Source organism: uncultured Pontibacter sp., from assembly GCF_947499215.1.
Taxonomy (GTDB): Bacteria; Bacteroidota; Bacteroidia; order Cytophagales; family Hymenobacteraceae; genus Pontibacter.
Window position 1 is genome coordinate 1,383,652 of the sequence record NZ_CANMNI010000001.1, and the last position, 57,671, is coordinate 1,441,322.

General features: G+C 48.6%; 50 protein-coding genes (2 of these 50 only partly in view). 29 read left to right on the top strand and 21 right to left on the bottom strand.

The features are described 5' to 3' along the window. Window positions 1-676, top strand: partial view of a S9 family peptidase gene (locus tag Q1A04_RS06070; protein WP_299702581.1) — the final stretch only. Its footprint begins 1,526 nt before the window's first position; only the last 676 of its 2,202 coding nucleotides appear in the window; its start codon lies beyond the left edge, outside the window; it ends in the stop codon at window positions 674-676. A 202-nt stretch (window positions 677-878) separates the two neighbouring features. Here Q1A04_RS06070 and Q1A04_RS06075 read toward each other — a convergent pair whose 3' ends face one another. Next, window positions 879-1,877, bottom strand: coding sequence for a zinc-binding dehydrogenase (locus Q1A04_RS06075; RefSeq protein WP_299702584.1), 999 nt, complete (start codon window positions 1,875-1,877; stop codon window positions 879-881). A 127-nt stretch (window positions 1,878-2,004) separates the two neighbouring features. Here Q1A04_RS06075 and Q1A04_RS06080 point away from each other — a divergent pair, with 127 nt between their 5' ends. Next, complete coding sequence (locus Q1A04_RS06080; RefSeq protein ID WP_299702586.1) at window positions 2,005-2,508, top strand: GNAT family N-acetyltransferase; 504 nt, start codon at window positions 2,005-2,007, stop codon at window positions 2,506-2,508. A gap of 66 nt (window positions 2,509-2,574) precedes the next feature. Here the strand turns inward: Q1A04_RS06080 and Q1A04_RS06085 are convergent, their stop codons facing one another. Next, entirely contained in the window at window positions 2,575-3,807 is a 1,233-nt protein-coding gene (locus tag Q1A04_RS06085) for a S8 family peptidase (RefSeq protein ID WP_299702589.1), read from the bottom strand. A 420-nt stretch (window positions 3,808-4,227) separates the two neighbouring features. On the opposite strand from Q1A04_RS06085, the gene Q1A04_RS06090 reads away from it, so the two are divergent. Next, a complete protein-coding gene (locus Q1A04_RS06090; protein ID WP_299702592.1) occupies window positions 4,228-5,037 on the top strand; it encodes a peptidylprolyl isomerase in 810 nt (269 codons plus the stop codon). 157 nt (window positions 5,038-5,194) lie between these two features. On the opposite strand, the gene Q1A04_RS06095 is transcribed toward Q1A04_RS06090, so the two are convergent. Then, complete coding sequence (locus Q1A04_RS06095; protein WP_299702595.1) at window positions 5,195-7,666, bottom strand: prolyl oligopeptidase family serine peptidase; 2,472 nt, start codon at window positions 7,664-7,666, stop codon at window positions 5,195-5,197. Between the two features lie 252 nt (window positions 7,667-7,918). Between Q1A04_RS06095 and Q1A04_RS06100 the strand changes: the two genes are divergently transcribed. Both Q1A04_RS06100 and Q1A04_RS06105 read left to right on the top strand, forming a co-directional pair. Next, window positions 7,919-8,356 carry a hypothetical protein gene (locus tag Q1A04_RS06100; protein ID WP_299702598.1) on the top strand — a complete coding sequence of 146 codons (438 nt, stop codon included), beginning with the start codon at window positions 7,919-7,921 and terminating at the stop codon, window positions 8,354-8,356. A gap of 51 nt (window positions 8,357-8,407) precedes the next feature. After that, entirely contained in the window at window positions 8,408-8,692 is a 285-nt protein-coding gene (locus Q1A04_RS06105) for a (2Fe-2S) ferredoxin domain-containing protein (RefSeq protein WP_299702601.1), read from the top strand. A 53-nt stretch (window positions 8,693-8,745) separates the two neighbouring features. On the opposite strand, the gene Q1A04_RS06110 is transcribed toward Q1A04_RS06105, so the two are convergent. Further along, entirely contained in the window at window positions 8,746-9,276 is a 531-nt protein-coding gene (locus tag Q1A04_RS06110) for a ferritin (protein WP_299702604.1), read from the bottom strand. A gap of 187 nt (window positions 9,277-9,463) precedes the next feature. Further along, window positions 9,464-9,847: a hypothetical protein gene (locus Q1A04_RS06115; RefSeq protein WP_299702607.1), complete on the bottom strand. Its 384-nt coding sequence runs from the start codon at window positions 9,845-9,847 to the stop codon at window positions 9,464-9,466. 111 nt (window positions 9,848-9,958) lie between these two features. On the opposite strand from Q1A04_RS06115, the gene Q1A04_RS06120 reads away from it, so the two are divergent. Continuing rightward, window positions 9,959-10,333: a cupin domain-containing protein gene (locus Q1A04_RS06120; RefSeq protein ID WP_299702610.1), complete on the top strand. Its 375-nt coding sequence runs from the start codon at window positions 9,959-9,961 to the stop codon at window positions 10,331-10,333. A gap of 15 nt (window positions 10,334-10,348) precedes the next feature. Here the strand turns inward: Q1A04_RS06120 and Q1A04_RS06125 are convergent, their stop codons facing one another. From Q1A04_RS06125 to Q1A04_RS06135, 3 genes are all read right to left on the bottom strand, one after another. Further along, entirely contained in the window at window positions 10,349-11,380 is a 1,032-nt protein-coding gene (locus Q1A04_RS06125) for a hypothetical protein (protein ID WP_299702613.1), read from the bottom strand. Between the two features lie 195 nt (window positions 11,381-11,575). After that, complete coding sequence (locus tag Q1A04_RS06130; RefSeq protein WP_299702616.1) at window positions 11,576-12,313, bottom strand: LytTR family DNA-binding domain-containing protein; 738 nt, start codon at window positions 12,311-12,313, stop codon at window positions 11,576-11,578. An 11-nt stretch (window positions 12,314-12,324) separates the two neighbouring features. After that, complete coding sequence (locus tag Q1A04_RS06135; protein WP_299702619.1) at window positions 12,325-13,434, bottom strand: histidine kinase; 1,110 nt, start codon at window positions 13,432-13,434, stop codon at window positions 12,325-12,327. Window positions 13,435-13,811: 377 nt separating this feature from the next. Between Q1A04_RS06135 and Q1A04_RS06140 the strand changes: the two genes are divergently transcribed. The 5 genes from Q1A04_RS06140 (at window position 13,812) to Q1A04_RS06160 (ending at window position 17,119) form a co-directional block, all read left to right on the top strand. After that, window positions 13,812-14,303, top strand: coding sequence for a hypothetical protein (locus Q1A04_RS06140; protein WP_299702622.1), 492 nt, complete (start codon window positions 13,812-13,814; stop codon window positions 14,301-14,303). Between the two features lie 98 nt (window positions 14,304-14,401). Then, window positions 14,402-14,992, top strand: a complete 591-nt coding sequence (locus tag Q1A04_RS06145) for a hypothetical protein (RefSeq protein WP_299702625.1) — start codon at window positions 14,402-14,404, stop codon at window positions 14,990-14,992. 250 nt (window positions 14,993-15,242) lie between these two features. Further along, a complete protein-coding gene (locus Q1A04_RS06150; protein ID WP_299702628.1) occupies window positions 15,243-15,578 on the top strand; it encodes a hypothetical protein in 336 nt (111 codons plus the stop codon). A gap of 34 nt (window positions 15,579-15,612) precedes the next feature. Continuing rightward, window positions 15,613-16,680, top strand: coding sequence for a DUF5700 domain-containing putative Zn-dependent protease (locus Q1A04_RS06155; protein WP_299702630.1), 1,068 nt, complete (start codon window positions 15,613-15,615; stop codon window positions 16,678-16,680). A 7-nt stretch (window positions 16,681-16,687) separates the two neighbouring features. After that, complete coding sequence (locus Q1A04_RS06160) at window positions 16,688-17,119, top strand: hypothetical protein (RefSeq protein WP_299702633.1); 432 nt, start codon at window positions 16,688-16,690, stop codon at window positions 17,117-17,119. 5 nt (window positions 17,120-17,124) lie between these two features. Here Q1A04_RS06160 and Q1A04_RS06165 read toward each other — a convergent pair whose 3' ends face one another. Further along, the gene (locus tag Q1A04_RS06165) at window positions 17,125-17,460 is read right to left on the bottom strand and encodes an MGMT family protein (protein WP_299702636.1); all 336 of its coding nucleotides are present in this window, start codon (window positions 17,458-17,460) and stop codon (window positions 17,125-17,127) included. Window positions 17,461-17,673: 213 nt separating this feature from the next. On the opposite strand from Q1A04_RS06165, the gene Q1A04_RS06170 reads away from it, so the two are divergent. From Q1A04_RS06170 to Q1A04_RS06250, 17 genes are all read left to right on the top strand, one after another. After that, window positions 17,674-18,762 carry an efflux RND transporter periplasmic adaptor subunit gene (locus Q1A04_RS06170; protein ID WP_299702638.1) on the top strand — a complete coding sequence of 363 codons (1,089 nt, stop codon included), beginning with the start codon at window positions 17,674-17,676 and terminating at the stop codon, window positions 18,760-18,762. A 75-nt stretch (window positions 18,763-18,837) separates the two neighbouring features. Further along, window positions 18,838-21,942 (top strand): efflux RND transporter permease subunit, encoded by a 3,105-nt coding sequence (locus Q1A04_RS06175; protein WP_299702641.1) that lies wholly within the window; start codon window positions 18,838-18,840, stop codon window positions 21,940-21,942. Window positions 21,943-21,994: 52 nt separating this feature from the next. Next, on the top strand, window positions 21,995-23,332 hold the full coding sequence (locus Q1A04_RS06180) for a TolC family protein (protein WP_299702644.1): 1,338 nt from the start codon (window positions 21,995-21,997) through the stop codon (window positions 23,330-23,332). Window positions 23,333-23,447: 115 nt separating this feature from the next. Next, on the top strand, window positions 23,448-24,701 hold the full coding sequence (locus tag Q1A04_RS06185; RefSeq protein WP_299702647.1) for an MgtC/SapB family protein: 1,254 nt from the start codon (window positions 23,448-23,450) through the stop codon (window positions 24,699-24,701). Window positions 24,702-24,824: 123 nt separating this feature from the next. After that, window positions 24,825-25,016 carry a cold-shock protein gene (locus tag Q1A04_RS06190; protein ID WP_299702650.1) on the top strand — a complete coding sequence of 64 codons (192 nt, stop codon included), beginning with the start codon at window positions 24,825-24,827 and terminating at the stop codon, window positions 25,014-25,016. Between the two features lie 135 nt (window positions 25,017-25,151). Then, on the top strand, window positions 25,152-25,379 hold the full coding sequence (locus tag Q1A04_RS06195; protein ID WP_299702653.1) for a hypothetical protein: 228 nt from the start codon (window positions 25,152-25,154) through the stop codon (window positions 25,377-25,379). A gap of 50 nt (window positions 25,380-25,429) precedes the next feature. Beyond that, window positions 25,430-25,885, top strand: coding sequence for a cold-shock protein (locus Q1A04_RS06200; protein ID WP_299702656.1), 456 nt, complete (start codon window positions 25,430-25,432; stop codon window positions 25,883-25,885). Between the two features lie 195 nt (window positions 25,886-26,080). Further along, the gene (locus tag Q1A04_RS06205) at window positions 26,081-26,695 is read left to right on the top strand and encodes a TetR/AcrR family transcriptional regulator (protein ID WP_299702659.1); all 615 of its coding nucleotides are present in this window, start codon (window positions 26,081-26,083) and stop codon (window positions 26,693-26,695) included. 126 nt (window positions 26,696-26,821) lie between these two features. Beyond that, window positions 26,822-27,445 carry a hypothetical protein gene (locus tag Q1A04_RS06210; protein WP_299702662.1) on the top strand — a complete coding sequence of 208 codons (624 nt, stop codon included), beginning with the start codon at window positions 26,822-26,824 and terminating at the stop codon, window positions 27,443-27,445. 65 nt (window positions 27,446-27,510) lie between these two features. Beyond that, the gene (locus Q1A04_RS06215) at window positions 27,511-27,759 is read left to right on the top strand and encodes a transcriptional regulator (protein WP_366943802.1); all 249 of its coding nucleotides are present in this window, start codon (window positions 27,511-27,513) and stop codon (window positions 27,757-27,759) included. 73 nt (window positions 27,760-27,832) lie between these two features. Continuing rightward, window positions 27,833-28,162: a hypothetical protein gene (locus Q1A04_RS06220; RefSeq protein ID WP_299702668.1), complete on the top strand. Its 330-nt coding sequence runs from the start codon at window positions 27,833-27,835 to the stop codon at window positions 28,160-28,162. Between the two features lie 52 nt (window positions 28,163-28,214). Further along, window positions 28,215-28,505: a hypothetical protein gene (locus Q1A04_RS06225; protein ID WP_299702671.1), complete on the top strand. Its 291-nt coding sequence runs from the start codon at window positions 28,215-28,217 to the stop codon at window positions 28,503-28,505. An 11-nt stretch (window positions 28,506-28,516) separates the two neighbouring features. Beyond that, a complete protein-coding gene (locus tag Q1A04_RS06230) occupies window positions 28,517-28,807 on the top strand; it encodes a hypothetical protein (RefSeq protein WP_299702674.1) in 291 nt (96 codons plus the stop codon). Window positions 28,808-28,890: 83 nt separating this feature from the next. Then, complete coding sequence (locus Q1A04_RS06235; protein WP_299702677.1) at window positions 28,891-30,135, top strand: hypothetical protein; 1,245 nt, start codon at window positions 28,891-28,893, stop codon at window positions 30,133-30,135. 91 nt (window positions 30,136-30,226) lie between these two features. Then, window positions 30,227-32,740, top strand: a complete 2,514-nt coding sequence (locus Q1A04_RS06240) for an XrtN system VIT domain-containing protein (protein WP_299702680.1) — start codon at window positions 30,227-30,229, stop codon at window positions 32,738-32,740. Continuing rightward, on the top strand, window positions 32,737-34,074 hold the full coding sequence (xrtN, locus tag Q1A04_RS06245; protein ID WP_299702682.1) for an exosortase N: 1,338 nt from the start codon (window positions 32,737-32,739) through the stop codon (window positions 34,072-34,074). The genes Q1A04_RS06240 and xrtN overlap by 4 nt, the downstream gene beginning before the upstream one ends. A gap of 152 nt (window positions 34,075-34,226) precedes the next feature. Beyond that, window positions 34,227-34,697, top strand: a complete 471-nt coding sequence (locus Q1A04_RS06250; RefSeq protein WP_299702685.1) for a hypothetical protein — start codon at window positions 34,227-34,229, stop codon at window positions 34,695-34,697. 171 nt (window positions 34,698-34,868) lie between these two features. Here the strand turns inward: Q1A04_RS06250 and Q1A04_RS06255 are convergent, their stop codons facing one another. The 4 genes from Q1A04_RS06255 to Q1A04_RS06270 all read right to left on the bottom strand — a co-directional run bounded on the left by Q1A04_RS06255 (window position 34,869) and on the right by Q1A04_RS06270 (window position 41,275). Further along, window positions 34,869-38,063 (bottom strand): efflux RND transporter permease subunit, encoded by a 3,195-nt coding sequence (locus Q1A04_RS06255; RefSeq protein WP_299702688.1) that lies wholly within the window; start codon window positions 38,061-38,063, stop codon window positions 34,869-34,871. Between the two features lie 36 nt (window positions 38,064-38,099). Further along, window positions 38,100-39,245, bottom strand: a complete 1,146-nt coding sequence (locus tag Q1A04_RS06260; RefSeq protein WP_299702691.1) for an efflux RND transporter periplasmic adaptor subunit — start codon at window positions 39,243-39,245, stop codon at window positions 38,100-38,102. Between the two features lie 18 nt (window positions 39,246-39,263). After that, window positions 39,264-40,598: a TolC family protein gene (locus tag Q1A04_RS06265; RefSeq protein WP_299702694.1), complete on the bottom strand. Its 1,335-nt coding sequence runs from the start codon at window positions 40,596-40,598 to the stop codon at window positions 39,264-39,266. Between the two features lie 74 nt (window positions 40,599-40,672). Then, window positions 40,673-41,275 (bottom strand): TetR/AcrR family transcriptional regulator, encoded by a 603-nt coding sequence (locus Q1A04_RS06270; RefSeq protein WP_299702696.1) that lies wholly within the window; start codon window positions 41,273-41,275, stop codon window positions 40,673-40,675. Window positions 41,276-41,438: 163 nt separating this feature from the next. Here Q1A04_RS06270 and Q1A04_RS06275 point away from each other — a divergent pair, with 163 nt between their 5' ends. Then, on the top strand, window positions 41,439-41,888 hold the full coding sequence (locus Q1A04_RS06275) for a DoxX family protein (protein ID WP_299702699.1): 450 nt from the start codon (window positions 41,439-41,441) through the stop codon (window positions 41,886-41,888). A 770-nt stretch (window positions 41,889-42,658) separates the two neighbouring features. On the opposite strand, the gene Q1A04_RS06280 is transcribed toward Q1A04_RS06275, so the two are convergent. The 8 genes from Q1A04_RS06280 to Q1A04_RS06315 all read right to left on the bottom strand — a co-directional run. Further along, window positions 42,659-45,499 (bottom strand): pitrilysin family protein, encoded by a 2,841-nt coding sequence (locus Q1A04_RS06280; protein WP_299702701.1) that lies wholly within the window; start codon window positions 45,497-45,499, stop codon window positions 42,659-42,661. A 144-nt stretch (window positions 45,500-45,643) separates the two neighbouring features. Then, a complete protein-coding gene (locus tag Q1A04_RS06285; protein WP_299702704.1) occupies window positions 45,644-47,908 on the bottom strand; it encodes a DUF4350 domain-containing protein in 2,265 nt (754 codons plus the stop codon). An 11-nt stretch (window positions 47,909-47,919) separates the two neighbouring features. Next, window positions 47,920-48,885: an ATP-binding cassette domain-containing protein gene (locus Q1A04_RS06290; protein ID WP_299702707.1), complete on the bottom strand. Its 966-nt coding sequence runs from the start codon at window positions 48,883-48,885 to the stop codon at window positions 47,920-47,922. A gap of 39 nt (window positions 48,886-48,924) precedes the next feature. Further along, a complete protein-coding gene (locus Q1A04_RS06295) occupies window positions 48,925-51,192 on the bottom strand; it encodes a Gldg family protein (protein WP_299702710.1) in 2,268 nt (755 codons plus the stop codon). Window positions 51,193-51,333: 141 nt separating this feature from the next. Then, on the bottom strand, window positions 51,334-52,884 hold the full coding sequence (locus Q1A04_RS06300; protein WP_299702711.1) for a PKD-like family lipoprotein: 1,551 nt from the start codon (window positions 52,882-52,884) through the stop codon (window positions 51,334-51,336). Window position 52,885: 1 nt separating this feature from the next. Continuing rightward, window positions 52,886-53,575 (bottom strand): DUF4843 domain-containing protein, encoded by a 690-nt coding sequence (locus Q1A04_RS06305; protein ID WP_299703641.1) that lies wholly within the window; start codon window positions 53,573-53,575, stop codon window positions 52,886-52,888. A 60-nt stretch (window positions 53,576-53,635) separates the two neighbouring features. After that, window positions 53,636-55,111 (bottom strand): RagB/SusD family nutrient uptake outer membrane protein, encoded by a 1,476-nt coding sequence (locus Q1A04_RS06310; protein WP_299702713.1) that lies wholly within the window; start codon window positions 55,109-55,111, stop codon window positions 53,636-53,638. A 10-nt stretch (window positions 55,112-55,121) separates the two neighbouring features. After that, window positions 55,122-57,671 carry the 3' portion of a SusC/RagA family TonB-linked outer membrane protein gene (locus Q1A04_RS06315; protein WP_299702715.1) on the bottom strand. It continues 852 nt past the right edge of the window, so only the last 2,550 of its 3,402 coding nucleotides appear in the window; the start codon falls outside the window, past its right edge; its stop codon occupies window positions 55,122-55,124.

Genomic DNA, 57,671 nt, shown 5'->3' on the forward strand with positions numbered 1-57,671 from the left:
CATCAGCATGAACCCGGGCTTTAGCTCCGTGCGCCTCAGCCTGCTCGACCGTGGCTTTGTATATGCGATTGCGCACATCCGTGGCGGTCAGGAAATGGGCCGCCAGTGGTACGAGGATGGGAAGCTAATGAAGAAGAAAAACACTTTCACCGACTTTATCGACGTGTCGGAATACCTGATTGAACAGGGCTACACCAATCCGGACAAACTTTTTGCCCAAGGCGGTAGCGCCGGCGGTCTGCTAATGGGTGCAGTGGTGAACATGCGCCCTGAGCTGTACGAAGGCGTGCATGCCGCCGTACCATTTGTGGATGTGATCACGACCATGCTCGACACCAGCATACCGCTGACAACCGGAGAGTTTGATGAGTGGGGCAACCCAGCCAATAAGGACGCTTACGACTACATGCTGTCTTATTCGCCTTATGACAATGTGGAGGCTAAAGAATACCCGAACATGTTGGTAACGACTGGTCTGCACGACTCGCAGGTACAGTACTTCGAGCCAGCCAAGTGGGTGGCGAAACTGCGAGAGATGAAAACCGATGACAACCTGCTGTTACTCCAGACCAACATGGAGGCTGGCCACGGCGGCGCATCCGGCCGTTTCCACCCATATCGCGAAACAGCTCTGCAGTATGCCTTCTTTTTGAAATTGGCAGGGATAGAAGAGTAGTTGTTTAATGGATAATGAGTTATGATTAATACTCTTATAACTTATCCTTAGAGACAAGAAACCCTGCTGCAAAGGATTTTGCAGCAGGGTTTCTTGTTTATTTTGTCATTTCGAGCCCAAGTGAGAAATCTGAACTGGAAACATTAAGCCAGACCTCTCCTATCGTCGAGATGACAGAGAGGATTCTAATCGTATAATCAGTTTAACCTACCTTCACCACGATCTTGCCGAACTGCTTGCCGGTTTCCATGTAGCGCATGGCCTGTTCGGTTTCCTCCAACGGAAACACGATATCCACCACCGGCTTCACCTTCTTCTCTTCCACAAAGGCCACCATACGGGCAAAGTCCTCGTTGGTGCCCATGGTACTGCCGTGTATGGCCAGTTGCTTCCAGAAAATCTCAGCCGGATTTATCTGCCCAATCATACCTGTCGTGCCGCCGTAAATACCAATGCGGCCGCCCGGATTGGCCAGTTTTACCAACTGCACAAATCCTTCGCCGGCAGCCCCGTCAATGCTCACATCGAAGCCACCTACTTGGGATTTTAACTCTTTTCCCCAGTTTTCTTTTTTATAATTGATACCACCGGCTGCACCCAGTGCTTTAGCCTTTTCGATCTTCTCGTCTGAGCTTGATGTTACCCATACCTCAGCGCCAGCTGCTACGGCAAACTGTACCGCAAACAAGGCTACGCCCCCTCCTGCACCAGTTATCAATACACGCTCACCGGCCTTGAGGTCGCATTTGGTAAACATGGCGCGGTAGGCCGTCACGCCGGCCAACGGCAGGGCGGCTGCTTCTTCGAAGCTCATGTGCGCTGGCTTGCGGTGCACGTTGGACGCCAGCACTTTTACATACTCAGCAAAGGTACCGTCCTGCGGCATGCCTAGCACCTTGTAGCCTTTGCCATGCGCATGGGGGTTATCGCCCCAGTCAGTAGAGGGGTCGATCACCACTTCCTGTCCTATCCAGCTTTTATCTACACCCTCTCCCACTTCTGTCACGATGCCTGCGCCGTCGGAGCCGAGTATGGCCGGGTAGTCCTTAGTAAAATAGCGACCATACTGTATCCAGACGTCGCGGTGATTCAGGGCGGCGGCTTTTACTTGGACAATGGCTTCACCGGGGCCAGCGCTAGGTTTTTCTTTTTCAATCAGTACAAAGGGACTCTTTATTCCTTCGAGGTAGATGGCTCTCATAGTTTGCGGTTTTAGGGTATACATACAAAGTTATAACTTCTGCCCAAAGTCGGAAATGATACCAGTTCAGGCATTGGCTTTTTATACGGGAGCGCCTATCTTCGTTGCATTGTAATTGAAACAGCAAATGAACAACAAGTACAGAATACAGCAGGCAACTACCAACGACATACCCACCATCAATCAACTGGCCGAGGCTATTTGGGAACCGACTTATCGTCCCATTCTTACGCGCGAGCAGATCGATTATATGTTCGGGGTCATCTATACCCAAGAAGCGCTGGAGCGCCAGATGCAAGAAGGGCAAACGTTCTTACTACTGTACGACAAGGCCGATCCGATTGGTTTTGCGGCATATTCCATTAAGAACAAAGATGAACGGAGCTACAAACTCAATAAAATATACCTGCTTCTGTCACGGCAGGGCGAGGGACTGGGTAGGCTGTTGCTGGAAGAAGTAGAAAGCAGGGTAAGTAGCGCCGGAGCCCAGTACCTAGACCTGAATGTAAACAAGTATAACAAGGCCAAGGCATTTTATGAGCGCTGTGGCTATCAAGTCCACTTAGAAGAGGACATTCCGATTGGCCCCTACTGGATGAATGACTATGTGATGCGCAAAGCTTTAGCATAACAAAAAACGGGCAGCCTTTTGGCTGCCCGTCTCTTTACTATCCTTGGGTATCGGTTACAGGTTAGATTATAGGTGTGCGATTGGATCAGCGTTGCCGTCTGGGTCACCTTTCACGTAACCATCAGTATTGAGGTTGCCGTGCAGCAACAAACCTGCTACGTGTGGAGAAGCCATCGACGTACCACTGATGGTATTATAGCCACCATTCATCCAAGTAGAGTTAATGCTTACACCTGGTGCGCAATAGTCTACCGGCGGGTTGCCATAGTTAGAGAAGCTAGCCCATGTGTCAGTAGAGTTCATGGCTGACACAGTATAGATGTTAGCATGATTAGCACGGGCTGGCGATGAGTTGTTAGCATGCGTTGACTCATTACCAGCGGCAAGAGCAAACTTAATGCCTTTGTTGGCAGCAGCTATAACAGCATCGTCAAGTGCCTGAGAAGTTGGGCCGCCGAGGCTCATGTTGGCCACATCACCGGCTTTACCGTTTGCAGCTACGTAGTCCACACCGGCGATTACACCAGAGTAAGAACCGCTACCACGCGAGTCAAGCACCTTTATAGCAACTACAGTTGCATCATAAGCTACACCAACCACACCGATCGTGTTGTTTCTTGCAGCGATTGTACCGGCTACGTGTGTACCATGGCCATTGCCATCGTCAGCAGAGCCGGCATCTTTACCGGAAGTGAAAGCAGTAAAGCTTCTTGCCACGTCAACGTTAAGGTCTGGGTGATCCAAATCAACACCAGAGTCAATTACCCAAGCAGTTTTACCAGCACCGCTCGCATAGCCTACGCGAGTAATACCGTAAGGCACAGTTTGTCCTGGATCAGAACCGCCACCACCTGGGCCTTTTCCTGATGGAGGAGCCAGCATCACGATTCTGTCTGGCTCAATATAAGCTACGCGCGGGTCCTTACGAAGTGTTTCCACTTGCTCATCAGTAAGTTGGGCAGCCATACCTACGATAGCTTTACCGTAAGATTGCTCTATGGTGGCATTGGCTATGCCATTAGCAGCAAGAAGCTCTGTGCCCATTTCACGCACTAAGCCAACACGCTCTGCATAGGTAGTAGCGGCATCAAGACGAAGGTTACCATCTTGATTAAATACAACAATATACTGTCCTTTGATGATAGCGCCATTTTGGCTGGAAGCCTGTAGCGCCTCGGTTGCATCAGTAGCTTCAGGAGCTTCGTTATCGCAAGAAGTAAAAGTTAAAGCAGCTGTCGAAAAAGCTGCACCAAATAGGACAGAACGCAGTGCGTTCTTTACGCGTAAGGTGTTTTTCATTCTTGTTAAAAGTTAGGTTAGTTAAAGTTTTAAGGTTTTAATTAAGGATAGTGGGATCTAAACTATTAAATAGAATTTATATATACAAATAAAAGTATAATTTTTTTTGAAATATTTTTCTCAATCTAGCCTTACGATATTGCCACACCGCACTGTGTTGCAACATCTAAATTGCACTGTTTCTCTTTCTGTTTTTTGTGGTATATACATCAGTCTAGGCATATTTCGCACCACTTCACCGTCAGTCAGTCAGAGCTGGCGGCCTTATACGTAGTTGATAAAATAAAGTAAACACAGTCAATTCACTATCTTTTATAAATACAATTTTAATCAAGCTTTAATAACAAAATCAAGCTATATAACTTGTCTATATACTGTAATTTACTTATATTAACAGGTAGCACTTAAAAGCATGTCTATATGAAAAACACGTTTCAAGTATTTTTCCCGTCGCGCATAGTCTGGGCAATTGCCTGTTTAGTAGGTCTATTTGCCTGTCAACCCAAGACGGAGGAGCAGGCCACTACCGAGGAGCATGAAACTAACCAAGAGGCGACGCTCGAGCCACTGACCTCTGAGAATGTCGTGGAAGTGTTAACCGTGTATGAGAAGAAGCACCCTGACAGCCTTATTCTCATTAGCACGCGCCATGGGGACATTAAGCTGCGCCTCTATAAAGAAACCCCTATGCACCGCGCCAACTTCGTGCGCCTCACCAAAGCCGGGTTCTACGACCAAGGTGAGTTCTACCGCGTGGTAAAAGGATTTGCGGTGCAAGGCGGCGACTCCGACAACCGCACCATGAAACAAGGTCCTTACAAAATTCCACAGGAGTTTCACCCACAATACATCCACAAACGCGGTGCTTTGGCTATGGCTAGGTATGGCGACGAACGCAACCCTGACAAGGAGTCTTCTTCGCATAATTTTTACATCACATTGGGAGAGCCTAGAACCCTACAGGAACTACGAGCCTATGAAGCGCAGCATAATATGAAGTATACGCCGGAGCAGATCGAACTTTACACTACAATCGGGGGCGAACCTGCACTAGACCAAGAGTACACCGTATTTGGGGAAGTTATAGAAGGAATGGATGTGGTTGACAAAATAGCCGAAGAGCCAGTGGACGGACAAAAATGGCCACTCACGATCGTGCCGCACAAAATCAAAACAGTAAACAGCTTTTCAGCTAACAGTAATCAGGAAGCAGTTAACAGTGAGCAATAATCAGTAAGCATTTAACACCTTAGAAACCATTATAAAACAGAGCGCCCCGTTCAATCTTGAACGGGGCGCTCTGTTTTAAGGAAGCAGTAAGTTGAAATTTGGTTTACACCATTTTCACTGTTTACTGTTAATTGATCAATGAAAACCTGCTTACTGATTACTGAATTGCTCTGTTTTTCACGTAGGTGTTCAGCCAAGTATCCATTTCCCAGAGCATGTGCAGGATGGACTCGCGGGCGGCGTAACCGTGGCTCTCGTGCGGCAGAAATACCAGACGGGTAGTAGCACCGTGGCCTTTCAGGGCATTGTAGAAACGCTCACTCTGGATCGGGAAAGTACCGGAGTTATTATCGGCCTCACCGTGGATGAGCAGGATCGGAGTTTTTACTTTATGAGCAGCCGAGAAGGGTGACATGCGGTTGTATACCTCCGGCGCCTCCCAGTAGGTGCGTTCCTCCTGCTGGAAGCCAAACGGTGTGAGCGTACGGTTATAGGCTCCACTACGGGCTATACCTGCGGCAAACAGATCAGAGTGTGCCAATAGGTTGCCTGTCATAAAGGCTCCATAAGAGTGCCCTCCTACGGCGATGCGCTTCGGATCGGCTACCCCCATGCTTACTGTTTTGTCGATGGCGGCTTTGGCACTGGCTACCAGTTGCTCTACATAGGTATCATTTGGCTGAGCTTCCCCCTCCCCTACAATCGGGAAGTCAGTACGGTCGAGCACGGCGTAGCCTTGCGTTACCCAGAACAGCGGTGAACCAGAGCTGATACGCGTGAACTCGTAAGGCGAGCTTTTCACCTGACCGGCTGCGGCGGCGTTCTTAAACTCACGCGGGTAAGCCCACATCAGCATCGGCAATGGCCCGTCGCTTTTCTTATAATCCTTCGGCAGGTATAGCACAGCCGTCAGCTTCACGCCATCGTTGCGCTCATATTGTAGCAACTCCTTTTGTACGCCTTCTAATTGTGGGTATGGGTGCGGGAAGTTCGTCACCTGTGTCATGCGCTTCTTTTTCAGGTCGCGCACAAAGTAGTTCGGCACATCCTTCTCAGACTCACGGCGCGTAATAATGCGCTTGTTGTTGAGGTCGATGACATCCACCGGGCGCTCGTAGTAAGGAGCCTCGGAGCGGAACAGGATCTTTGCCTTCTTCGACTTGAGGTTGAATTCGCTCAGGAACGGACGGTTGCCCTCAGGTGAGCCGCCTTCGCTAATCATGTAGATGTTGTCGCCTTTCTTATCGGTCATCAGCACGCTTCGGCCATACTGGTTTTTGGTGTAAACCGGACTGCCCGGATCGCTGTAGCCGTCTTCGTAAGAGCGCTCTATTAATACAGTGCCGGCTTGCGCTGGTTTTGCAGGGTTAATCATCACCACACGCTCGGTACGAGTCTTCCAGAGGCGCTCGTTTAGTAGGGCCATGTTATCGTTACCCCATTGCACGCCACGATAACGGTACTTTGTACCCGCCAATTTAGCTGCTTTACCAGAAAAGGGAGCGTCGAGTGTAAACACCACATCACGCTCTTTCACGTCTTTGCTGGCGTCGCCGCCGTCTTGGGCCTCTACCCAATACAGCGTAGCTGCTTTATCAGGGCGCCAGTTATAGCTGCGTGGTCCTTTGGCCACATTATCGAAACCGATCGGAATATCCTCGGCCAAGGGCAGTTGGGCCAGCTGCTTCACCACCTTGCCGTCGCGGCTCCATACCTCTACATTGTAAGGGAAGTAATAATGCGGCACCAGATAGGAATAAGGCTTCTGGATCGTCTCCACGAGCAGGTACTGACCGTCCGGTGACACATCCGCACTCTTTATAATACCAGCCTGTCCCACGTTCTGCTTTTTCCCGTCCAAGGTCACCAGCTTCAATTGGGTCTGCATGTAGTAGTCGAACAACTGCTCGTCATACTTATTTTTGAGCAGGTCTTGGTAAGTGCGCGAAGGGTTCGCTTTGCCGATGTTCTGCTGAATGTTAGGGCCGGATGGTACAAGGTTGGCCTTGGGCATTTCTCCGCGCTTCTCATCCACAAACTTCACCAGCAGCGACCTGCTATCCGGCAACCATGAGAATGGACGGCCGCTGTAGGCGTCATTCAAGCTGGCCTCAGTAAGCTTTTTTGCCTGCCGGTCGGCTATACCTGCCACCCAGAGCTCAATGCCTTTGGCTGTTGTTATGGTAAAGGCAATCTGCTTCTCATCCGGTGACCAAGTTACATAGGAGATCTGCGCATTTTGCGGTATACCGGCCAGATGAAACTCCTGCCCGCCGTTCACCTGCTTTATTTTAATATTGTTGATAAATGAGGCGCGGCTGCCTCCATTTGTAGCAGGATTAATACGGAGGCCAGCCAAGCGACTCTCCGGCTGCGCCAGCTCCTCAATGCTGGGGTAGCCCGCTCGCTCGAGCAGCAGCATCCAGTCACCTTTGGAGTTGATACTCACACTCGGTGTGGAGGGCGCGTCAATAATTGAAGCCATCGCTTCAGGTGGGCGTTGATAGCCACTGGTAGCCTCCTTGCCACCTTGTGCAAACGCCGCTGGGGTGGGTGAGCCAGCCAGCAGCAACAGGCCAAGCAGCGAAGCGGTCAGCCGTTTTGCGGTTTTGACAGAGTTCAAATGCATTTCTTTTAAGGTTTAGGTTAGATGTGGAGTTAGATAGTATATCTAGAAAAAGGTTTAAGCGCGTATAGTTACTTAAATTGGCTTGAAAAAATGCTCCGCTTACACCTGCAATATTTCCTAAGTGCCTGCATAAGCACAGCATTGTAAATGCAAAATACATAAACCTTGCTTGGTTCTAGCAGTAAAGAACAAAACTAAAAACTAACTTTGCTGTAAATGAACTAGGGTAATTCTTGCTACTATTTTGATTAAATGAAAGTACAGGAACTGAAGTCGTCTACAGGCAAAACTTTTCTCACCATCCACTACGATGAGAAAAACCAATGGATTCACAACGATTGGTCTGGCTACGTATCGCCTGAGTACGTAATGCAAGGCAGCCTAGCGGTACTCGACGCCATTGAGAAGTACCGCGTTGCCTGCGGGCTGAACGACAACCGCCACCTAGTTGGCCGCTGGGACGAATCGGTGGACTGGATTGAGCAGGAATGGATACCCAAAGCTACTGCGGCCGGCCTGCGGCACTATGCCCATGTTGTTGACGCCGACACCTTCGCCGCCGCTTCTTCCGAGGATATGCTTACCCGTGTGCAGGATCGCTTCCAGATGCGTATCTTCCGCGATATAGATGAAGCCAAGGAATGGTTGGTGGCAAGCCACAGGGAAAGCAGCGACAACTCAGCATCTTGAAACTATTTAACAGCTTTTCCACTTTAAAGTGAAGCACCCTTAAACAATTACATGAGCAAAGGATTTAACGTACCTGATAAGGTCATTTATGTATGCACAGGCAGCAAGTGCAAGAAAAAAGGCGGCAAAGACATTGGCAAGACACTCCGCACCATGATCAAGGACATGGGTCTAAAGGGAAAGGTGGAAGTGGTGAAGACCGAATGCACCGACCGCTGCGACTTTGCCCCGGTCATGAGTTTCCAGCCCGACAATGTGTGGCTGCACCATACCACCGAGGAGCAGGCCAAGCAAACTTTTCAGGAGCATATTATCAACTCAGAAAAACAAGCATAAAAAAAGCCTTTGGAATTGCTCCAAAGGCTTTTTTTCTCAATCTACAATTAATCTTAATATGTATCCTCGTACGTGATCTTCGGCACTCTCTTGTCGATCTCGTACTGGCCGGTTCCCTCCTCGCCTATTACATCGAAAAGCTCAAGCGCACGACGGGCCACATACTCTTCCTCAATCTGCTCCTTCAGGAACCACTGAAGGAAGGTGAACGTCACAAAATCCTTCGTCTTCATGCACTTGTCAGCCATGCGGTTGAATGACTGCGTTACCGCGATCTCCTGCTGCAGCGCCTGCTCAAACACGCTTCTAAAAGAGTCAAACTCGATCTGAATGCCGGAGATGTCCGGGGATACGGCGCGACCTCCCATGTCAGACACGTATTTGAAGAGACGCAGCATGTGCTCACGCTCCTCGTCCGACTGCTTCTTGAAGTAGCCTGCGCTGAAGTCGAAGCCATTGCGGTCGCACCAAGCTGACATGGCTAGGTACATCGACGAAGCCTCAGCCTCCATCTTAATCTGCTCGTTGAGTACTCTTTCTATTTCTTCGGTAAGCGAAGTTCTTAACCTCAGTAAATCCTTCATAGGTATAGGGGGTGTTTTTCGTTCAAACTTTAGGCATACCCCATCTAGGGTATAATTCCTTTATTTCTACCATTAAGGTAAGTAGAATGTTGTGAAAAAGGATGGACTAATCGAAATATGGAAGAAGTCTAAATAAAGAAAGCACAGCTTTTAGGCTGTGCTTATGCCTATGACTTATGTTCGGCGACTAGGCTTCGAGCGGAGTCAGGCACTCGTGCAGCATGCGGTTGAGCTCCAGCGTGAACTTGGCACCAGCCAGCAAGTCGCGCAAAGCGTACAGGTCGGTCAGGCTCAGCACAAAGCAACGGTCGCAGCCGCAAACCGATACGATCTCGTAATCAGAAGAGCGGGACGGGTTAGCGGCCATCTGCTCCAAGTTGATGCTATCCACAGCTTGCTTTAAGCGCAGGAAAGTGTCAACTTTGAGTACATTCAGGTTACCGGCGAAGTGCAGCATCAGGCGGTTTTTGCGATCACACTGAAATACGGTTCCCACTTCGTTTGCGTAAATTTCTACCATTTCGGTGGCTGCTGTCATCTTCTCTCCGGGCTGTGCTGTAGCTGCTATCATGGTGCTGGCGCTTGTTGTCTTTTACTGAATGAGACAAAGGTAAGCTCTATTTAGAATCAGTCCAAATAAATTTAGATGATATTTATCACCCTACATTAAAACAGGTATACCATGACTCAGAAAATAGAAAAAGTGAATCTGGCAGAGAAGTTCGCCCAGATATCTGACCACTGGAATCCGCGCATCGCTGGCGAGTTGAATGGACAGCAGGTGAAGCTGGCTAAGTTTAAAGGCCCTTTTGACTGGCATCACCACGAGCAGGAGGATGAGTTGTTTCTGGTCGTGAAAGGTAGTTTTGATATGGAGTTCCGGGATAAGACAATCACTGTGCACCCGGGTGAGTTCCTGATCGTGCCGCGCGGTGTGGAGCACCGCCCTGTAGCGCATGAAGAGGCCGAAGTACTGCTTTTTGAGCCCTCCACTACGGTTAATACCGGCAACCTGACCGACAGCGAGCGCACCCGCACCAATCTGGAGCGCCTGTAGCGGCAGGTATAGCCTCTACTTGATCTTCGCTTTCTTCATTATCGTTTTGAGGTTGAGCCTAACCAAGTCGCCCATATTGGTGCAGGACAGAAAAGCATCGGATTTATGGTGCTGGGCCAGATCTTTCTTCAGTTGCTCGATCTTTTCAGGAGTAGAAATGGTATCCTTGCGCATGCAATCGATCAGGTCTTTAAGGCGGTAGCGGGCCGTGCGCAGGCGCCGGAAGATGAGGGTGCGCTCCTCGTTCTGGTACTGCTTCACGGTTTCGGGCTTGAGTAGGTTGATTACCAGTTCCACGATCACGTTGTTGTCTTTGAAGAACTGCGGCAGGTACATCGATTTGCGCCCTTCATAAGACTGCTGATCGAAGTCGATGGGCCGCACCCTGTACTGCTCGTCCTCAAAGTCCGGCGTGATGTCGATCACATAGTTATAGGAGCGCATATCGCCGAGCAGCCGCACAAAACAGCGCTCGTTAAACTTCACAAACTCCTTTGCAATGCGCACCTTGTTCGTGCTCGGTCTGTTGAGGTAGTCTTTTATAAAAATGTCGCCGGGTATACCGGCGATGTGCTCCTCTATCAGCGTATCGCCATCCACGAGATAGTTAATGCGGTTTGGCGACAGAATATACTCCAGTTCCAGCCCGTAGATGCGCGAGGCATCGGCCCGCTTCACATAAAAGTAGTCGTAGTTGTCGTTGAGCTGGTTCATGATCTGCACCCGGAAAGGATTGGAGTTGCCGAAGGTACAGTAATCGACCCGCGACACGTACAGGTGCTCCATTACTGACATGTCCCCGTCTGTTTTGAGTAAAGCGTAGATCTCGGTGAGCCCCTTATTCAGTTCCGCCTGCGCTTGCTGGTCAAACATGATTGTCTCCCAGAGCGTGTCGTGTCCCTTTTTATCGTAGTAAGGGAATGCGTCGGTATAATGGATCAGGTCTTCATACCGCACCGGCAGCTTGGTCTCACGATCATACTCGTGCAAGTAAGCCCGCAAGCAATCAGCAATCGGGTAAAACTGCTTCTTTTTAGAGATTTCCACTTATGTGAATGAATAGTGAGTAATGAATAATCAGGGAAGAAGGTATATACACTCTAGGGACTTATACCTTAAACCTGCCACTCAAGTTAAAATAATAAATCAGATTAAATGCTCTTGTCTATTCACTTCACATCCTATCCCAATTACTTATTCTTCATTATTCATTACTCATTCCTAGAAACTACTTCCTAGAAACTACGATTCTAAAAGGTTGTTCTGTCCCAGCACCTGCAGCACCTCGTTTTTGTAGAGGCGGCCGATCGGGATTTCGGTTTTGCCGATGTCTACGGCAGTGGCGGAGAAGGCCTGTACCTTGTCGAGGGAGATGATGAAAGAGCGGTGAATGCGCAGGAACTTGTCGGTGGGCAGCTTCTCCTCTAGGAAAGAGATTTTCTGGTAGGAGATGATCTCCTTTGTGTCGGTTTTCACCCGAATATAGTCTTTCAGGCTTTCGATGTAGAGGATGTCCGACAGCATCACCTTCACCATCTTCTTATCAGCCTTCAGGTAGATGAAGGCCTCTTTGTAGTCCGGCTCTGAGGTTGTGATTGCGGCAGTGTAAGGTAAAACAGGCTTGGATTCGCTGGGCATTACTTTGGCCACGGCTTTGAGGAAACGCTCAAACGAAATAGGCTTTAGCAGATAGTCCACCGCGTTCAGCTCATAGCTGTCGACGGCGTAGTCGCGGTAGGCGGTGGTAAAGATGACCTTTGGCGGGTTAGGGATCGTTTTGAGAAACTCTATACCTGTGAGCTTAGGCATCTGTATGTCCAGAAAGATAAGATCGATGTGCTCGGACTGCAAGCAGGTATAGGCCTCCACGGCATTGCTGCAACGGCACACTAGTTCCAAGTTGTCGAGGCGCTCAACAAAGGTCTCCAGTACGTCCAGAGCCAGTGGCTCGTCATCCACAATCATGCATCGTAATTTCATCTTATCACTTTTTAGTCTTGACCCAATTCTAATTCCAGTCGCACGGCATAGCTCTCCGGCTCGTCTTCTACCTCTAGGCTATACCTCCCTTCGTAGAGCAACTCGAGGCGGCGCTGCACATTTTTCAGCCCGATGCCAGAAGCAAAGTCGCGGTTACTGGCGCTTGCCTGTTCGCCACACTTGCAGTTCTCGACTAGTACTACCAACTTCTCGCCTTGCACCTTCACATCCACCCTGATCCAAGCATTCTCTGTTTCGGTACTCACGCCGTGCTTAAATGCATTCTCCACGAAAGGCAGCAACATCATGGGCGCTATCTGCTTGCCGGTTATGTCGCCTGTGGCATTGTAGGTAATATCCACGCGATCGCCGTAGCGGATGCGCTCCAGCGCGATGTAGTTCTGTATGTAGTTCAGCTCCTTTTCGAGAGCCACCTTGGCGGCGGCTGCGTCGTAGAGCATGTAGTCCATCAGCCCCGACAGTTTTAACACCACCTCAGGCGCTTTTTCGGCCTTGCGGAGTGTGAGCGAGTAAAGGCTGTTGAGTGTATTGAAAAGGAAATGCGGATGGATCTGCCCTTTGAGGAATTTCAGCTCTGCCTCAAGCTTGTCTTGGGCCAGCGACTGCGTAGACTGCTGATGGCTATACCAGTTTTTGAGCAGGTAGATAGCCGCTGTGATGGACACCAGATAACCCAGATTTAAAATGTTTCGCACAAAGCGATACAGTGTCAGGTTGTCTTCGGTACAGGTAGTAGGGCAAATGAGCGGGTGGATCAGCAAAGGCATGAGCACAAACTGCATGAGCGTACCAATGGCCATCATCATCAGGAGCAGGTATATGGCAAACTCCAGATAGCGCTTCTGCAGGAGGTACTGCGGCATGAGGAAGTACATGTTGAAGTACACCAGCGTCATCTTGAAGGGCAGCTCGATGAGCTCGATCATGAAGGCGTTGTAGTAGTCGTCGATGTAGCTGCCGTACAGCAAGCCGAAAAAGCAGACATACCCCGCCCAGAAGAGCAGGTGCAACACCAGTCTGTTCTGGGTGATGTTCCGGAGGTCAGGCAAACTCCACGTCCTTACCTCCAGTTCCCGCTCTGCATCTATTTTTGCTTCCATCTTACAAAGGTACGCTTTCTGTGTTTCAAGTCATTAGGCAGCAAGCGGTTTTAGACGAGCGGCTATACCTGCCGTCCAAAGCGCAGCTGCTATACCTTGTACAGTCTTCGGAGGGCTATACCTGTTAGTGGACTGGTCTCAGAATCACTTGTCGACAGGGTTTCATAAGCGTGGTGAAAGGCATTTCCATTAAGGTGTGCCTTTTTCTTTTTAGAGACACAAGATATATTAGAATTATCTATATATTAGTGCATTGCTATGTTATTTGGAAGCGAAAAGGCTGAAATTTGCTATAGCAGCACTTCGTATATAGTACTAATAGCCGTATGATCACTCTTTCGAGGTAGTTAGCATGTAAGCAAATTATAGAATCTAAAATGGAATTAACAATTGGTTCTTGGTATAATGAACCTGATTACAGCTTTGATTTCTCTTACAGGATTGAAAAGTTCATCAGGCAGGTAATGAAACAATGTATCATGAAACCACTCGGATTGTTAGAAAGCTATCCAGATAAGTTTTTACACCTTCAAGTAACTACAACCTCTACACAAGAAACCTTAGAAGTTAAAATGGGACCTTTTAAGGCAAAAGCAAATTCAATTAACTGTGGATTGTGGTTTCCATATCAAACAATTGTGGACTCTGAAAACCCATTGGAAGCCTATGTAGAATGCTACATTAAATCCATTCCTTTGGTATTCCAACGTTGGGGAGTGACAGACCAGCAAAGCGAAGAAGCTGCAAAAATGATTCGGGCAGAAATAATAGGCAACCCATATTACGAATTGACCCAAGAAGAGAAAGACGAGCTTGAAGAAGAAAGAAGGTCAACTGAAAATATTTTAAAAGAATCAGGACTTGAGTAAAAGCTCGAATGCTAACCACACCCATAAGCCAGCTACGCCGCCTTATGGCCAAGTCCGTTGTGCTAAATTAAATGATAAATAAGTTTAAAGATCAAACTATGAAAATTTACAATCTCTTTTACTTATTACTTTGTCTCCATTTACTTGTCAGCTGTGATATGGAGGAAGCCAAGCCGGTTGATTCTTACACGAATGGCTATATTAATGTTACTATAAACAATTCCCAAAAGTCTTTTGCTTATCAACCTGTAAAAGATTGCTACCCAAATGCGAAAATTGATAAAGAAGGCTATAATAGATATAAGCTAATCGGAGATTTCCCTCAACTAACACTTTCCAGATTAGAAAGAAATTTATTAGTAGAACAACAGTCTTCCGGAGATTTTATTCACCTTTCATTTGGGGGGATTGACATAGAAAATTTAACTCTCCCATATCATGTTGAATACGACATGAATAATCCCCAAAGTTATGCCCAAGTCCAGCTTAGGACATTGAAAAATCATGCATATAATAATTACGTAGGCCTTACACGGTATGAAAAAAAAGATATCGAGGTTATTATAACCTCAATTAATAAAGAGGAGCGTCGCATCAAAGGAACCTTTAGCGGGAATGTCATAAATCCTGAAACAGATGAAGTCCTTGAACTTAAAGAAGGAAGCTTTGATGTTAAATATAATCAATAACAACAACCCTGAGACCTAGTTAGCAACTTCATAGTATTTCAAATCTTCTTTGACATTTTGTAATAATTGAAAAAATAACCACACATGACATTGTGCAAACGTCAGCCTCGGCCGATGGCCTAGCCCTTCATTTGTACGAGTCCGTTAATGAAGACAAAGCCTCATATTGGGACAATTTTGAGTGATTACATTTTTGAATAACTACATTACGAACACCTTATACAAAGTGTATGCTAGCTTAAGCTATAAGATGTTCTTCTTCTGGATCATACCAATAGCTAATGCCTTATTGGCTTTGATTCATTATACATCTTCAAATAAAGCATTTCTTTTAACTGATTTCGTCTGGGAAACATTTATAATCATGATAAACCCTTATCTTATTGGGGCAATATGGCTAATACTTTACGCCCTATGGAAAGGCTCAATTAAGGCAAAAGGACAAGTAATGTCTTTAGAAAAAGGAAATCAATCTCCTCTAGCTGGTATTATAGATTTTGAGAAAGTTAATCCGGAGAATTATATGAAGACTGTTTTTCTTGCTTGGTCACTTCAACTAGCATTTCTCATAACTAAGATCATTTAGATTAGCTGAACAATACCCTAACCTTAATCCTCACATGAAAACACTCTTTACCCTTCTTATCTCCCTCATCTTCGCCCATTTCCTACAGGCACAAACGATAGACGCCACAGCAGCGACCCGCTACTTCGAACTGACCGACAGCCTCCGCCAAGGCAGGCCCGTTAGCGACGAGCTATGGAAAAGCTTCCTCAGTCTGGAAGGCAACAGCCAGTACATACAGAACCAAGCCTATTCGGAGAAGTACCTCAACCGCTTCCGGAAAGACTTGGAAGTGGTGTACATGCCACAGTACGACAGCCTTCTGCAAGAGCGCCTGAAGGACCCGCGACAACACTACAACACCTACCTGATTCACTTCTACAAAGCCAACGAACCGCAGTTGCGGGAGTACCTGCAAAAGATACTCGATGACCGGGAAGCTTACCTTGCTTCGCTCTATAAGGAGACTTATTCCATGCTGCCAAAACGCATGCACCGCACCAAACCGGAAGCTACGCTGTACTTCAACGCGCTGGGCAACGATGCCGTGGCCAACCAAGGGAACTTGGTGCTGACCCTTTGGGGAACATATGTGTATGACAGAGAGAAGTACGGTATATTGGGTGGGCATGAGCTACACCACATTGTTAGCAAACAGAAGAAGTATGCAGTGGCGGAGAAAGATGAAAGCCTGCTGATGATGCTACAACTCCTGTTGAACGAAGGTCCACCCGACCTGATTGACAAGCGCTATACAATGGCGGAAAGCGTGCCCGAGGATATGCGTTTCGGGGGTTACATGCTGCAGCTCGGCGAACAGCAGCTCCCGAAGGTGGACGAAGCCATACGCGAGATGGCGGCAGGCACCAAAACCTACAGCAGCAAAGAGCTGAAACAGCAGGTGATTGGCATGAGCGGACACATCCCTGGCTTCTACATGGCCGATGTAATAGAACGCAACGGCCTGAAAAAGAAGCTCGTCGCCAACATCGACAATCCTTTCCAGTTCATTTATCTTTACAACAAAGCTGCTAAAAAAGACAAGGCTAAACCTATGCAGTTCTCAAAAGAGGCAATTGCCTATCTGAAACTAGTTGAATCAAACGCAAAAGCAAAAAACTAACCTCTACATGAAAAAGCTTAATCTTTTACTCCTCCTGCTCCTACCCTTTTTGTTTGCCTGTAATGACGAGTGCGAAGGAATAGACTGTCTCTCAGAAGATGCTTTTGCCTTTACCATAAAATCGGCGGAAACAGGGGAAGACCTGCTGTTTGGCAATAACGCTACGCTTGAGCAGGGCGATGTAGAGGTATACTATATGCAGAACGGCACGAAGCAGCCTGCTCAAATCCGGTTTGAGACAGACCAAGTGGTAGTGGCTATCAACCCGGAAGTAACGGCGTACTATATCACGGCATTAGATCAGACCGATGCGCTCAATTTCGCCATCTCCAACTCCGGTCCATCAGAGTGCTGCCCAAGAACTCAGGCAATAGAGCAAATAACGGTTAACAACCAATCCGTACCCAGTGACAGCTGGCCGATAATCCTAACCAGATAAGTTGCTCACATCAGTTCCTTCGCCGGATCCCAAAACTGCTTATCAAAATCTACCACTTGGTCGTTTTCAACCTTTACCCCCTCCTGCTTCAATCGCTCCTGCATGGCGTTAGATGCTTCGAAGTGCTGCTTGCCCGTGAGCATACCCACCCGGTTCACCACTCGGTGCGCCGGTATGTTGGTGAAAGGCTGTGAGGCGATCAGCGCCCAACCCACCATGCGCGCAGAGCCCTTAGAGCCGAGGTAGCTGGCAATGGCCCCGTAGGAAGTTACTCGCCCCTCCGGAATCAGCTTTACCACCTCATACACGTCCTCAAAAAAATTCTTCTTGCTGTCGCTCATGCGTTTGTTGATTTTATTTTAACCTGTTTTAAACCTCTAAAGCTGTTGTTTGTCTTACTGAAGTACCTATTGGTAGAGTAAGCCTCCCGAAAGTTTCCTTATGCAGAAGTAAGCTCGTAAATTTAAGCGATCTTCTCCATTTTAAATCTTCTTGGAGCATGCTGGAATTTATAACTTTGAGATTAAATTATCTTAATTGAAGTTTAAACATAAATGAATAAAACTGTTAAAACAATCCTTCTCTTGGTGGTAGCCGCCGCTGTTAGTTACCTGCTGTATAATAAGGTGTTTACTGGCAATGATGAAGTAAAAGCAGCTGGCCCTGCTGGCGGACCAATGGCCCAGAAAGTAGCGGTAGACGTATTTGTTGTATCTGCCACTGCTTTCCAGAATAGGATTACGTCAACTGGCTCCGTTATACCTAACGAGGATGTAGAACTGCGAAGCGAGATTTCTGGCCGTGTGACGGCTATCAACTTCAAGGAAGGCAGCCAAGTAAAGAAAGGACAGTTGCTTATGACAGTTAATGACGCCGACTTACGCGCCCAACTTGCAAAACTGCAGTCTAACCAGAAGCTGTACCGCGATATGGAAGAGCGCCAGCGCACCCTGCTTGAGAAAGACTATATCAGCCGACAGGAGTACGATCAAGTGAGCAACCAACTCGCTACCGCGACCGCTGACATTCAGGCATTAAGGGCCACATTGGACAAAGCCTATGTACGCGCCCCTTTCGACGGCATCATCGGATTGCGACAGGTAAGCGAAGGGAGCTATGTGACTCCTACCTCTCCTGTTGCCCGTATAGTAGATATCACGCCCGTTAAGATAGACTTTACCATCCCCGGAAGGTACAGCCAGTCCGTAAAAGTGGGTGACAAGATTCATTTTACATCTGAAGGTACTGCAGAAAGGTATGAGGCCTCTATCTATGCCATCCAACCGAACATAGACCCCACAACCCGCACCCTGCAGCTGCGTGCTATGTATGCCAACAGCAACCAAGAGATAAAGCCGGGCGCTTTCGTGAGAGTAGAGCTCAGCCTAGAGGATATGGACGAGGCGATACTTATCCCAACAGAGTCTATCATACCGGAGGCTACGGGCCACAAGATTTTCTTGGCGAAAGGCGGTAAAGCACAGCCTAAAATGGTGAAGATAGGACAGCGCTCCGAAACTATGATTCAGATTATAGAAGGAGTTGAACCCGGCGATACGATTATCAGCTCAGGTATATTGCAGGCACGCCCCGGTTCTGATTTGAGTATCAGAAGAGTTACAACGTCTGAAGTATCGCAGTAGCACCCAAACAAGTCCCTTTGCCAGCTAAAAGGGAGGGAATTGTTCGGTCTATTGGTCTATTTAGTATAAGTTTATATGGCTAGTTTATCAAATATAAGTATAAGACGCCCGGTGCTCGCGATCGTGATGAGTATTACGATTATCGTATTCGGGGTCATAGGCATCACCTACTTGGGAGTTCGAGAATACCCGAGCGTTGACCCGCCGATCGTAAACGTATCCACAAGTTACGCCGGGGCCAACGCTGAAACGATAGAGTCTGAGATCACGGAACCGCTCGAAGAGTCTATTAACGGTATAGCCGGTATACGTACACTTACCTCGTCGAGCAGCGAGGGCAGCAGTAACATTACGGTGGAGTTTACCCTTGATGTCGACCTTGAAGCCGCCGCCAACGATGTGCGTGACCGCGTATCCAGAGCGCAGCGGAGACTTCCCGAAGATGCGGAGCCTCCCACTGTTTCTAAGGCAGACGCTGATGCAAACCCCATAATTTTCCTAGGTATAAGAAGCGAAACCCGCTCCCTGTTGGATTTGTCCGACATTGGCGCCAACGTGTTTAAGGAGCAGCTCCAAACCATACCCGGCGTAAGCTCTATCCAGATCTGGGGTGACAAGCGCTACTCTATGCGCCTCTGGATGGACCCGGATAAATTATCCGCGCTGCGGGTTACGCCGCTTGAGGTGCGTGATGCGCTGGCCAGACAAAACGTGGAGCTTCCTTCCGGTAGCATTGAGGGTGCCACGACAGAGCTCTCTGTAAGAACCATGGGCCGCATTTCCACGCCCGAAGAATTTAACAACCTCGTTGTAAGGGAAGACGCAAACCGACTTATCCGTTTCCGTGACATAGGCTATGCCCAACTGGCCCCGGAAAACGAGAAGACCGTACTCCGCTATAACGGCATACCGATGGTCGGCGTCGTGATTATACCACAGCCAGGCACAAACCAAGTCGAGATTGCGGATGAGTTCTACGCCCGTCTGGAGCACATTAAAAAAGACATTCCAGAAGACTTGGAGCTTACCATCGGTTTTGACAACTCCCAGTATGTAAGAGCCTCCATCGCTGAAGTAAAAGAGACCATTTTCGTAGCCTTCGGCCTCGTAGTAGTTATTATATTCCTGTTCCTGCGTGACTGGCGCTCCACCATTATTCCGGTGGTAGCAATCCCTGTATCGTTGATCGGCGCCTTCTTTATTATGTATGTGATGGATTTCTCCATTAACGTACTGACGCTTCTCGGTATCGTGCTTGCCATTGGTCTGGTGGTGGATGATGCCATTGTAATGCTTGAGAACATATACTCCCGCATAGAGGATGGGCAGGAGCCTATGAAAGCCGCCAAAAAGGGAGCCTCAGAAATATACTTTGCCATCATTTCCACTACCATCGCCTTGGCAGCCGTATTTATGCCAGTTGCCTTCCTCGAAGATACGACAGGTCGCCTTTTCCGTGAATTTGGTATTGTGGTAGCAGGAGCGGTGATTATCTCATCCTTCGTATCCCTGACACTTACCCCCATGATGGCTTCCCGCATGCTGAAGCACCGGGACAGACCAAACTGGTTTTACAGAAAAACAGAGCCATTCTTCACCGCGCTAACAGATGGATACAGAGGAAGCCTCGAAAGCTTCATGCGTTTCCGCTGGGTTGCGTTCGTTCTCATTTTCTTGTCCGCGGGAGTTATCTGGTGGCAGTTCTCAACGCTGCAGTCTGAGTTAACGCCGGATGAAGACAGGGGCGGTCTGCGTATACAGACAACAGGTCCAGAGGGAGCCTCCTTCGAGTTTATGGACCGGTACATGAGTGAGCTCTCCGCATTGGTGAATGACTCTGTCAGTGGCATCAACAGCATGACCACCATGACTCGAAACTCTAACTCCGGTTTCATTCGTCTGCGTTTGGTAGAAAAGGATAAACGCGATAAATCACAGCAGGAGATTGTGGATGACCTGCCGCGATTACTCAACCAAGTACCAGGGGCAAGGGCTTTTGCCTCCGGAGACAAAGGCTTGGGTGGTGGACGTGGTGCCGGACAACCCGTACAGTATGTGGTGCAGGCGCAGAGCATGGCCAAACTGCGTGAGATCATCCCTCCTTTCTTGGAAGCGGCCCGTCAGGATCCCACCTTCAACTTCGTGGATGTGAACCTGAAATTCAACAAGCCTGAGCTGCGTGTCGAAATTGACCGTGAAAAAGCCGTATCGATGGGTGTGAGTGTGCGTGACGTAGCCCAGACCATGCAGCTGGGCCTTAGCGGACAGCGTTTTGGATACTTTGTAAGAGGCGGAAAGCAGTATCAAATCCTAGGGCAAGTGGCACGTGAAAACCGCAGCGAACCCCTTGATTTGCGTAGCCTCTATGTGAAGAACAACAGCGGTCAGCTCATCCAACTTGACAACCTGATTGAACTGAAAGAGGAAAGCTCCTCTCCACAGATCTACCGTTTTAACCGCTTTGCATCCGCCACCTTTAGCGCAACACTTACTAAAGGCAATACCATAGGCGATGGTATAGAGGCCATGGACGTCATCGCGAAAGATGTGTTGGATGAGACATTCCAGACATCGCTGACCGGCCAGTCAAGGGATTTCCAAGAGAGCTCCGGCAGTTTGATGTTCGCTTTCCTGCTAGCTTTGGGACTCATATACCTAGCTTTGGCAGCCCAGTTCGAAAGCTTTAGAGACCCAATCATCATCATGTTTACGGTACCGCTCGCACTCGCCGGCGCCCTGTTGAGTTTGTGGTACTTTGACCAAACGCTTAACATCTTTAGCCAAATCGGTATGATCATGCTGGTAGGTCTGGTTACCAAGAACGGTATCCTGCTCGTGGAATTCGCCAATCAGAAAAAAGAACAGGGGCTTAGCAAACTGGAGGCTGCCAAAGAAGCCGCCGTATCCCGCTTCCGCCCTATTCTGATGACGAGTTTATCAACCATATTGGGTACACTGCCAATTGCGCTGGCCCTAGGAGCCGGTTCAGAAAGCCGTACGTCCATGGGTATAGCCGTGGTAGGCGGTCTTATCTTTGCAACTGGCCTGACTTTGTATATCATCCCTGCCGTTTATTCTTTCTTCTCCTCTGCTGAGGCAAATGTAGCCATGATGGAAGAAAAGGAGGAGAAACAAGAGAAAGTGCATACGCAGGAGAGAGAGCCCGCTTACAGCAAGTAAAATTTAAAATCTAACCTTGAAGCTAAGATTTAGAACTTTGCATTATAACATAATGTCCCCACTAAAAGCCGCAGCGCTACTCCTTATCGGAGTAGCGCTGCTCTTCCCTACCAAACTCGCAGCACAGGAGAAATTATCTTTAGAAGAGGCTATTCGCATAGGTCTGCAAAACAACTACGATATCCAAATTGCGGGCAGGCAAGAGGCCATCACAAAGAATAACGTTACACTCGGCAATGCCGGCTTTTTGCCTAACATTGAGGCGAGAGGGGCCCGTACCTTTAGTGAGAACAATTCCAGACAGTCGTTTCAGTCAGGACCTGACCGTACGCGTGACGGTGCCAGTTCCAATAACATCAACTCAAGCGTAAACCTGAACTGGACCATTTTCGATGGAATGGGCATGTTCATTAACTATGAACGCCTGAAAGCCTTGGAAAAAACCGGAAAACTGCTCACCCGTGAAACAGTCCAGAATACTATGGCGGCCATATTCGACAACTATTTTGAGGTGGTGCGTCAGTCAAAGAAAATACAGGCGATACAAGACGCCATAGGTATATCTGAAGCGCGTGTAGAAATAGCGCAGGCGCAGTATGAGGTTGGCGTTAGTGCCAAGGTTGAGATTTTACGTGCCCAAGTAGATTACAATGCGGACCGCTCTGAGTTGCTCATCCAGCAGGAGGCACTGCAAAATGCGAAAATCAATCTGAACCAACTGCTTAGCAGAGACCCGGATATTGACTTTACGGTGACAGACTCTATTGTAGTCAACCCCAACATTACCTATGGGAATGCAGACACAGGCATGTTCGCTGACAACCCACTCCTGCAACGCCTGCGGGTTAGCCGAGAAATCGCAAACTTAGACATAAAGGCCGTACGCGCTAGCCGCTTTCCTGTGATAGGAGTAACGAGCGCCTATAATTTCAGCAGGTCAGAGAATGAGCCCCTTAACGAATTCTCTCCTTTGTTTAACCAAAACCGGGGGTATAACTACGGCCTCACCGTTAGCCTACCTATTTTTAACGGTTTTAACATCAACAGGCTGGCTCAGAATGCCCGCATCAACCTAGCATCAGCGGACTTGGAATATCAGCGAGAACAAAACCGCTTAGAAGCCGCTCTGGCCAGAGCCTATAGCCAGTATGCTAACCGCCTGCAGCTACTGGAGCTTGAAGAAACAAATCTTACACTGGCTCAGGAGAATGCTGAGATCGCGTTGGAGCGTTATCGACTCGGTCTGTTAACAGCCATTGAGCTACGGGAAGCGCAGCGAAACCAGCTTGTGGCTGAAAACCGTTTGATTGACATACAGTATCAGGCAAAAGCCGCAGAAACCGAACTCAAGCGCATCAGCAGCACCCTGCTTCAGGAGACTGCCCAGTAGCGGCGCGACAACACTCTTATATCTAGATTCACACAAAAGTATAGCCTAACAGCTATACTTTTGTGTTTTAGGGCTTATCTTAGCGGAACACCTTCAGCAGAACATACCCATCCGCATGGAACAGGACCTCTTCCAGACACTCGCCATTTCACTGGGCCTTGGCCTGCTGGTAGGCCTGCAGCGGCAGCATACCAATGCCAAGATTGCCGGTATCCGCACCTTCCCCCTGATCACGTTATTTGGAAGCATAGCAGCCCTGCTAGCACAGGACTTCGGAGGCTGGATAATAGGCGCGGGCATGCTAGCCACAGCAGCGATTGTAGTAGCGGCCAATTTGCTGAAAAGGCAGGAACAGCAGCCTGATGTGGGGCAGACCACGGAAGCTGCGGCGCTGCTCATGTATGCATTGGGCGCTTATTTGGTGCTGGGAAATACGACAGTGGCCGTGGCCTTGGGAGCCACGGTAGCGGTGCTGCTGCACCTCAAAGAGACGCTGCACCGAATCGTGGCGCGCATTGGGCAGCAGGACCTGACCGCCATCATGCAGTTTGTGGTCATCTCGCTCGTCATCCTTCCAGTGCTACCAGACAGGACCTATGGCCCTTACGAAGTCCTAAACCCGCACAACATCTGGCTGATGGTGGTATTGATCGTAGGTATCGGGCTACTCGGCTATTTCATTTATAAAATATTCGGCAGCAAAGCCGGCACCTTCTTGGGCGGTGTGCTCGGCGGACTTATATCCAGTACGGCTACCACGGTCAGCTATGCCCGCCGTACCAAATCATCCAAAGGCAGCAGCCAGCTGGCCGCCATTGTCATCTTCATCGCGTCTACAGTGGCTTTTCTACGCATCCTCGCCGAGATCCTGATTGTGGCACCAAGCACAATCCCGCAGGTGGCTCCCCCACTGCTGGCAGTCGTGGCGCTTATGTGCGTAACCGGGCTGGTGGCCTATTTCACAAACAAAGAGGAAAGCGACCATATGCCTGAGCAGGAAAACCCTGCACAACTGAAAGCTGCGCTGGTGTTTGGTGCACTCTACGGACTGATTCTACTGGGCACGGCCGCCGCAAGGGACTACTTCGGAGAAAGCGGCCTTTACATAGTGGCAGTTATTTCCGGCTTAACGGATGTAGATGCCATCACGCTTTCTACTTCCCGGCTGATGAGCGTGGGCAGCCTACCTTCTGACTCTGGTTGGCGCGTTATTTTGGTGGCCGCTCTTTCCAATATCGCCTTCAAAGGAGCCTTAGTGGGCTTTCTCGGCAACAAAGGCCTGCTTGCTAAAATCGCACTGCTGTTTGGCATCGTGTTGCTGGGCGGAGTTTTGGTACTTTGGTGGTGGCCAACCGACTTCACTCTATGACCAAAATTAGGGACAATCTAAAGATAATATCGGAATTGTAAAATTTTTATCGTACATTGTAAAAAAATAAATGAACCTATATGCTCTCTACTATGTAGTTAGTATATAATTAAAAATCACAGAATGAATAACGGAACAGTAAAATTCTTTAATGACCTGAAAGGGTTCGGGTTTATCAAAGAAGACAGTACAGATCAGGAGTACTTTGTACACGTGACTGGCTTGGTGCATGAGATCCAAGAAAACGACAAAGTGACTTTTGACCTGCAAGAAGGAAGAAAGGGACTAAACGCGGTTAACGTTAAGCGTGCTTAGTTTTCACATATAAGCCATCTCATTAAAGCCTTGCCTGCGGGTGAGGCTTTTTTTCATTCAACACATGAGAAGGCAGTACTCCCCCGTTACAAGTAAAAGCCCCAGTGGCAATGTTTCACCTCAACCCTCCTCAAGATGAATAGAAAATACCTGGTAGACACTACCACCCGCGAGTACATCTGTGTAGCCCTGCAAAAAGGACAGGATTGGACACCAAACAATCAAGATTCCCTGCCTGAGTTTATGGACTCCCGTTCCAATAAAGACCAGCCTGATTTTGAGCTCGTAACGGGCGAATACAACGACAACACTTTCTTTGAAAAGTGGATCCGCAATGGCACCAACTTCCTGTTCAGGTACTAGGCCCCCTGCATACTAACATCCAGAAAATATAAGATCATTTTAAAGCATATATGGGTAGATCACAAGAAACCTTCAGTAAAAAAGAAAAAGAGAAGAAGAAGTTAAAGAAGAGACAAGACAAAGAGCAGAAGAAGGAAGAGCGTAAGGCCAACTCCGATAAAGGCAAAGACATAGAAGAAATGTTTGCCTATGTGGACGAGGATGGAAACATCACTGACACGCCGCCAGATCCTACTAAGAAGAAAAAAGCCATCAAGCAGGAGGACATCCAGATTGGTGTTGCCAAGCAGGCTGAACCAGATCCGGCTGATTTGATCAGAAAAGGAACGGTTTCGTTTTTCAACGACTCGAAAGGCTATGGCTTTATACAGGACCACGTTACCCAAGAGCGTGTGTTCGTGCACCAGAATGGTTTGGTGAACAAGATCAAAGAAAATGACCGCGTGACTTTCGAGGTTGAGAAAGGCCCTAAGGGCTTGAATGCTGTAAATGTCAAACTCGCGTAGTCTGCTTTAGCTCAGACAATTGAGGCTGCATAGAGGTAACCCACCTCTGTGAATGCCCTTCTTTTATAATGAACCTCCTGTCACAGTCCGATTTTTTTCTGACTGCAGGAGGTTTTTTTGTCGTATACAGGTTCCCCGGTACCGGGCTGTTAGGCACCACGGTTATGGCACCGGATAGACAAGGTATTAGATTTCATGGAGACACCAACCACCCCCAAAGCCCTTATTCTACAGGAGGCTCAGAAGCAGTTTTTTAACCATGGCTACAGCAAAGTGCTGATGGCAGACTTGGCTCGCCAATTGGGCATGAGCAAAAAAACCCTGTACCAGTACTTCAGAGGAAAAGAAGAACTGCTGCACGCGGTCATCAAAAACTACTTGGAGAAACTACAGCAAGAAGTAGAGCGCTTGCTGCAACAGGAAGAGGCTGACTTCGTCCGAAAGGCTGAGCAGGTGTTTTATACTGTTGGGCAACGTTTCGCCCCCATTAACGGACAGCTGCTGGCCGATATCAGGAAACATGTTCCGTCTAGTTGGCAACTACTGCAAACCTACCGCTCCGAAGCGGCTTTTAAGCGCTTCAGGACCCTGCTGGAAGAGGGTAAGCGCAAAGGCTATATTCGCAAAGACGCTAATTTATCGTTGGCGGTGCTGCTCTATGCCAGCGCGCTGGAGAAAATACTCGACCCGGAGTTTATACGCCAAGTTCCACCGGAATTAATGCAGGACCTTACCTATACCCCGTCAGCGGTTTATGAGGGTTTGGCCAATCTCATTTTCCACGGACTGCTGGAAAACCACACTAGCTAATATTGGCAAGACGCAGGAATCTTTTAACACTAATCCAGCCTTAAAAAATAAAAGCAGATAAAATTTCATCTTGTTGCTTGCATTTGCGTAAAGCATTATTAACTTTGAAACACAAAGTACTTTAACATGAACCAGCAGCAAGACCAACTCGCCACTCTGCATGAGATCCGCAACATCATGGATCGCTCCTCCCGCTTTATTTCGCTGAGCGGTCTGTCAGGCGTATTCGCCGGGCTTTTTGCGCTGGCAGGCGCTGCTTTGGTTAAATGGCACTTGAGCGAGCACAACATTCTGTACCGGGATACTTATACTGTCAGCTTGAACTGGAACACGATTGTTTTCCTATTCACGGTGGCGGCTTTGGTTTTTGTGCTGGCTATAGGCTCGGCACTCTACTTCACTTACCGCAAGGCCAATAAAAACGGGCATCGCATGTGGGACAGCAAATCGCAACGGCTGCTCATTAACTTGGCTATACCGCTGGCAGTGGGAGGCTTTTTCTGTGCGGTGCTCCTGTATCATGGCATTGTATACCTAGTAGCTCCTGCCATGCTCATATTTTACGGTTTAGCGCTTGTGAATGGAAGCAAATATACGCTTAGCGACATACGCTACTTAGGTATAAGTGAGATCATACTTGGCTTGTTCGCCTCTGTCTTCATTGGTTATGGTCTGCTCTCTTGGGCGATCGGTTTTGGTGTGTTGCACATTGTGTACGGCACACTCATGTATTACAAGTATGAAAGGTAGCCCGCGTGAGAGCGTATCTGGAAAATATAAACAAGGCTTTTGAAAGCAGAGCCCGGCTCGGGATCATGTCTGTACTGATGGTGGAGGAAAGAGTCGACTTTAATACTTTGAAAGAAACCCTGCAGCTGACGGACGGAAACCTCGCCAGTCACCTGCGTGCACTGGAGGAGGCGCAGTACCTGCGGGTAGAGAAGCAGTTTGTAGGCCGAAAACCGAACACCACGTACCATGCCACCGATGAAGGACGCAAAGCCTTTACCGATCACTTGGATGCCCTTGAACAGTTGATTTTGGACAACAGGAAAGACGACTAAATTTTTTTTAGCTATTCACTTTGAAACACAAAGTACTTTAATCAAAAACGCTATCAACTAAAACAGATCTAATATGGAACACAAAAGGGAATTTCAGGGGGAAACAGCGGTAAACGACGGGTCTACTGCTTTGACCATAATCAGTTGGCTGTTTGGAGCAGTGGCTTTTGCGATCGGAATCGTGAATACGTTCTGGGGAAACGATCCCGGTTTCGGGATTTTTATACTTCTGCTCTCTTTCTTTTATTTTCTACCGGTAAATGCCATTCTCAAAAAAATGACCGGCTTCTCAATCCCCAGACTAGGACTATTTAAAATTCTCTTGGCCCTTTTTATTATCTGGGCGGCAATGGGTGTGGGTGAATTATTCGATAAAATAGAACTTATGGTGAATTCCTTTTAATCAACTGAAATCCAGAAACATAAATAAATCGTCAATCTAAAAAACAGAGATCATGATAACGCAAAACAAAAGACTTACCGGCATATTGCTCACTGTAGCATTTATCTTATCCATTCCGCTGATAGCGATGCAGTTCACAAATGAAGTGGACTGGGATCTGTTCGATTTTGTGATTATGGGCGTCCTGCTGCTCAGCACCGGCCTCCTATGCGAACTAGTGATCAGGAAAGTGAAAAAGATGGACTATCGGATAGGCTTCATCGCTGTTCTCCTCTTACTACTCTTCCTCATCTGGGCAGAACTGGCAGTCGGCATCTTCGGGACTCCATTTGCAGGCAGCTAGAAAACAGAGCCATGCAAAGCGAAGCAGAAATAAATAACAGGCTTAATGTCTGGAGTGTCAGCGGTTGGATATTCGGCACAATTGTGTTCACAGTCGGCATCTTGAATCTACTCTTGGTGCACCCTGTCCCGGGAATCGCCTACCTCATGCTATCATTAATCTACTTTCCTCTGGCCAATACCTACCTCATGAAGAAAACTGGTTTTGTCATTCCGGTAATTATAAAGGTGACCCTAGGGATTGTGCTGATCATGTTTACATTAGGTGTGAGTGATCTGGGGGACATGATTGACAAGTTGTAGGCATTTACAATGATGAGAAGCTGATTCAAGCATCAGCGAATTGAAAATCAGAGGTATACTTTCTACAGATAAAATAAACCAGCATGAAAAATGAAATACTTTCAGGTATAAACGATCCGGGGCAGCTCGAGAGGCTGTACCGCAGCAACAAGGGACCTTTTAAACGGGAGTTCAGCAGCCTCTATCCGGAGCTCAAGGGTAACACGCTTGCCGATTTTTGGAACGAAAGGCTGCGTTACGAAACGGAAGACATTAACTGGGGTAGCACTAGGGAATTGCTGTTGGTGGTAATCGCTGCACTCGTCGCCGGTCTTATCGCCAAAATCCCCGCTGTTTTTCCTGTGGACGAAGATTTCTTCTACCCCAGAAATATCGGCTTCATCTTTCTGCCCCTCCTGACGGCCTACTTTGCTTGGAAAAACAACCTACAGCCAAAGCTTATGGCGGCAGTCGGTGCTTTAATGCTATTCTCGCTCATCTACATCAACGCCCTGCCTGTCTCCACCACGAGCGACACCTTGATACTGGCCTGTATTCATTTGCCATTGCTGTTGTGGGTGCTGCTGGGCACTGCCTTTGTGGGCAACAACCTTTCGGACTATGGCAGACGGCTCGAGTACTTAAGGTATAACGGTGACCTGATTGTCATGACCACACTTATCCTGATTGCCGGCGGCATCATGACCGGACTAACGATTGGGTTGTTCTCGCTGATCGGATTCCAGATCGAGCAGTTCTACTTTGAGTACGTCGCTGTTTTCGGACTGGCGGCCTCACCCATTGTCGGCACATACCTGACGCAGACCAATCCGCAGTTGGTGAGTAAAGTCTCCCCGGTGATAGCAAGCATATTCAGCCCGCTGGTTCTCATTATGCTGGTTATTTATCTCGGAGCCATTATCTATTCCGGCAAAGACCCTTACAACGACCGGGAGTTCCTGATCATTTTCAATTTGCTGCTGATCGGGGTGATGGCCATCATCTTCTTCTCGGTGGCGGAAAGCTCCAAGACGAGGCAAAGTACGACAGCCACCGGCGTGCTCTTTCTGTTATCCGCGGTAACTGTCATTGTCAATGGCATCGCGCTGTCAGCTATTGTGTTCAGGATAGCAGAATGGGGCATAACACCAAACAGGCTGGCTGTGCTGGGTGGCAATTTACTCATGCTACTAAACCTGCTCTTCATAACCGTACACCTTCTCAAATCACTCACAAAGAAGTCTGATACAGCCATAGTTGGGCGATCAATAGCCCATTTTCTGCCTGTTTACAGCCTCTGGGCAGTAATCGTTATTTTCCTTTTTCCGCTGTTGTTTAGTTTCAAGTAAGCGGTTGGCCTGCAAGTACATTATGAAAACTAGAAAGGATGTACTTGCAGGCTTAATTTTTGTCTTTTCACTTTGAAATTCAAAGCACTTTATGAACACAAAAACTCTCACTGAAAAACTTATACAAAAAGATCTTTCCCTGCTGCACGTAGGCACCGGACTGACGCTCTTTTCTTTTTTGCTTTTCATGCTGCCGGAGTGGGGCATTGCTGCACATGACGGAGCACCTTTTGGTATCTTTATGGCCAACTACGGACTGGCAGTTCTATACTTTGTCTTACTGCTCGTTGATAAGGGTTTCTCCCTCAAAAAACCTTTTCAGAATCTGGAACACCTCTATCCTCTGCTGGTACTTGCCATCATTAGCTGCTACTCGCTCAACCGCCAGATGAGTATTTTTCAGGACTCTGTTCCGTGGCTGGAGGCACTTGTTTGCCTTTTCTGTACAGCACTGGTGACCTACAGTTACAATGCTCGCCTGCCGCGCCTCCTCAACCAAATACTACTCTTTGTGCTGGGTATAGGCGCTGTGCTTTGGGTATACTATGCCCTATACCTGTTCCCGCTCTATGCACCCAGTTTCATGCTCTCGTTCGTGCTGGGCCTTTCGCTGCACACTTTCGTGCCGCTGTGGGTGGTGCTGAGCTTGGCTTTCGGAGTAAAAAAAGCCATCGCCGCTGACCAGCAGTATGGCCGGAGCTTTTTTGCGGGAGCGGCTTTCCCGATACTTTTTGCTGTTTTCTTTTTGGTGCAGTGGCATCAGCGAAACCAGCAAATTAATTTCCTAACGAACGAAGAAGTCATAAAAGAGAACGACACCCTGCCACGCTGGGTAGGCCTGAGCCAGCAATTGTCCGCCGACTACATCACGGAGCGGATCATGAAGACTGACCTTGTCTACCAAGCCCCGTCAGAGGAGTTCAGCATGTGGGAGTTGCCGGAAGGCAGCTTCAGCGAAATCAAACGGCACGATCCGCTCGTGATTCTCTCACTCTTTTTGCTAGGCAGGCCGAATGTGGATCGGCAGGAGAAAATTAAAATTCTGGAAAGTATGTACGACGCAAGATATCAGGCAGAGCAGCGGCTTTGGTCCGGCAATAACCTGAGCACCGTCAGTGTGGTGTCGCAGGTGAGACTGTACCCCGCTTACCGTCTCGCCTATACCGAGAAGGTGCTCAACATCCACAATAGTATGCCAAACAGCTGGAACCAGCAGGAGGCAATCTATACCTTCTTTCTGCCTGAGGGGAGCGTGGTATCGTCCCTCTCGCTGTGGATAGAGGGCCGTGAGGAGAAAGGTTACCTCACTACCAAAGGCAAAGCGCAGACGGCTTATAACACGATTGTAGGCAGAGAGCGTCGGGACCCATCGGTTATACACTGGCAGGAGGGAAACCGGGTCTCTGTTCGGATATTCCCCTGTACGCCTGACGAGAACAGACAGTTCAAGATCGGTGTGACCTCCCCTCTGCGGCAGGATGGTCAGGAGCTGGTGTATGACAATGTCTACTTCACAGGCCCCTCCGCTGCTGGCGCCACCGAAACATCCGTGATCTATGTCGAAGGCGAAGCGGTTCCGCTATCACTCCCAGAAGGGTATAAGGAGACGAAACACGGTGAGTACAAACGCCAGAGCAGCTACCAACAGGACTGGAGTCTGCGCCTGCCGGCCTCTAAACTGGCAAGCGAAAGTTTTGCCTTTGGCGGTAGCGGCTACCAACTGCAGGAGCTGCCACAGCAACTCGAGACTTTTATACCTACGCAGGTATACCTCGACATTAACGCCAGCTGGTCTATCAAAGAGTTTGAACAGGTATGGGAGCTGGTGAAAGACAGGCAGGTATACGTGTGGCAGGACCGAATGCAAAAGCTGACGGTGGAGAACAGGGCACAAGTATTCAGTCAGCTGACACAGCAGCAGTACTCCCTGTTCCCGCTGCACAAAGTAAAAGCCCCTGACAAGGCACTCGTTATTAGCAAGAGCAACGGCACCTCACCCAACCTGAGTGATCTAAAGAACACCGGTTTTGCGGAGGAGATGACCGAAAAGATGCCGCTCCAAGGTCCTGTCAGAGTCTATACCTTGGGAGAGCAGCTATCACCATACCTCAGAGGCCTGAAGGAGCTCCAAGTAATTGCCACGATGCAGGGGGATGCGAATCAGTTGGCCGATCTGCTTCAACAGCAGCAGTTTATCAAGGCTACTCCCGAAAAGGATGTTGTGCGGCTGGGTGCCTCAGGTATAGGTATAGCCAAAACAGCGAATAGCACGAGCGGCAGCGCTCCCGACCACCTCATGCGGCTCTTTGCCTACAACCACATCCTACAGCAGATCGGCCCCCGCTACTTCTGCCAAGGCGACATAGAAGACGAGCTGATAGCGGAAGCGGCACAGGCCAATATCGTGAGCCCTATTTCTAGCCTGATCGTGCTGGAAACACAAAAAGATTATGAGCGCTTCGACATACAGAAAAGCAAGGACAGCCTCGGGAATGCCAGCATGAACGCCTCGGGCGCCGTGCCGGAGCCGGAAGAATGGGCTTTGATTATTATCGCCCTTCTAGCGATAGCCTTTGTAACACTTAAGCCCTATTTCCTGCAATGAGAGTAACAGCTTTACGATCTGACCAGCTCTTGATACTGGGCGTGCTGGGTTTTTACCTTGCCATAGGAGGATTCTACCTCAGAGACTACCTGCTCTGGGACGGCCAGTGGTTACTTGCCCTTGTGTTGGTGCCGCTGGTCGCCCAAGGCCGGGCCGGGAGATCACTTTCGCCTTGGCTGTTGACCATTGGCACTGTTCTGGTGATACTAGCCTCCAGTCTGCAAAACAGCACCTTTTATTTCTTTGGTTTTTTGCTGACCATTTGGTGTGGGGCGCAACTGCTGTATGGCCGCATTTCGCTCTACCCTTTACTACTCCTGCTGGTGGCCTCCCCTATCTTCCATTACATAGCCAACATAATCAGCTTTCCCCTGCGCATGCAACTGACCACATGGGCGGTTGAGGCGCTGCAGGCCATGGGAACAGGAGCCGAGGCTGCCGGTAACCTGATACTGGTGAATGGGGAGGAGTTCGCCGTGGACCCGGCCTGCGCGGGTCTTTCCATGCTGTCGCTCACCTTTATTTTAGCCGTGTTTCTGCTGGCACGGCTGCAGCACACAAGGCAGCTGGTTTGGCCGCTTTGGCTATTCGGGTCGCTCATGGGTTTCATGCTGCTGCTCAATCTGTTCTCGAACCTACTGCGTATCCTGCTGCTCGTCTGGTTCAAGGTGCTCCCCGATAATCCGATGCACGACGTGCTGGGCTTATTATGCCTTGCACTCTACGCACTGGTTCCCTTTTACGTTGCGGCGCAATACCTGCACCGCCGTTTTGGGAAAGCCATTGAACCAAGTGTGGCACAGCAAACAGTCAGCCTACGGGGCTCTCTGCTCCTGAACTACCTGTTGCTGTTAATGCTTGTCGGGACAGGCGCAGGTATAAAAGGGGATAATAAACCAAGAGCCGTGGCAGCTGCACCACAACTGGCTGGTTTCGAAAACCAACTGATGCCTAACGGGGTGACAAAATACAGTAATGAACAAACGCTGGTATACGCCAAACCGGTACAGGCCTTTTACTCCACCGAGCACCATCCCCTCATTTGCTGGGAAGGGAGTGGTTACAAATTCAAGCAAGTGCAGCAGGGCAAGGCGGGCAATCACACCATCTATTTCGGTGAACTGGAGAAAGGCAACGAGAAACTCTACACCGCCTGGTGGATGGACAATGGCGAGCACCAAACCATCGAGCAGTGGGACTGGCGTTGGCGCATGCTGAAAGGCGAAGCAACCTTCAGACTGGTGAACGTGACAGTGGCCCGGCAAGAGGACTTGGCTCAGGCAGCGCTAGCATTCATGGAGCAGGCGAGTGTGAAAGCTTATGCGATTCAATAAACACAGCAATCCCCAGCAAGCTTATCGTTCACTGGGGATTTTCTATTTGATATCGCTTCTAACAGAGAGCAGCCTCTCCGCTTTAATTTTGCTAACTTGCCGCATCAGGCACAGCATGCTTCTGATAGAGAATAATCAATAATCAATTCAGCTTGAATAATCAAATCAGGAACCAAGTAAGGGCAATTGCACTTTACCAGATCATCGGGGGTATTTTAGGTATAGCTCTCACCGTTTGGGTGATGTTCAGCGGCGATATGGTGGTAGACCAGACTGCCTTGCGGATAGGTTTGTTTGCAGGCGGACTTTACATCTTCTCCCTCCTGTGCGGACGCATGCTGTTCCGCAACCAGAGGCGGGGACTTATCCTCTCGCTCATCAACCAGTCGCTGCAGGTGCTGTACTTCTCCTTCGGCGCCTATGGCTTCCAGTATGTGGCGGGTCTGCGTGTTGGTGTTGGAGTAGATATGGTGGAAGGATGGATCTTCAAGTTCAGGCTGGCCCTCTCCTCCTTTCACTTCAGTATCGGCACCGACCTCGGCCAGAAATTCATCGGCGTCAACTTGGTTGCCCTGTTCCTGATTTTTTGGATAGAGCGACTATTGGAGCAGGTAAAGGAATAGAACTTGTGCCTTCGTTAGGTATAGGTATAACAAAGAGCATCAGCAACAGCAGCTATAGTGAAACAGACAAGTCTGACAAAGCGAAAAGCCCCGACCAATTAGCCGGGGCTTTTCATTTATACCAAAAACGAAAGCGCTTTCGCCCTACGTCCTTTGCCTTGTGCTCAGGACCTAAGGATTCACATAAGCTGGATCGCCGCCCTCTCTATCAGGCAAATCACCGCCTTTGGCACGAAGCTCGGCCAAGCCTTTTTTGCCGTAGGCAATTCGGGTGATCACCACGTAGAGCACCGGTACCACAAAGATCGCTAGGAAAGTAGCAGCCAACATACCGCCTATCACTACCCAGCCAATGGTCTGGCGCGACACGGCACCTGCACCGGCGGCCAGTGCCAGCGGAACCACACCCAATATGAAGGCAAGCGAGGTCATAATAATCGGGCGCAGACGCAGCTTCACAGCTTCAATCGTCGCTTCTATCAAATCCATGCCCCGGTCCACACGCTCCTTGGCAAATTCCACGATCAGAATGGCGTTCTTGGCTGCCAAACCGATCAGCGTGATCATACCGATCTGGGCGTATACGTTGTTGTCCAGCTTAGGCAATAGTGTTAGTGCAAGTATAGCACCGAACATACCTAGCGGAATGGCAAACAGGATGGAGAACGGCACTGACCAGCTCTCGTAAAGCGCCGCCAGCAAGAGTAGCACCAGCAGAATCGACAGTGAGAAGATGTAGATCGTACTCGCACCGGCTGCACGTTCTTCGCGGCTCAGGCCTGTGAACTCATAGCCATAGCCAGCAGGCAATACCTCGGCAGCCACTTCTTCCAGCGCATCCAATGCCTGACCACTACTGTAGCCCGGGGCCGCGTTTCCGTTGATGTCCACAGATCGGAAAAGGTTGTAGTGCGAGATCACAGCCGCATTCTCTACTACCCGCGAGGTTACCAAGGCGCTCAACGGTACTGCCTCGCCCTGTCTGTTCATCACGTAGTACTGCTTTAGGCTTTCGATATCCATGCGGTAAGCTGTGTCGGCCTGCGCCACCACCCGGAAGTTTCGGCCATAGCGGGTGAAGTCGTTCACGTAGCGGCTACCCATGTAGGTTGACATGGTCGCGTATACATCGGCGATGTTCACACCCAGTCGCTTTGCCTTTTCCCGGTCCACGTCCACATGGTAACCCGGTGTTTTGGCCGTAAAGAAGCTATAGGCCATCCCGATCTCAGGCCGGGCGTTGGCAGCTGCCAAGAACTGCCCCATCACCTGCTCGAGTTCCCGCACGTCGCCGGCCGTGCGCTGCTGCAGCACAAAGGCAAAACCACCTGACTGCCCCAGACCAGGTATTGCCGGAGGCGCCACAAGTCGTACATTGGCCTCTTTTATACCTGCAATTTTCTGCTGCACTTCGGCCATCACCCCATTCAGGTGGGAGGCCTCATCCTTCCGCTGGTCCCATGGCTCCAGCTGCACAAAAAAAGTACCGCTGTTTGACTTAAAGGAGAAGTTAATTGCGTTCAGCCCGGCAATGGAAGTGTAGTTTCGGATTGCCTCCACAGATCCCAGTTGGTTTCCGATCTCCTCCAAAATTTCGGATGTTCTGCTCATCGAGGCGCCTTCCGGCAGCTCTACTGACACGAACATACGCCCTTCGTCTTCGCTAGGTATAAAGCCGGTTGGCTTGGAAGCGAAAAGCCCGAAAGTACCCACGTAGATACAGATCAGGATGATGAGCACCAGCGGTGTCGCTTTGATACTCTTGCGAACACCCACGGAATACCTCTCTGTCGTGCGGGCAAACCAGTTGTTGAAGTTGTAGAAGAACTTGTTAATGCCGCGTGAATCTTTGTTCACGTTCATCGGCTTGAGCATGAGCGAGCAAAGCGCCGGCGTGAGGGTAAGAGCCACAAAGGCAGAAATCAATACAGAGATTGCAATTGTGATGGCGAATTGCTGGTACAACCTGCCTACGATACCGGGTATAAAGCCCACCGGAATAAACACCGCCGCCAGTATCAGACCAATGGCAATAACCGGCGCCGTGATGTCTTTCATGGCCCTGCGGGTAGCCTCTTTCGCCGACAGCTTTTCATGATCGATGTAATGCTGCACCGCTTCCACCACCACAATGGCATCGTCCACCACAATACCGATTGAGAGTACGAAACCGAAGAGCGTGAGCGTATTGATGGTGAAGCCCAGCGGGATGAAGAATACGAAGGTACCGATGATGGACACAGGTATAGCGAGTATCGGGATCAGGGTGGCGCGCCAGCTTTGCAGGAACAGGAACACCACCAATATCACGAGAATTAGGGCTTCTATCAGGGTCATCACCACCTCATTGATCGATACCTGCACCACCGATACGGTCTCGAACGAGACAACATAATCCACATCGGCTGGGAAGGAGGCTTTCAGCTCGTCCAGCGCGGCATATACACCTTCGGCTGTCTCCAAGGCGTTGCTGCCCGGGGCTTGGTACAGGAGCATCATGGTAGACGGGTTGCCATTGACCTTGGACTGTCGGCCATAGTCGAAGCGTCCGAACTCGATGCGGGCCACGTCGCGCAGGTATACCACGGATCCGTCAGCCGGATTCGTGCGAACAATGATGTCGCCGAACTCCTCCTGCGTTTGCAGTCGGCCGGTTACCGTCACTGGGTACTGAAAGGCCTGTGTGTCGTATTGCGGCGCTCCGCCCACTGTACCGGCCGCCACCTGCAGGTTCTGCTCCTGAATGGCCGCCGTGATCTCGCTAGCTCCTATGCTGTACTGGGCTAACTTGTCGGGCTGAAGCCAAAGGCGCATGCTGAAGTCCTGCCCGATGGACGTAATATCACCCACCCCGCTTACACGCATCAGCGCGTCTTTGATGTAGATGTTGGTATAGTTGTCCAAGAACTGAATATCGTGCGTGCGGTTTGGCGAGAAAATGCCGATCACCATCATGATACTCGGATTACGCTTACGCACCGTCACACCCAGTCGCCTTACCTCTTCCGGCAGCGTCGGCTGGGCAATGCTGGCCCTGTTCTGCACGTCCAGCGTGGCAATATCGATATCGGTGCCTACCTCAAAAGTTACCGACATGTTCATCTGGCCGGTACTGGTGTTGGTGGAAGTAATGTAGGACATACCCGGCGTACCGTTAATCTGCGTCTCCACCGGCGTGGCAACGGACTGCTCTACCGTGAGGGCATCGGAGCCGGTATAGTTAGCCGATACCGATACGGTAGGCGGCGATATATCCGGGTACTGCGTAACAGGCAGATTCATCATGGCCAGTGTCCCCACCAACACGATCACGATCGAGATCACCATGGCAGTGACAGGCCTTTTTATAAATACATCTGATATCATAATTTCTATCTAATCCTCTGGAAGACCTATATCAAATTACTTGGCGGCTCCCGCCTGTGGCTGGTCCTGCTCAGGACCGTCCAGCTGTACCTTGGCTCCTTGGCGGAGCCGCTGTATACCTTCGGTCACGATTTGCTGCCCTTCTTTCAGGCCTTCACGCACCACGATATCGGCACTCACACGCGTGCCAAGTTCCACGTTCTGCTGCACCGCCGAGTCGCCCTGCACCACGTACACGTAGTACTCGCCCAACTGCTCCGTCACCGCTTTGAACGGGATCACGATCTGCTCACCCAGGTCCTGATTCAACACGTCCAGGCTCACGGTCATACCCGGTATCAGCCTTTCGTCCGGGTTCGGGAACTGCACGCGCACCGTGGTGGTACCTGACTGGCGACCGATGGCTCTGTCGATGGCGATCAGCTTGCCGTTGTGCTCATACCTCTCTCCGTTGTTGAAGCGGACGGTGAAAAGCGAATCTGGCTGCTTGCCCTGGCGCAGGTTAGTGAAGCGACCGATCTCGCCTTCATTGATCACGATATCGACCGCGATCGGGTCGGAAGAGGAAACGGTATTGAGTAAAGGCTGCCCCGGCGACACCTGCGCCCCTACCCTTACCTGCGAGATACCGATCACGCCGCTAAAAGGCGCGGAGATGGTTGAGTAGCTTAGGTCGGTGGAAGCGCTGCGTACCTGCGCCTGTGCAGCGGCTACCTGCGCGCTTGCGGTCTGCACCTCGGTGCGGGCGTAGTCTACCTGCTGCCTGGCAATGGCATCGCGCTCAGCTAGACGCTCGTAGCGCTCCAAGTCCTTTTCGGCACGGGCCAAGTTGGCTTTGGCGCTCTGTAAGTTCGCCTGCGCCTGCTGTATTCCCGCTTGGTACTTGTTCTGGTCTATCTCGTAAAGCTTCTGCCCTTTTTTCACACGTTGCCCATCCTGCACGAAAATATTGGTGATATAGCCCGATACCTGCGGGCGCAGCTCCACTTCCTGCAACGGCACCACAGTAGCCGGATAGGTATCGCGGCCGGTTACGCTTTGCTGCTTAACCTGAATGGTGTTTACCGGAACGGCCATGGCTGCAGGGTTCATCTGCTGCTGCCCGGCATCGTCGCCGCCACAAGACACAAGCACTATTGGGCAAATGATGGCTGTGAAAAGCCAAGCGTATCTATTTTTCATTCTCCTGTTTTTCTGATTTTAGCGATTGATGTCTATGTTTCCCTGTGCCCGCTGCAGGTCAAGCTTGCTGGAGAGCACATTGTAGAGGGCGTTGTAGTAGTTTAGCTGGGTGCTGCGCAGTTCTGTTTCAGCCACGATCAGGTCCACGTAGGCCTTCACACCCTCATCGTACTGCAGCTTGATGATATCGTACACCTCTTCGGCCATCTCTAAGTTCTGTTGCACCGTGCGCCACTCCGTAAAGTCTCCTTTGTAGTTGGCCAAGGCCGTCTGGTACTCGGTGTTGATCGCCCTGCGGGTGTCTTCTATCTGACTATCGAGCCGGTCTTCCTGCAACTGCGCAATCTTCAGGTTCTGTATTCTTCTGCCGCCCTGAAAGATGGGGAGCGCTACCTGAAGGCCTACCGCTGAGTTGGGATAGTGCCGATTGTACAGGTTCTCGAACTCGTTGTTGAAGTACAGGAAGTTGTAATTGGCAAAAGCCGAAATGGTTGGCAGGAAGCTCCAGCGGTTAAAGGCGGTGTTTAGCTTGAGCAGTTCGCGCTGGGTTTGCAGCTGCTGTACTTCTATTCTCCTCTCGTAGGTCATGAGTTCAGTAGTGTCTACTTGTACCTCCTGCTCCATGTGGGTATAGTTGTAGGTCAAGTTCAGCTCCTGCTCCACCGGGTAGCCCATGAGCTGCTTCAGGTAAGCCATGCTGCCTTTTATACTTTCCTGCACCCGTTTGCGGTCGGCCCTGATGTTACCTAGGGTAATCGCGGCACGCTGGTAGTCGGTTTTATCTACCAGACCTACTTCGTAGCGGCTGCGGGCGTCGTTGTACTGCTTTTCTTGGCGCACGATGTTCTGGTCCAGAATGCGGAGCTGCTCTTGGGTAAGGAGCACATTGTAAAAAGCCTTGCTCACCTCTACCACCGTGTTGATGCGGGTATCGGTTACTTGCTGGTCGAGCATTAATTTTCTGGAGCGAGATGCTCTCGAGGCCAAGAACAGGTTGTTATCAAAAATGTTCTGCGTGGCCTGCAGCGCTATGCTGGAATTATAATTCTGGCCAAAAGTGATAATCTCACCGCCAATGGGCTGCTGCGGTCTTCTGATGTTGTAAGTGCCACCGAAATTGGCGCTGATCTGCGGAAACCAGCCCGAAAGACTGGCTTTGATCTCCCTATCACCGATGGCCTCGTCAATGCGAGCCTGCTCAATAGCTGCTCTGTTCTCCAGCGCAAATCCCACGACCTGCTCCAGCGTCAGACTATCGGTCGCTGCCACGCCACTCTCATCCTGTGCAGACAGAGCGCCCGGGGCCAGCAGGCAGCCTATCAGCAAAGCTTTAAAGTAAGTAGTTAATTTCATGTATAAATTTGATGTTCAGCTATTTTGCTTGAGTATTAAACGTGCGGATTCATCTTCTGATGGTGCTGCTGTACCTAGTGATGGCGGGCCATTCCGCTCCAGAGCAATTCGTGTACCTGCTCTAGCTCCTTGCTGTCGAGACTGAGCCGGCCGCTGGCTGTTAGCTTTGCTATGGAAAGGATACTACTGTGCGTGAGCATGCCCAGTGTCCGAGGGCTTACCTCTCTCAGCTGATCCTCCTGTATGCCGCGCTCAAAAAACGCAAAGAGCAAGGTATAGAATTTGTCCTCTTCCAACCGTGGCATGGCTGCGCTGTAGGGTGAGTTTACAAACTGCTCAAAAAACCTGAGTATGTCCTGATTGTTGCGGTAAAAGGTGTAAAGCCCCATCCACAGGTTAGCGAAGCACGCCTTGAAAGGTATGGTAGCACAATCCTCCTGCTCCACCACCGCAATCACCTGCTGTTGTGCATAGTTGAACAGCTCGCAGATCAACTTGTCTTTGCTTTCGAAATAATGGTAGATGGTGCCCGCTGCCACGCCGGCGTGCTTGGCGACCATGCTCATGGGGGTGCCATGAAAGCCGTGTTCCCTCACCAACTCCATCGTACTCTTGAAAATGGCTTTCTTCTTGTCTGCGATTGGCTCCATATAAGTTCCTACCAATTGAATGTTCATTCGGGCCTGCAAAGCTACACTTGTATCGACAATAGTAAAAGCAGATTCGGCTTAAAGCAGTTAATTCAGGTTAAACGGCAGGAAAAACTTCTTAGAAAACCGGAATGAAGGGAAATCACGTAAATATAGGTATAGCGTTTTCTTTCATGTGTACCCTACCGTCATGGCATTCGCACAAGACATCCGCCACACCCGCCGCATCAACAGCGCCAACAACCCGGTCTGGATGGATGCCCTGCGCATTATCCTTGGGTTATTCCTGTTCTTGAAAGGCCTGCTGTTCTTGGAGCACACCACCGATGTGTTTTATATCTTTAGTTCTAGCCAAGATGTGATCTCTGCAGGAAAGGCACACCTTCTGACCAGCATGGTGCACATAGTAGGTGGTCTGATGGTCGCTTTTGGTATGCTGACCCGCTTGGCGCTGCTCTGCCAGATCCCAATCCTTTTAGGCGCTTTGCTGATAGTGAATCCTCAGCGCAGCGGCATCCAGCTGGAAAACACAGAACTGATCTTATCGCTGACCATAACTGCCCTCCTCCTGTTTTTCATGATTAAAGGTCCGGGCCGTTACTCGATAGACAACAAGGTGCTGCGTCAAAGGGAACAGTAAACGAATTACGCAGACTCAGCTAGTTGAAGTAATCACCTGCACTTGCTGATAGTAATGCGCGTGAGCAGCTTTTTATCCTCCAGCACTAAAGTCAGCGGCGGCTTCCAAGTACAGAGTGTTTAGAAAAAGCGAAGAAATTGACAGATTCTTAAATGCAAAAAGCCCATCAATCTAAGATTGATGGGCTTTGCTCTTTGGTATCGCTACCAGCAGAGAGTGAGGGATTCGAACCCCACATATAAATGCCTTAAAATCAATAAATTGCAATAATAAACCTTAGTTACTCACCGCTATTTTCTTATATGTTAACTGCAAATGCTACAGTATAAAATTATAACAGTTTTCTTAGAAAAACAACATTATACTTAACCCTTCGCATTCTCTTTCTTCTTCTTGAAAAATCGATTAGACTTATACTTCTAGAGTGAACTGAATGGATAGGAGGAAGTCAAGGTTTACAAGACCACATAATGGATGCGTTTCAGAAATATGAATGAATCGACGACCATCTATGGGAGGCTCTACTTAACCAGCAGTTCTTTATCAGAATGTAAGCTAGCTTATCACACACTGAAAAATTTCACAGCCTTAGATTTATCCCCCAAATAATTACTTTAAGGAAAAACTAAATAGGAACATTTTATCCTCTTTATTAAAAAGGCAGGCCGGCAACATGTGCCGGCCCTTCACCTTAAACAAAACAAACTGAACTATTAAAACTAATCTACTTCTATTCGACCATCACATGATAACTAGAATCATCTTGGTGGCTATAGTGCTTCTGCCTCTTCTGGTAACAGCACTAAATTTACCATATCCTCGCCGCTCAGGTATTTACCGGACGCTTTTTTAGTCTTTTTGAGATTTATATTATCCAGACGTTTCTGGTATGTATCACTAAACTTCTCGTCTCTTCTCTTAGCATATACACCCTCTAGGTGATTCAACCAAAACCGATTAGCTTTAAGTTGGACCTCTAGCTGGCTTTTTTCTTGAGCCACGAACTTTGCTACCTCTTCTTCTGTTGGCCCCTCCGCCTGCATCTTCTGGATCTCATCAGTAGTAGCTGAAATTAATTTATCCACCCGCTCGGTGCTACAGCTAAAAGAGACGGATATGGAATAGTATGGAGAAGGCTCTTTGACGTAGCTTAGGCCGACGGAAGGACTGTATACACCGCTTTCCTTCTCTCGCAACCGTTCAAGAAGTCTTGTCTCCAACGCTGATTTAATAACTTTCAAATTCAGGTTGTTTTCTTCGGTGTATTTATAATCGCCGTGATACGAAAGTACAACCACAGCCTTATCCTCTATCCCCTTATAAACCTTCTTATTCACTCGACCAGTTAGCGGCTTTATACCAACATCCTTCGCTTTTTCTTTGCGATAAGTAGCAGGCAAGGCTCCTAAATAGTTTTCAAGTAGTGGTTTGATGGCATCTACTTCAAAATTTCCCACAAACATAAAGGTAAAGTCACTGGCATCAGCAAATCGATCCTGGTAAAACGCATACGCTTTCTGCAGTGACACGTCTTCCAACTGTTCCAATGTCATACTTGTGGCCCAAGGGCCCCTCCCTTTCATCACTGCATTCACAGTATCTTGAAATACAGACATGGGGTTGGCCGACTTGCCTTCTATAGCCACCCTTGCATTTTCAATTTGTCTGCTAAAAGTCGTGGAATCTTTTCTAGGTTGTGTAAAATACAGATAGGTAAGCTGCAAAGCAGTTTCTAAATCCTGTGGAGAAGAATGACCTTGAAAGCCCTCGGTGTAGGTGCCAATATAAGGGCCAACAGCCAATGATTTTCCCGTCAGCATTCTGTTGATCTGACTTGAAGTAAATTTACCGACCCCTGATGAGGCGATGATACTATTGGCCATTTTGGAGGAGTGGATATCTGCTAAGGAAGCTAGCGAATAACCTCCCGGACTAAAGGCTGTAAACAGGATTTCATCATTTTTGAAATCAGTAGGCTTTAACACAATCTTTACACCATTCGAAAGCGTTATTTCTGTCGCCCCCAGCGCTTTGTTATACTTAGATTTTGTAATTGTCCCGACATTGAGCACTTCACTCAACAAGGGTTCATTTATAACATCATCAACATGAGCCAATACCTCTCGCTGCTTGTTGTTGATCCATGCCAACAGTTCAGCTTCTGTTGGAAGCACACCTTTGCTTTTTTCAGTTGCCTGCACTATCGCAATCTGATTATGGTTTGTCACAAATCCCGCAGCCATTTCATTCACTTCCTCCAAAGTGACTCCATCCAGATAGGTGGTATAAAATGCATGGGCGTAATCCATGCTCATGATGGCCTCGCCTGTGAGATAATGCTTGAGATACTGGTTGACATAAGCCTTGGAGGAGGTTTTGTCTTTCTCCTTATAGCTTTTATCGACTGAGGTCATAAAGCTTACTTTCACACGGTCTAGTTCAGATTGTGTAAATCCGAATCTTTGCATCTTCAGCACTTCGTCCATCAGGCCTTCAACAGCAACCTGTAACTGTTCAGGACTTTTCGGGACTACCTGCAGTGTAAAAGCGTTCAGATTGGCCATACCTCCTTGGTAAGGCCCATACCCTGCACTGGCATTTAGAAAAGGAGCTTTGCCACTCTTCACTAAATCACTGATCCTAATTGCCAGCATACTGCTAGCAGCACTTCTGATGATGGAGTTTCTTAAATCTTGGGTTGTTTTAGTTACTGTTTCAGGGTGTTTATACATAACAGATGCCACTGTATAGGGAAACTCAGGGTCTGTCACGATCTTCGTAAGGGGCTCTTGGTTGTCAGGTATAGTATAAGACACTAACTCTGGGGGTTTGGCTGGTGACTTCAGCCCCTCAAAGTTTTCTTTGATTAGGTTCTCCACCTTTTCAGCATCAAAGTCTCCTACCGCTATAATAGCCTGCAAGTCTGGCCTATACCATTCTTTGTAATATTGCTTTAGCGTTTCGTGCTTAAAACTCTTAATGGTATTCACATCACCGATTGGCAAGCGCTCATTATACCTAGAGTTAGCAAGCAGCACAGGTAAAAGCTGGTTGCTGATTCGTTCCGACACGTTCTTACCCCTCTGACGCTCCTCTTCAACAATAATCCCTCTTTCCTTATCTATCTCTGTGCCGTCAAATGAAACATGACCTGCCCACTCAGCCAGAATTTTAAAGCCTGTCTCCACCAGTTCAGGATTACTGGTCGGCAAAGGAAGCTGGTAAACTGTTTGGTCAAAACTTGTATAGGCATTCAGGTCAGCTCCAAACCGCACACCGGCTTTCTGCAGATAGTTAATCAGTTCATTCTCCGGAAAGCTGCGTGTCCCGTTAAAAGCCATGTGCTCCGTGAAATGCGCCAATCCTTTCTGGTCATCGTTTTCCTGCAGAGATCCCGCCTTAACAACAAGGTATAACTCTGCCCGCTGACTTGGTTCTGTATTCTTGCGGATATAATAAGTGAGTCCATTAGCCAACTTTCCAATCTTCACGTCAGCGTCTACCGGAATAACCTCTGAACCGACAGTCTTTAGGTCGGTTTGTGCGGAAGCAGTTGCACTCCAGAAGAAAAAGGAAAGAAATGGGACTATAAAAAAGTTCTTATACTTCATAATCTTGGTTATAAACCCGAAGCTGCATTTACCAGCGGGTCTTAAAATTTATAGGGTTCCAATCTTTCAGCGCTCGGAGGCCTAGATAAAAAGGATTGTGTGCCAGCCAGCCTCATTTTAAGGGGCATAGCTAGCACACCCCTGTTATTTACTTCTTCTAATCATTAAGAGTACCGCGCCAAACATTCCAACCAGAAGTGGAATAACCCCCAGCGTGGATACTTTCATCCAGCCAATATCTCCTCTGGTTAGCAATACTTTATCGTCAATGGATTTCGGTCTGCTGGTGTCTACAGGGTATTCTCCGTCGCTGAACCATTTGAACATTCTGAGGGCAAAGGAAGCATTGACGGTATTTACATTGTTCCTGTTGATCTCTCCATTGCTCATGAAATCAGCGTCACCCAACACCATGATCTTCTGCTCTTTGTCACCAACCACTCTTTGCAAAGCGAGGGCTACAGGCGCTGCTATCTTCTTTTCAGAAGCCGGATCAAAGGTTACCTTCTCCGTATTCAGGTCGAATTCACCTAGTTTGTTCCAAGTGACCTGTTCATTGGTAACCAAGATTGGTGTAACCTTGTATTTGCCCATATCCATGTAAGCCAGTCTCACAGCCCCCGGGAAAGTGACAACCGCTTTGTCGTAGAAACCGAATCCAAAAGCGGCTGCATCAACCGTGAACTTCGCCTGAATCAGGTTCAGCTCGTAGTTCTCGCTTTCCTGCAGCAGTGTACCCGGCGCAAAAGCGACCCCAAGCTTTTCAATGATGGGGTTCAGGACGGACTGCCTGCCCGGCTCCCCTGCGATCAGAATATTTCCGCCAGCCTCTATGTACGCTGTTATTTGTTTGGCCTGATCATTTGAATACTCACTCTTAGGATCTGCGAGGACCAACACATTTAGGTTAGTAGGTATATCCTGACCATCAGCGAGAGTGATGTCAATTACATCAAAACCGGCATTAATGAGAGAACCCCTGACATTCAGCCCCTTGGTTATTACCTTGTAGGCCCCGTCCACAATCTTATCAGTGCTTCTCTCACCGTTTCCAGTCAGCACACCCACAAGTCCGGGAGCAGCCACTAATCGCTTTAAAGCGGCAGTAATCTCTGTCTCACCGGGGTATTGAAAAATATCGTCAAACATCCTGAGTGCTGTCTGCTTGCCGCCATAATCCACGATCCTGACCAGTCTATTATCTTCAGGTACTAGATCAATTAGTTGTTTGATTTGAGAAGGCTCTAGGAGTTCGTCAAAGTCCAACTTGTGGGCTTTTGCAGCGCGTTGTGCTTTCTCCACTAATGTTCGGGTCGTGTCATTGAAATGAACAAGCGTGTCATAATAGTACACATAATCCATTTTCATATCAGGCAGAAATCGGCGGTACTTCTCAAACTGGTTGAGATCGCTTATCCGATTCTTGGGGGCACCGTGTGAAGCGCTGTAATGATTTACGTTCACATAAGTGGTAATTTTAATAGGCTTGTCTAATTGCCCCACAATATCCTGCGATGTTTGTGTCAGGGTTCTATCCTTAAAGCGGGTAGTGTCATAATATCCATTCAAGGCAGGCAGCGATGTTACATACCCTATCGCCACAACCAACACCACCACAAAACTATACCGGAGGAATTTCACGCCTGCTGTAGAGGTTTTGCGCTCTCCTTGCAGCTTCATGATTGTCAGTTGCAGGAACATACCAATCACAAGCAGGAAGTAAATTAAGTCTTTGCTGCTGATGAGCCCATTGACAGCGTGCTCCGCCCTACCAGATATGGAGAGCCAGTACGTGATATCGCGCACAAAATCATACTCCTGCCCTACTTTCCCAATGAAGTTAAGCGCGGCGAGTACAGCCAGTGTGCTGATGGCCGCCACGACCTGATAGGTAGTTAGGCTTGACATGAAAAGGCCAATAGCTGAATAGGCACACATCAAGAGGTATATACCCAATATACCACCCAGCACGAATTTTATATCCAGCGCTTCAACGGAAACAACGCCGGCCAGTATAAAACTCAGCAATACAAAGGCCAACAGAAGCGAATAGATCATCATCGAGAGAAACTTACCCAACACGATCTGCGGCACTGTAACAGGAGAGGACTGCAGCAGCTTAATGGAACCGCTGCTCGTCTCACGGCTCAGGAGCCCCATAGTCAAGAGCGGAATGTAGAGGTACAGGTTCTTCTGCACGGCAGGCAGTATACCGTCCTCCCCAGCGAACAGTATTTTCGTCAGCACCTGCAACGGCCTGCCCAACTGCTGATTGGTTTCCTGGTTGTATAAAAGCTCTGTAAAGGTTAGACCTGTTTGTATAATAAAGATTATCAGCACTAGCCAAGCGATCGGAGAATAGAACATAAGGCTTAGCTCCAACCGTGCGATCCGTAATATTTTTTTCATCAAGCTAAGTTTTAAGGATTAACAAGCACGTATTCCTGACCCTTCGTTTCCACAGTTTGCTTCTTTGACAGCTGCGCGAAAATTCCATCCAGTGAACTCTTCTCAAGGTATATCTCCGAAAGCGGCCAACCGTTGGTCACGCTTGCTTGAATAATTTTCTTGGTAATCTCAGGGCCCGTGTTAAACTGCAGGCGAATTCTGTTCTTGGTCACAAAATACACATCCGTAATGCCATCAATCGCATAGAGCTCACTTTCTGTCGGCGGGTTGTCTACTTCCATGATCAGGGTGTTTGGCTCGATGTAATTGTTGAAAGCATAGAGCGTATCGGCAAACACGATTTCGCCATGCTCAATCATCACGATGTTGTCGCAGGTAGCCTGTACCTCTGACAGAATGTGCGTAGAGAGGATGACAGCCCGGTCTTCGGCTATCTCCCTGATCAGCTTTCTCACTTCCAGTATCTGATTCGGATCGAGTCCATTCGTTGGCTCGTCAAGCACTACCAGTTTAGGGTTATGGATAATAGCCTGTGCGAGGCCCACACGCTGCTGGTACCCCCCTGAAAGATTCTTAAGTACGCGCTTGCTAAAATGGGAAATACCGCACTTTGCTTTCGCAAGCTCCAAGGCGTCTTTTATCCGCTTGGAAGGTATGGAGCGCATGTGCGCGCAATGCGTAAGGTATTCGTCCACGGTCAGTTCTAAATGCAACGGGGCTTTTTGGGGAAGGAAACCGATGAGCTTTTTCGCCTCCACGGGATTTTCCCTCACATCGATCCCATCAATTATCGCCTTGCCCTCTGTCTGGTTGATCACTCCGCAGAGAATGTTCATGGTGGTTGATTTACCGGCCCCGTTGGAGCCCAGCAAGCCAAGGATACCTCTGTTCTGTATTTCGAAGCTTATATTTTTAACCGCCCAGTCTTTGCTGTAACGATGTGACAGGTTCTGAATTTTTGCGATGCTTTTTTCCATCTCTATTTAATATATGATGTGTTGTGACTTCTTCTAAAATTAATTTCTTTTCCTTCTGATCAAGGTATAGGTGCCCATGGCGCCCAAGGATACTGGCATCAGGCCCAAAAAGAGCAGCTGCAACCATGATATCTGGGCCTGCGATACAAGTATTTTATTGTCGATGGGTTCGGGGCGGGTTGTATCAATCGGGAACTCATTGCCGCTAAACCATCTGAACATATTCATCGCAAAATCAAAGTTCTTTGTGCGGATGTTGTGCCTGCGCATCTCGCCGTTACTCATAAAGTCTGCATCACCCAGTATTATGATCTTCTGTTCCTTATAGGGCAGCTCTCTTGTCAAAGCAAGCGCCACAGGTACAGAGGCCTTTTTATCAAAATCGGGCCTGAATTTTATATCCTCACTCTCTAGGTTAAAGCTTTCTGTTCTATTCCACACGGCGCGCTTGTCGGTTACCATGATTGGAGCTGCCTCAAAGTCAGCGGTTTGGATATACCTAATTCCAACAGCGCTTGGCATGGCGATCACATCTTTGCCTGTAATGGACTTGTTAAATGCACTCGCTTTGTTTGAAAGGCGGGCCTGCACCAGATCCAGTTCCAAATCCTTCGTCTCCTGCAGCAAAGTTCCCGGCATAAAAGAAACCCCAATCGTCTCCATTAGCGGATTAAGTATTTCCTGTTTGCCCGGCTCGCCTGCGATCAGGATATTTCCCCCTTTATTGATATAGTCTGCTATAGCCTTCACCTGCTCACCGGTATAAGCCTCCAACGGATCTGCCACTAGAAGCACTGCCAGATGTTCAGGGATAGTGAGCGTGCTATCGAAGGAGATGTTCATCACATCAAAACCCTGGTTGATCAGAGCCCCTCTTGTAGATAGGGCGTTCATAACGCCTTTGTAGTCTTTGTCGCCTGTTCTCAGGACGCTTCGCTCGTCTTGTCCGGTTAAAATGCCTACTACCGGCGCATCCGAGATCAGGCGCTTCAAGGCGGCTGAAATTTCAGCTTCCTGTGGGTAGGTAATCATGTCGTAGAACATGCGGAGTGGCGTACTTTTGCCATCGTACTCCACCATGCGCACAAACAGGTTCTCTTCTGGCACCAAATTAATTTGTTTGCGGATCTCAGTAGGGGCCAGTATACGCTCGTAGTCAAACCCGTAAGCCAAGGAGGTTTGCAAGGCCCTGTCAGGGAGAGACTTCTCTGAAAAATCCCTAGCAGTGAACGTTGAGTCGTAGTACGTCACATAGTTCATTTCCAAATCAGGAAGGAAACGCGTGTACTGATCGAATTTCTTTAAATCGAAAATACGGAACTTGGGAGAGCCCAAATGCGCAAAGCCGTTTACTACGTTTACATAGGTCGTGATTTTAACGGGTTTGTCTAATTGGCTCAAGAGAGTCTTACTGTTCTCTGTAAGCGTTCTGTCTTTAAAACGGGTAGTATCATAATAGCCCGTCAGCTTAGGCTGTGAGCTGGTATAGCCTATCGCCAACACCGCGATAACCAATAAGGCATATCTTCCGGCAGAGAAGAAGGCAGAGTAGGTCTGGCGGCCACTATTCAGCCTCATGATGGTCAGCGTCAAAAACAGGCTGATCACCAGCAGGAAGTAAATCACATCATTGCTACTGATCAATCCATTCACAAAATTATCAGCCCTTCCATCGATGGAGATCCAATAGGTGATGTCTCTTACAAAATCGGTACTTTGGCCTATGTTTCCCACAAAACTCAGCGCGGCAAACAAGGCAAGCGTGCTGATGGCCGCCACTACTTGATAAGAAGTGAGGCTAGACATGAACAAGCCAATGGCCGAGTAAGCGCAGATGAGCAAGTAGAGGCCTAGTACCCCCCCTAACACAAATTTCACATCCAAGGCTTCAATAGAAAAGGCAGCTGCAATCATGATACCTAAAAGCACGAGCACGAGCAACAAGCCGTAAGCCATCATGGCGGCAAACTTTCCTAGTATGATTTGTAGGTTGGTAAGCGGAGATGAAAACAGAAGCTTGATGGAGCCACTGCTGAGCTCTCTACTCATCAACCCCATTGTCAACAGCGGGATATAGAGGTATAGCTTGTGTTGCACGGACGAGAAAAAGCCTGTACCTCCCCCAAAAACATCTATCGTCAGCGATTTAAGTGGATTACCAAGCTGCTGACTGGTCTCACGGGCTTCAATTAAGTCGATAAAGGTGACGCCGCATTGTATTATAAAAATGATAAGCACAAGCCAAGCGATTGGGGAATAGAATAGAATGCTCAATTCCAATCGGGCTATTCGTAAGATTTTCTTCATGTAGGTGTAAAGTTTTAAGGTACTGGGCAATGGCTTCGTATGGACGCTGAATTGACTACTAAGCTGCTTTCGGTGCCGGCAATTTTAGTGTAAAGGGAGTATCAGGATACTCACCTGATACTCCATTAGGTATGGACTTTTTTAGTTTTGGGTGGCGATGGCCGTAATGCGCTTAAACCCAGAGAATGTCTTAATTTTTGAAGCGTCTATGTTACCAACTCCTGTATTGATCATCGGTAGGATGTAGACTTTGCCCTCTGTTCCGTAGGTAGACATGATCAGTTGTCTGTTGTTGGTGCTGATGTAAGGCGGATCCCAACTTTCAGACCTAAAAGGGTAGTCTGCCTGCTGATAGATTTGCAGCGTTGTGATTTCCTCACCCGCTGGTACGGTATAGCGCTCTTCATAAACCGGAGTATCCGTAGCATAAAGCACCGCATAGATCTTGCTGCTTGTGGCATAGTACATCACGCGCTGATTGTCCAGCAAAACAAACTGTGTGGCATTCTCAATATCCGGTGCTGTGGAAAGGTCGTAGACCGCTTTCGGAGCCGGAGGTATAGGGCTCGGATAGTTGTTGCCTCCGCCATCCATTACATAGAGCTCAAATGCTCCGGTGGACTTGTCTTTTAGTAAGTGAAGAAAGTCTCCGTTGCTATTCGCTCCTGCCGCCATATTAACTTTTCCGGGGAGTGAGGCCGGGTTAAAGGCTCCATCTGTTACTGCAGGGGCTTTATGCATCTTTCTATCTCCAAACTGCTGGATAGTGGGCATGTATACAAAGTGCCCATTCACTTCATCATAAAAGTTGATTCTTACTGGTGGATTCGTGTTAAAACCGTTCAGCGCTACATCATCCGGCACTACAAAAGGGAAATCAAAAGGAAGACCGATCTTTCTGGCTGCCCCCAGATAGGTGCCCGTTAACTTTCCATCCGCAATAAAGATGTCACCCTGCACGATGCCGCCTAGCGCCTGAGGTTTAGCACTTCCGGTTCCACTAAAAAACAGCTCTCCGTTCATGCCACCAGAGGTATAATCGAGGGTATTGATGCGTACGGTGCTGTTATCCGTAATAGCATACAGCACATCTGCTCCAAACACTTTTGTGAAGCGCATTTGCTTTACCAAGCCATCAATCTTTCTGCCATTTATAGCGGAGTAAACCCCATACTTCACACTTTCACCACTGTAATCTGATGTGACAGAGGAATGCATAATATGGCTCAGGTCCGTATTGATGCCATCACTCGTTTCAGCGATTACCAAGCCTTCTCCGATATTGTTACGCACCACAACTGGCCAAGCCATGATGTATTCCAAACCCGTCGAATTGTCAGTAACGGTGTAGTATAGTTGATGATGTTTCCCCGCCACGTTAGGTTTAAAACGGATCTCATAATCCAAGTTTTTCTCCTCCCCAATCACTTGGTATACCGTGTCATCTGGCTGCACATTAATACGCCACTTATAAGACAGGTTTGACTCAGAAAGACCAGCTATGTCTAGTTTAGGCTGTACAACCAAATGCTCAAACTGATAGACAGCCAGCTTACTTACGCCAGTAGTATCAATGGCAACACCGGGGATCGGTTTAATATCCAAGCTACTCAGGTCGTCGTAGCAGGAGCTCATCGCACCGCTCAGCACAACGCATAGCAGCAACACCAAGGTTTTTATATTCTTCATCATGTTATTCGAATTTTGAACGCGTATAATAAATCGGAACTATCTTCTCCCCCGCCTTTGTCCCATCGTCGTGCAACAGCGGATTATCAGGGTTGTCTTTGTTCCATTGCATCACGTAGTCACCAAATTTTGTCCCAAGCGCTTCTGCTCCTATAGGTCCTACAGCTAAGTAATCACTTACAGCAAACTTCGTTACACCGGTAGATTCCACAATGGCTCTGTAAGCCGCGGTACTGGCTGTCGCCGTGAAGAAGAATCTATAAAATGTCCATGCGGGTACGATCACTTTGTTAGTCCAAGCAAGCGTAAAATCGCTCATCTCGATACTGCCTTTTTTAAAGTCCTCGGATTCTACCAGTTTTAAATGAAGGGATACTTTATCGTTATCAAGTTCTGGTGATTTGAACAACCGAATGGATAGCTTGCCTTTAAACTCCCCCGGGTTAACTACACCACCTATAATCTCGTATTGATCTGGTCTTGCTGTGGTCAGGGAGTCATTTATCACCTGCACATTAAAGTATCTTTTATGATCTGTGGCATTCCCGACAATATGCACGTCTATTTCCTGCACATGATCTTCACCGGGATTCGTCAGAAAGGAGTACTCTGTTGACTTCGAGGTAAAATTCACCGCGGGGTCAGCCGTAAAGGGTGCGATATCCTGCTTGGTGCAACCGGCAAACACTACCATTAGCACTAATGCTAGGTATGGGATAAGCTTTAACTTTTTCATCATCCTTAAATTTTAGGGCTATTGTATTCTGTTTCCAAATTCAATTTCGCTGTCAGGGTATGGCAGCACATAGATCTTATCGCCAACTTCTGTAGTGGCTGACAGGCCCGGTATGGTGGTGCTGCCCAAGCGTTTGTAGTAGAAGAATAACTGGCCTTCGCTGACAAACTCCTTGCGATGCTCCTTGAACAGCTCAAGCTTCACCTCGTCTTGGCTGGCATCTTCAGGGATCTGATGAATAATACCGCGACTGCTTCTCACCCTGTTTAAAAGATCAATAGCCGTACTAAGCTCCCCAGTGTTAGCGTAGTATTCGGCGGCGATAAAATACATTTCGGGCAGCTTGATCAGCGGCAGAATGTTAGTCCGAGTAATACCTCTTTGGCGTAGCTTTTTAGAAACCAAGCCCCGGCTTTGTGATTCCAAAAGCGTATTGTAGCGCACGTCTGCCACACCAATATTCACATTGCTCGTTTCATAGATTTCCGCAGCCGCACTTGTCGTTAAGAACAGCGCATCATAGTTCGTGGAGCTCTCAGCATTTAGATACCGTTCCACGATATCGGCGAATGCGGTAACATTGAGACTGAACAGGTGTTCCGGGTGTAGCGTAGGATCGGCACTCACAGGATAGCTTTCAGAAACAATAAGCCTAGCAGGTGAGCTGTTGATAACCTCTTCAGCGGCTAATCGGGCAGCATTCAGCTTGTCTGCCCCGCCTTGCCAGAGCAGCATTCTCGCCTGTAGAGCCTTTACCGCATAGTAGTTCATGCGCTGCTCCCTTTGGCTAAAGAAGCCATCTCGATTCACCGCCTCGTAAAATCCGGCTGGTCGCTCAGCATTTGGGTAGATCGGATCGGCTTTTAAAAGCCCTAAAGCTGTCTCTATATCCTTGGCCATCAGCTCAAAAGTCTGGCTATAAGTCAGCTGAGGCGTTAGGTCTTTCGAGTACTCCGTTACATAAGGGATGGCAAGTTTCGACGACACATCAGTTCGGTTAGCCATATTGCCATAGCCATAAAGGCGCATCAAATCAAAGTGGAGAAATGCTCTTAAGCCCAATAACTCACCTTTGATGATATCATGACTGATGGGGTGAAGCACCTCCTTGTTCTTTTCAATGAACCCAAGCGCGTTATTGATGTTGGCGATGACATTGTATGACTTATTCCAAAGCGCATCCACTCTTGGCATGGACCTGTTGGATTTATACTGGAACCGCTGCAGCTCATTGTAAGCTGCCAAGGTCGGCAGTGTTGCATACTGCTGGCTAAAAAGATCCACCATGTTCCAAGTCATATCCTTGGCATAGAGCTCCGGTGCGGCCATACTGATGTAGGTGCCAATCAAAGCATCCTTAAAACCCGTCTCTGTCTTAAACTGCTCTTCTTGTCTTATTTGAGCGGAGGGCGTTACATCCAGCCACTCCTGACAGGCTGTTGTACTAAGCAGTATCAACAGCCCGGCTATTGTATTTTTAACTTTTATTAACATGATAATGAGCTTAAAAATTGGCTAATACAGAGAAAGACATTGTTCTTGCGAAAGGATACTGGGTTCCTCTCTCGATTCTGATGGTAGAGATCGTGGCCATCTCATTCATGTTGACACTAAGCTTCAACCTTTCCATGCCCATCTTCTTTACCAGCGAGGAATTCACATCGTAATACAGTGTGACCGCGGCAACATTCATTTCATTGCGGTCCTGTACGAAACGGGAGGTGGCTCTCGTCTTCTCATCGTAGCTCTCATAAGCCCCATCACCGTCCGTGTCCACAGAGTATGTACCTAAGCGCTTGAACAGGGCCTCTTGGCCAGGGTAGGTCCATCTGCCTGTCAACACCCTTCTGTCCACGTTATAATTCATGTCCACGTTTTCGACCTTGTCAACCAGTGTCTGGTTATACATCTGACCTCCTCCGAGGTAGCGGAATGTCACGTTCAGGCCAAAGCCTTTGTGCTCCGCATTAAAACCAAAGGTGCCACGGTATTTTGGGTTGCTGTTGCCAACCACCACCATATCCCTTGCATCCCAGATATAGGTTGTGTTGCCTTCGCGAGTCAGGTAGATCTCATTTCCTGTTGCAGGATCTATACCCAGCGATGGAACCGCCCAGATTGCGTCCATTGACATACCGTCCTGATACTTGTGCAAAGGCTTGTTATTTCCTCTTTCGGCAGCCTGCGCATCCATCGCATCGTTATAGCTCTTCATGGAGTTAGACAGTTCCACGATCTCATTCTTATTGGTGACTACCCCAAAATTCAGGCTAAGAAAGCTTCTGTCACGCGTCCATGCCAGATAAGAGGCATTCAGGTCATATCCACTGTTCTTCACTTTCCCGAGGTTATCCTTCACACGATTGAAACCCGTAGAATTGGGTATGGTCATATCCGTAATCAGGTTTTCGGTATAGCTCTCGTAGTAGTCAAGCCTAAAAGTCAGATTTCTGAATTTGGCATCAAGGCCGGCGTTATAGTCAAACTTAGACTCCCACTGCAGACCGGCATTCGCCATGTTCTGCAGGTAAGAACCCGTAAAACCCTGATACAAAGCATCCAAGTAATAGGCATATGTGGCGATGGAGGCATTGGTATTGAAGTTCTGATTACCGGTTGAACCGATAGAGCCTCGCACCTTCAGTACATCGAACATGGCCGCAGGGAAGAAATTCTCGTTGTGCAGGTTCCACCCCAGTCCAAGGCTCCAGAAGTTAGCCCAGCGCTTATCGGCACCAAACTGGGAGGAGGCGCTTGTTCTAAGCGTAATATCCGTCAGGAACCTGTTATCATACATATAGGAACCAACCCCTAGAAAGCCTAAGTCACGAGAGATCCCATCAATACCAGTGGGGCGGGCATCGAGGGCGTAGGCGCGGCCGAACATAATGTTATCCATGCGGTTGCTCGGGAAGCCCTCAACACGATGGATAACTTCGTTGAACTTGTTTTCACTGATGTTGAAACCAGCGTTCGCAAAGTAGAAATGTTTATTGATCGATTTGGAATAGTTGATATTGAAGTCTCCGGAAAGATAGCTGCTCTCGCCGTTGTTCAATTGATAAGAGCCTTTTCGCTTCGCCATCTCTTCGCCCAAAAATCCCTCAAAACGGGTATGTGAGGAAGGGTAGAATTCATCCGCATCATTTTTCTTGACATCGATGCCCACGCGCGTGGTGGCTCTTAAGCCTTGTAAGATATCCCATTCCAGATAAAAGTTGTTGGTAAAGTTAAAATAGCTGGAGGCGAGTCTTGAGTTCAGGTCAGCATTGTAGAGCGGGTTTGTATAGCGTTCGCCATTGGGGCCGATCTCCGCATAGTAGGGAATGGTGCCATCCACATTCTCAGCTCTCCAGTAGGGATTCATTTTGGCATACTCATCAAACGTACCATAGTGAGATTCTGTCGCGTTGTTGTTATTGGCACTCATGATATTGCGGAATGACAAATTCTTAAGACGGTAAGAGGTAGTCAGGTTACCGGAAATATTCTTGCGTGAGGAGCCCTTCATTACCCCGACTACATCCCGATAAGATACATTTCCCAGAATTCGAAGATCTTCTGAACCCAGCTCCACTGACATAGAGTGCCTCTGGCCCACACCCGTCTGCAACGGTTTCGCCATCCAGTAGGTATCCAGCCCTTCTAGCGCCAGCTTCTTGCGCATGTTATACAGCTGTTTCAGCTCAACATACCTATCAGCGTCCCGGTGCGTGGGGTCATACATCCCGTCGATTCGCTCCGCCTCGAGTTTTTCGAGCGCATTGGTCAGGTTATAACTGGTGAGATCAGGCATATCGATATCTACACTGCCATTATAGCTCACTAGAGCCTGAGAGCCTGACAATCTTTTGGTTTCAATAACAACTACACCATTGGCGGCCCTTGCCCCATAAATAGCCTTAGAAGCAGCGTCTTTCAAGAGCGTCACGCTCTCCACTCTGTTGATATCCAAGTCAAGCACCTGCTCCGCGCTCGTCTCGAAACCATTCAAGATAAATAGAGGCTGGTTCGGGTTCTTCAGGTAGTTTCCTTTCAGTCCCTGCCCGGCATT

Excerpts from the sequence above, each read along its gene's own strand:
- Q1A04_RS06085 (WP_299702589.1), bottom strand. The coding sequence starts at position 3,807 with ATGAAAAACACCTTACGCGTAAAGAACGCACTGCGTTCTGTCCTATTT.
- Q1A04_RS06230 (WP_299702674.1), top strand. The coding sequence starts at position 28,517 with ATGCAAAGCGAAGCAGAAATAAATAACAGGCTTAATGTCTGGAGTGTC.
- Q1A04_RS06205 (WP_299702659.1), top strand. The coding sequence starts at position 26,081 with ATGGAGACACCAACCACCCCCAAAGCCCTTATTCTACAGGAGGCTCAG.
- Q1A04_RS06110 (WP_299702604.1), bottom strand. The coding sequence starts at position 9,276 with ATGAAGGATTTACTGAGGTTAAGAACTTCGCTTACCGAAGAAATAGAA.
- Q1A04_RS06215 (WP_366943802.1), top strand. The coding sequence starts at position 27,511 with ATGTCTGTACTGATGGTGGAGGAAAGAGTCGACTTTAATACTTTGAAA.
- Q1A04_RS06290 (WP_299702707.1), bottom strand. The coding sequence starts at position 48,885 with ATGGAAAAAAGCATCGCAAAAATTCAGAACCTGTCACATCGTTACAGC.
- Q1A04_RS06235 (WP_299702677.1), top strand. The coding sequence starts at position 28,891 with ATGAAAAATGAAATACTTTCAGGTATAAACGATCCGGGGCAGCTCGAG.
- Q1A04_RS06180 (WP_299702644.1), top strand. The coding sequence starts at position 21,995 with ATGTCCCCACTAAAAGCCGCAGCGCTACTCCTTATCGGAGTAGCGCTG.
- Q1A04_RS06165 (WP_299702636.1), bottom strand. The coding sequence starts at position 17,460 with ATGAGCGACAGCAAGAAGAATTTTTTTGAGGACGTGTATGAGGTGGTA.
- Q1A04_RS06120 (WP_299702610.1), top strand. The coding sequence starts at position 9,959 with ATGACTCAGAAAATAGAAAAAGTGAATCTGGCAGAGAAGTTCGCCCAG.
- Q1A04_RS06300 (WP_299702711.1), bottom strand. The coding sequence starts at position 52,884 with ATGATGAAGAATATAAAAACCTTGGTGTTGCTGCTATGCGTTGTGCTG.
- Q1A04_RS06295 (WP_299702710.1), bottom strand. The coding sequence starts at position 51,192 with ATGAAGAAAATCTTACGAATAGCCCGATTGGAATTGAGCATTCTATTC.
- Q1A04_RS06195 (WP_299702653.1), top strand. The coding sequence starts at position 25,152 with ATGAATAGAAAATACCTGGTAGACACTACCACCCGCGAGTACATCTGT.
- Q1A04_RS06255 (WP_299702688.1), bottom strand. The coding sequence starts at position 38,063 with ATGATATCAGATGTATTTATAAAAAGGCCTGTCACTGCCATGGTGATC.
- Q1A04_RS06150 (WP_299702628.1), top strand. The coding sequence starts at position 15,243 with ATGTTCTTCTTCTGGATCATACCAATAGCTAATGCCTTATTGGCTTTG.
- Q1A04_RS06220 (WP_299702668.1), top strand. The coding sequence starts at position 27,833 with ATGGAACACAAAAGGGAATTTCAGGGGGAAACAGCGGTAAACGACGGG.
- Q1A04_RS06185 (WP_299702647.1), top strand. The coding sequence starts at position 23,448 with ATGGAACAGGACCTCTTCCAGACACTCGCCATTTCACTGGGCCTTGGC.
- xrtN (WP_299702682.1), top strand. The coding sequence starts at position 32,737 with ATGAGAGTAACAGCTTTACGATCTGACCAGCTCTTGATACTGGGCGTG.
- Q1A04_RS06080 (WP_299702586.1), top strand. The coding sequence starts at position 2,005 with ATGAACAACAAGTACAGAATACAGCAGGCAACTACCAACGACATACCC.
- Q1A04_RS06145 (WP_299702625.1), top strand. The coding sequence starts at position 14,402 with ATGAAAATTTACAATCTCTTTTACTTATTACTTTGTCTCCATTTACTT.
- Q1A04_RS06190 (WP_299702650.1), top strand. The coding sequence starts at position 24,825 with ATGAATAACGGAACAGTAAAATTCTTTAATGACCTGAAAGGGTTCGGG.
- Q1A04_RS06285 (WP_299702704.1), bottom strand. The coding sequence starts at position 47,908 with ATGAAAAAAATATTACGGATCGCACGGTTGGAGCTAAGCCTTATGTTC.
- Q1A04_RS06115 (WP_299702607.1), bottom strand. The coding sequence starts at position 9,847 with ATGATAGCAGCTACAGCACAGCCCGGAGAGAAGATGACAGCAGCCACC.
- Q1A04_RS06155 (WP_299702630.1), top strand. The coding sequence starts at position 15,613 with ATGAAAACACTCTTTACCCTTCTTATCTCCCTCATCTTCGCCCATTTC.
- Q1A04_RS06310 (WP_299702713.1), bottom strand. The coding sequence starts at position 55,111 with ATGTTAATAAAAGTTAAAAATACAATAGCCGGGCTGTTGATACTGCTT.
- Q1A04_RS06260 (WP_299702691.1), bottom strand. The coding sequence starts at position 39,245 with ATGAAAAATAGATACGCTTGGCTTTTCACAGCCATCATTTGCCCAATA.
- Q1A04_RS06275 (WP_299702699.1), top strand. The coding sequence starts at position 41,439 with ATGGCATTCGCACAAGACATCCGCCACACCCGCCGCATCAACAGCGCC.
- Q1A04_RS06240 (WP_299702680.1), top strand. The coding sequence starts at position 30,227 with ATGAACACAAAAACTCTCACTGAAAAACTTATACAAAAAGATCTTTCC.
- Q1A04_RS06265 (WP_299702694.1), bottom strand. The coding sequence starts at position 40,598 with ATGAAATTAACTACTTACTTTAAAGCTTTGCTGATAGGCTGCCTGCTG.
- Q1A04_RS06130 (WP_299702616.1), bottom strand. The coding sequence starts at position 12,313 with ATGAAATTACGATGCATGATTGTGGATGACGAGCCACTGGCTCTGGAC.
- Q1A04_RS06160 (WP_299702633.1), top strand. The coding sequence starts at position 16,688 with ATGAAAAAGCTTAATCTTTTACTCCTCCTGCTCCTACCCTTTTTGTTT.
- Q1A04_RS06095 (WP_299702595.1), bottom strand. The coding sequence starts at position 7,666 with ATGCATTTGAACTCTGTCAAAACCGCAAAACGGCTGACCGCTTCGCTG.
- Q1A04_RS06090 (WP_299702592.1), top strand. The coding sequence starts at position 4,228 with ATGAAAAACACGTTTCAAGTATTTTTCCCGTCGCGCATAGTCTGGGCA.
- Q1A04_RS06140 (WP_299702622.1), top strand. The coding sequence starts at position 13,812 with ATGGAATTAACAATTGGTTCTTGGTATAATGAACCTGATTACAGCTTT.
- Q1A04_RS06105 (WP_299702601.1), top strand. The coding sequence starts at position 8,408 with ATGAGCAAAGGATTTAACGTACCTGATAAGGTCATTTATGTATGCACA.
- Q1A04_RS06280 (WP_299702701.1), bottom strand. The coding sequence starts at position 45,499 with ATGAAGTATAAGAACTTTTTTATAGTCCCATTTCTTTCCTTTTTCTTC.
- Q1A04_RS06170 (WP_299702638.1), top strand. The coding sequence starts at position 17,674 with ATGAATAAAACTGTTAAAACAATCCTTCTCTTGGTGGTAGCCGCCGCT.
- Q1A04_RS06175 (WP_299702641.1), top strand. The coding sequence starts at position 18,838 with ATGGCTAGTTTATCAAATATAAGTATAAGACGCCCGGTGCTCGCGATC.
- Q1A04_RS06075 (WP_299702584.1), bottom strand. The coding sequence starts at position 1,877 with ATGAGAGCCATCTACCTCGAAGGAATAAAGAGTCCCTTTGTACTGATT.
- Q1A04_RS06305 (WP_299703641.1), bottom strand. The coding sequence starts at position 53,575 with ATGGTAGTGTTTGCCGGTTGCACCAAGCAGGATATCGCACCCTTTACG.
- Q1A04_RS06210 (WP_299702662.1), top strand. The coding sequence starts at position 26,822 with ATGAACCAGCAGCAAGACCAACTCGCCACTCTGCATGAGATCCGCAAC.
- Q1A04_RS06225 (WP_299702671.1), top strand. The coding sequence starts at position 28,215 with ATGATAACGCAAAACAAAAGACTTACCGGCATATTGCTCACTGTAGCA.
- Q1A04_RS06100 (WP_299702598.1), top strand. The coding sequence starts at position 7,919 with ATGAAAGTACAGGAACTGAAGTCGTCTACAGGCAAAACTTTTCTCACC.
- Q1A04_RS06135 (WP_299702619.1), bottom strand. The coding sequence starts at position 13,434 with ATGGAAGCAAAAATAGATGCAGAGCGGGAACTGGAGGTAAGGACGTGG.
- Q1A04_RS06270 (WP_299702696.1), bottom strand. The coding sequence starts at position 41,275 with ATGAACATTCAATTGGTAGGAACTTATATGGAGCCAATCGCAGACAAG.
- Q1A04_RS06200 (WP_299702656.1), top strand. The coding sequence starts at position 25,430 with ATGGGTAGATCACAAGAAACCTTCAGTAAAAAAGAAAAAGAGAAGAAG.